The organism is Pelagimonas sp. (assembly GCF_050633425.1).
GTDB lineage: Bacteria > Pseudomonadota > Alphaproteobacteria > Rhodobacterales > Rhodobacteraceae > Pelagimonas.
Genome location: NZ_JBOEGM010000021.1, coordinates 57,672 through 115,107, shown reverse-complemented (window position 1 = coordinate 115,107; position 57,436 = coordinate 57,672). Strand labels below are relative to the sequence as shown.

The following is a 57,436-nucleotide window of genomic DNA, read 5'->3' as shown; positions in this document are numbered from 1 at the left end:
GCGCGCGACAAAGGCTTATATTGAAAGAGAAAAACCGACGTTGCCTGAGCTTGACCGCTATCTGAAGCAGTGGGAAACGCATCTGCTTCCGGTTTCCCCGATTGCCGAAAGCCCTATGGCTGAGGTGGAAGAGGAGCCCATGGAATACCCAGAAGAGCCCTATGAGACCGATTACCCCAATGATCCGGTCTCGCCGGTCGAAATCGACAGTCCCACGGACACTGGGAACGCTGTCGACACCACGATCTTAACGGTTCCGGCTGCGGGATCGGAAAGCGCCTGCGCAGTCTCCGCGTGTCTCTAAACACGTTTTGAATGGGTTACAGCGGCGTCCGGTGGGTTAACCACTGGGCGTTTGCTTTTTCTTAAGGTGCAATCTGTCCGAAACAGGGTTTGTTTGGGGGAGATTGCATCGGGTGCCCAGCGAGGGGGCTGGGGCCCCGGATTTGGCAATCTGTCCGATTCTAGCCCTGTTTCGGACAGATCGGTAATGAACATCTGGGGCTGCCACCATGGAACATGATTATCAGCGTATCGCCATCTCACAGTTTCGTGAGAAGGCGGGAAAGCGGCTGAAATGGGTCGAAGAACAGGGCGGGCATTTGTGGCTGACCCGGCATGGCAAACATGTCGCGGCGGTGATCCCGTTTTATCAGCTCAAAATGCTGGAGGCTTTGTTGGGCAAGGTCGAGACGCAAAAGGCCAATGAGCTGGAGCGCGAATATTCCCGCTGGCGGGCCGCGAAATCGGTGCAAGCGGCAGAAGAGCTGGCGCGGTTAAACGCGGGGCAGCCGGTGGGCGGTGAGGATCGGACGGAACGGGTTTTGGACCAAGCGGCGCGCGGACGCGACCCGTGGGCGGACGACCCGGTGTTGATCACCACGCAACCGTGGAAGTTTGCGAAGCGGTTTAGGGTGGAGCGGGAGTGAGGGGATTTACGAGGTTTTAACCAAGATTTGGTGATCTCTCACGATGTCCAAATATTTGCGCCCAAAGGTTACGGGAGCCTTGGTTTTCTTTACGGTCAATTTGGCGGATCGGCAGAGTGACTTGCTGGTCCGAGAAATTGCCCATTTGCGAGAAGCTGTTCGGGTGACGAGACAGCAAAGGCCCTTTGCCATCGAGGCGTGGGTGGTGTTGCCAGATCACATTCATTGCATATGGCGGATGCCCGTCGGAGATCGAGATTACGGCCGGCGTTGGGGAGCGATAAAGTCTCGGTTTTCGCGTGCGGTTTCTGGAAGCGGTAGGGTGGGGTTTTACCCCACCGATGGTCAGAGCAACAGACGTTGGCCGGTGGGGTGGAACCCCACCCTACGGTCTGCCTCTAAAATCCGAAAAGGCGAAACCGGGATTTGGCAGAGGCGGTTTTGGGAGCATCATATTCGCGATGAGGCGGATTATCGGGCGCATCTGGAGTATTGTTGGATGAACCCGGTGAAACATGGGTTTGTTGAGCGACCCGAGGATTGGCCGTATTCGTCCGTGCATTTTGATCAGAGGTTTTGGGGGATGGTGGGGTGAAACCCCAACGGCTTAGCGGTCTATTCCTTAGGTATAGATTTCATGTTATTGTCAAACCTGTCCTTTGCCAAAGCTACAGTTTTCGCTGCTAGGTATTTCGGGACGATGCTTTGTATTCCAGCGTAAAGTATTACAAAGATTGCCAAAAAGACCACACCATCGGCTCCCTGCAAGGTGCTGAAGACACTGGGGTCTTTTAGAGCAGCAAACAGTGGTACAACTATAGCCACGTTCATTAAAGCTGAAGCTTTGCCAAAGAACGCCCAAATTGACCAACTATCTTCAAATCCCAGAAAAAGAAAAATCAAATGAAGTAGAGCGCTGATGCAGCCTAAAATTGCAACGATTGCGAAATAGTTCTGTAGGACGAATTGAGTCATTGCAAACCTAGCATTCCCAAGAGGTACGCGAACACTGGTTTCAAAGAAGGAAGCGCACCACTGGTGGCGGCCAAGATCCATCCCGCTGCGATTGCAGAAAGAAATTTGGCTGTCATGTTCGTTGCTACTTGAAAGTTCCGAAAGAAAAGGATGCTCAAGTAGGTTGCTTTTGGAACAACACCACTGGGTAAGCTTAGTACTGACGAGAGACGCTTTGTCCTTTCTAACTCGTTCGAAAAAACGCCATTTCTGCTTTCTTCGAACTGAGACACTCTGGTTTCCAATTCGTGAAAAAACGCTGTGTCAACGTTCGGGTCACCATTGATCTGACGCTTGTACGACTCCGACAGATGATCTGAGAGATCAAAGTGGCTGAGATATACACCAAGTACTTGAGTGACTTCCGCAAGCTGTTTTTCAACAGCGGTTGAATCCACTAAGCGCTCCGATACGCTTTGTTGCTGTTCGCAGAGTTTCTTCCAAATAGACCAAACAACAGGTATTCGAATGTATTGCGTTTCGGTCGAAAGTGAAGTGAAAAGCTTAGATAAATCAGATTGTAGCTCTGCTAGAGCGTTAGGATCTTGATCACACAAATCCATCGCAAGCCGCGTTTGAGTCAGAACGTGTGATTGCAGATTTTTTAGGTACGGACGGACTTCCGACGGCTTGGGGCGGCTCTCAATCGGAACAGAGATCAAGCCATCGAAAGCTAATGGTACATTTGTACGTTTAATAGCCAATTGCTAGTCATCCATTTTTAATGCCGATATAAACGCTTCTTGTGGGATATCAACTTTCCCAAACTGGCGCATCTTTTTCTTACCGGCCTTCTGCTTTTCCAGCAGTTTCTTTTTCCGGGTCGCATCGCCGCCATAGCATTTCGCGGTCACGTCTTTGCGCATTGCCGACAGGGTCTCGCGCGCGATGACTTTGCCGCCAATGGCCGCTTGGATCGGGATTTTGAACATGTGGCGCGGGATCAAATCCTTGAGCTTTTCACACATGGCGCGGCCCCGCATATCGGCGCGGTCACGGTGCACCATGGTCGAGAGCGCATCCACCGGTTCGTCATTCACAAGGATCGACATTTTCACGAGGTTATCCTCGCGGTAGCCTTCCATTTGATAATCAAACGAGGCGTAACCCTTTGTTACTGATTTCAGGCGATCATAGAAGTCGAACACCACCTCGTTCAGGGGTAGGTCATAGACAACCATGGCGCGGGCACCGGCATAGGTCAGGTCAAGCTGAATGCCGCGACGGTCTTGGCAGAGCTTGAGCACGTCACCAAGGTATTCGTCGGGCACAAGGATGGTGGCCTTGATGCGCGGCTCTTCGAGGTGGTCGATGGTCGACGGGTCGGGCATGTCGGCCGGATTATGCAGCTCGTGCTTGGTGCCGTCTTTTTGGTAGATGTGATAGATCACCGAGGGCGCGGTTGTGATCAGCTCGATATTGTATTCGCGTTCAATCCGGTCGCGGATCACTTCGAGGTGCAAGAGGCCAAGGAAACCACACCGGAAGCCAAAGCCAAGCGCGGCAGAGGTTTCCATTTCGTAGGAGAAGGAGGCGTCGTTGAGCGCCAGTTTTTCAATCGCGTCACGCAGGTCTTCGAATTCGGAGCTATCGACCGGGAAGAGGCCACAGAACACCACCGGCTGAGACGGCTTAAAGCCCGGCAAGGCTTTGTCGGTGCCTTTCTTCTCGTGGGTGATGGTGTCGCCAACGCGGGTGTCGCGGACCTGTTTGATCGAGGCGGTGATAAAGCCCATCTCGCCGGGGCCAAGCGCCTCGACGTTTTCCATTTGCGGACGAAAGACGCCGATCCGGTCAACACCGTATTTGGCACCGGTCTGCAACATCTTGATCTGGTCACCCTTTTTCAGGGTGCCGTCCATGATGCGCACCAGAACAACAACGCCGAGATAGGGGTCATACCAGCTATCCACCAGCATGGCCTGAAGCGGCGCATCCGGGTCGCCGGAATGCGGGCAGGGCAGGCGGGTGACGATAGCCTCAAGCACATCGGGGATGCCGATGCCGGTTTTGGCGGAAATCAGGCAGGCGTCAGAGGCGTCGATGCCGATGACGTCTTCGATCTGTTCGGCCACACGTTCGGGTTCGGCGGCGGGCAGGTCGACCTTGTTCAAAACCGGCACGATTTCGTGGTCGGCCTCGATGGCGGTGTAAACATTGGCCAGCGTCTGCGCCTCAACCCCTTGGGAGGCGTCAACAACCAGCAAAGAGCCTTCGACCGCACGCATCGAGCGGCTGACCTCATAGGCAAAATCCACGTGGCCGGGGGTGTCGATCAGGTTCAACACGTAATCCTTGCCGTCATTCGCGGTGTAATCAATGCGAACGGTGTTGGCCTTGATGGTGATGCCGCGTTCACGCTCGATGTCCATGCTGTCAAGGAGCTGCTCTTGCATATCCCGTTCGGCCACCGTGTTGGTGGATTGGATCAGCCGGTCGGCCAGGGTGGATTTCCCGTGGTCAATATGGGCGACGATGGAGAAGTTGCGGATGCGATCTAATGGGGTCATGGATGGCATATGCGGTGGAATCTTTGGGTGGTCAAGATGAGTTGTGTGCTTAAGGTATATAGCGCTGGGTCATAGGGCGAAAATGAAGCTGTTTTGCTGTGCGGATTTGAGGGAACGGGCCTCAGGTTCGCGACATTACCTCGTTTCGCCATGCTGGGGCCGATTGAAGTGTGCTGACAGCCTTAAATTCGGAGGTCTTTTTGGGAACGATTGATGGGAGAGTGGTGAGTTGAGGCGGGTAGTAAGCCGGATTTTTTACGATTTTGACAGTGTCGCCAAGGCGTTGTTTGCTTTGGTTGTGATCGTCATATTTGGAGCGCCGGTACTCTTACTGATTTTGGCACTGATTTCTGCGCAGTTTCCCAATGATTCTGACAACGACATTTTCACTTTAGAGTTGATGCGGTCTCTGGGGGACAAGGGTGCAATCCCAATGGAAACACTGCTCTCACCATCGATGGAAATCATGTGTCTTCTTCCTCAATACGCGATCTTTCCAAGGGATATAGCCAAGGTCACAGAGTTCGATTTGACGACTGCCGAGGATGTATTCTTGGTTGGAGAACACGGAATCCTGCTGATGTATTTTGATAGCGAAGGGCAGAACGTTGGTTCTGATCCAATGAATTTAGGTACAAACTGGACCAAGCCGTATAGCGCCCGGAGTGGGTTCGACAGTTCTGTTGCGGCGGAGTTGAACGGCTGTGCGCGCGTTGAGGAGGTGACATTTGTGTTCGAACACGTTCCGCGCAAGGCATGGTGGTCGCCTGATGAGACCCACTTCTGGGTTACAGTTCCCAAGGCGGATCTGGACATCCTGTCGACCAATTAAAGTATAAGGGGTTCAATGGCTTGGCGCAGGTTTAGCGATGCGTTCTGTCATCCAGAAAACCGAGATCGGAGCGTGGGAGGGCGCGGGTGCTCTGGAACGAGTGATGCAGGTTCTCGCCGAAATCCCAACCTAGAAAACCTTTTGACAGAGCCCGCGTTGCCGATTAATTTCTAGCAATAAAATAAATGGCGATGGGAGTCGCCGCTGACTTTCCGTGGGAGGAAATCATGTATCTTGGGCTTGATCTGGGCACATCGGGGCTGCGCGCCCTTTTGGTGGATGAAAACGGTGCGCCGGTGGGGTCAGCAGAGGCGCATTATGATGTTTCGCACCCGCATTCTGGCTGGAGCGAACAGGACCCGGCGGATTGGGTAACCGCTTGTAAAACAGTGATTTCAGATCTCAAAAAAACCCAAAGCGCCGCATTTGCCAAGCTGAGTGGTATCGGGATCAGCGGCCATATGCATGGCGCGGTTTTGCTGGGTGCGGATGACGCGGTTTTGCGGCCCTGTATCTTGTGGAATGACACCCGTTGCGCCGATGAAGCAGCGATGTTGGACGCGGCCTCTGGTGTGCGCGAACTGTCTGGAAACATTGTTTTCCCCGGATTTACCGCGCCGAAATTGCTCTGGGTTGAGGCCCATGAACCCGATATTTTTGCACAGGTGAAGAAAGTCTTGCTGCCCAAGGATTACCTGCGGCTTTGGCTGACCGGTGATCATGTGGGGGATATGTCAGATGCGGCTGGGACAAGCTGGCTTGATGTTGGTGCGCGGAACTGGTCAGATTTGCTTTTGAAACAAGGGCATATGCGCGAAGATCAAATGCCGCGCCTAGTGGAAGGATCGGGCATGTCCGGGGTGGTGCGGCCTGCGCTGCGCGATGACTGGGGCACCGGTGAGGTCGCGGTGGCGGGCGGTGGCGGCGATAATGCGGTCGCGGCCTGTGGCGTTGGCTGTTTCAAAGAGGGGCAGGGGTTTGTGTCGCTGGGGACCTCGGGGGTTTTGTTGGCGGCGAAGGATAGCTTTGCCCCCGATCCCGCGACGGCGGTGCATACGTTTTGCCACGCGGTGCCGGGGCGTTGGTATCAGATGGGGGTGATTTTGGCGGCGACAGATGCGCTCAACTGGCTCTCGGCGCGGCTCAAACAAAGCCCGGCAGAGTTGTCGGCTTTGGTTGCATCGGTGGATGGGCCGGGTAAGGCGTTGTTTTTACCATATTTATCAGGTGAGCGCACACCGCATAACGATAGTGACATGCGCGGTGCTTTGGTTGGGCTTGATGTCGGTGGGGGCGATGAGGCGCTGGTCCAGGCGGTGATGGAGGGCGTGTGTTATGCCCTGCGCGATTGTCTGGAGGCCTTGCGGGCGACCGGGACGGAGTTGACCGAAGTGCTGGCGATTGGCGGCGGCACGCAAAGCCGGGTCTGGACGGAAATGTTGGCGACGGTGCTGAACCTGCCGCTGTCCTTGCCCAAGGACGGTGAATTTGGCGCGGCGCTGGGGGCGGCACGCTTGGCGATGGTGGCGCGCGGTGCGGAAGTTGAAGAGGTGATGACCCAGCCAGACATCGGCGAAGTGATTGCGCCCAAGGCGGATTTGGTGGCCGATTATGAGGCGGCCTATCAGAGGTATCGCGCGCTATATCCGGCGATTAAGGGCGCGTTGGCATGAGGTTTTTGTGGTTGGCGGCGGTTCCGTTCGCGGCGGCGGCCTCAGCCGATATGATTGAGCCGGTTTTTGAAACGCCGGACGCCGCGCGGGTCAATCTGGGCTGGCAGCTGTTTTACGATCCGATCCTGTCGGGCAATCGCAACACCAGCTGTGCCACCTGTCATCACCCCAGGTTTGGCACGTCGGACGGGGTGTCGTTGAGTTTGGGGGAAGGGGCCATGGGCCTCGGGCCGGAGCGTAAAATTGGCGCGGAGAATGTGCCCGAACAGCGCATCCCACGCAACGCCCCGGCCTTGTTCAACCTTGGCGCTGATGAGTTTTCGGTGATGTTCCATGATGGGCGCCTTGAGGCAGACGCCAGTCAACCCGATGGTATGCGCACGCCCTTGGGCAGTGAAATGCTGGCTGGATTTGACGGGGTTTTGTCGGCGCAGGCGATGTTTCCGGTCCTGTCGGGTGATGAAATGGCCGGGCATTACAGCGAGAATGAGGTGGCGCAGGCGGTGCGGCTTGGGTTTTTGTCATCACCGGGGGGCGCTTGGGATCGGATTGCGGCGCGGGTGGCCGAGGTGCCGGAATACCGCGCTCAGTTTGATGCGGTTTTGGGGCAGGGGACCGAGATTGGCTTCCCCCAGATCGCCAATGTGATTGCGGATTTCATTGCGGTGGAATGGCGCGCCGATGACAGCGATTTTGACCGCTATTTGCGTGACGGGGCGGCGCTGGATGAGGCGGCTGAGCGCGGGCGGGTGTTGTTTTACGGCGCGGCAGGTTGTGGCGGGTGCCATACGGGGTGGTTTCAGACCGATCACGGTTTTCACGCCATTGCCTGGCCGCAGGTTGGGCCGGGCAAAGCGGCGCGCTTTGAAAACCATGCGCGGGATGTTGGGCGGATGCGGGTGACCGGGTTGGAGGCGGATGCCTATGCGTTTCGCACCCCGTCATTGCGCAACGTGACCAAGACCGGTCCCTATGGGCATAATGGGGCCTTTGCCACGTTGGAGGCCGCGGTGCGCCACCATCTGGACCCGGTTGCCAGCTTGCAAAACTATGATCGCGAACAGGTGGTTTTCTTGGATCTGGACGGGGCGTCGGATTGGAAAGCCACGGATGATGCGGCAGAAACGGCTCGGATTGCGGCGGCCAATGTGTTGGAGCCTGTGGTGTTAGATGATGGGCAAGTCGCTGATATATTGTCGTTTTTGGAGGCGTTGACCGATGATCGTTGGCAGGTCGGGCGCTTGGGCGTGCCCGACACTGTGCCAAGTGGGTTCCCAGTGGACCGCTGAGATCAGCGGTTCACAATCACCACGCCATTGACGGCCACTTCTGCCCAATCGGTGGTCGTTTGGTCGGGCCAGGTCACCTGAACTTTTGCGCTTGGCCAGTTACCAAGGCCGAAATGATGGCGGGTCAAGTCACCGCCCGCATGACCGCCCCCTATGGTCACTTCGCGGGTTTGGCACGGCGCGCCAAGCGGGGCACAGACCTGAATATGGGCTCCGACGGCAGAGGTGTTGATTTCGGGCCCGTAGATGTCAAGGAGAAGCCAATTGCCGCCCTCGGTGACATTCTCATAGAGCTCCATCGGCACGCGGCGGTTGACCACAGCGAGATCCAGCAAACCGTCGCCATTGAAGTCAACCAAGGCCGCGCCGCGACTGCGGGCCATTGAAGCGATGCCCGCCGGACCAGAGTGTTCGGAAAACACGCCATCGGCGGATTGCACCAAGAGCGTGTTGGGGTCTTGCATGGCTGCGTCAGGCATTTGTTCGACATTGCCCTTGGCCACAAAAATATCGTCGAGACCGTCATTGTTCACGTCGCCAAACGCCGCGTGCCAGCCTGTGGAGGGGCGGCCATCTTCGCCGATATGAGGGCGATGGGCGGTGGTGCCGCGCGCATAGGTGGCGTCGATATAGGTCGGTCCGGGCGCGCCGGCGTCATAGGTTTGCAGCTTTTGATCGCCCATTGAGGTGAGGTAAACATCGGCAAACCCGTCGCCGGAAATATCGCGCGAAGCGATGCCCATGCCCCAGATGCTGTAGGGCTTCCAGCCGTCCTCAGCGGTGTAACGGCGCGGCGTTTCTTCCATCGCCCAGAGCTGTTCTTGCCCGCCTTTGACATAGTAATGCCGGTCATTTGAGACGCGCAGATCGGAGCGGCCGCTACGGGACCAATCGGTGAAGAGCATAGAAAGCGCGCAATATCCGGGTGTTAGGTGGAGGGGTGCCGTGTATCTGTCGCCATCGGGGCGATAGAGCAGCGTGTCATCGCAGGTTTGAAACGGCCCCTTGGGATCGGAGCGATCCACATAGGTGCCAAAGGCAAGCGTGGGTAAGGTTTGGCCCGCTTCCCATGTTGCGGAAAAGGCGGTCGTCCAGTGATCGCCGCTTTGAAATCCCAAATCCATCGGCTCGAACTGGCAATCGCCAAGGCCGCGCATCAACATGTCAGGTCCAACGCGCAGGATCACCAGATCGGTGAACAAGTCGTTGTCGATATTGATCGGATAAGCGCCAATGACGCCGGTCAGGGCAAGAGCCGCGGGGGTTTGAGCCTGAAAACTGATTGATTGCATCGAAGTATTGCGCATGAGTTGCGCCGAATTTTCGCCGCCGGCGACATAGAGGTCGGGGAGGGTATCAAAGTTGCAATCAAAGGCCGCAACGCCACCGCCGACAAAATGCTCCCAACCGCCATCGTAGATGTGTTCGGGGATGTCGCGCGGTTCAAAACGGGGATCGGTGGCCAAGGCTGTGGTGCCAATTGTGGTGCCGAGCAGGCAAAGTCGGATGGAATTACGCAACATCGGCAGGGGCCTCTCGGACGGATAGAGCGGACACTTGTTCGATGGCATAGGCGGCGGCGCCTTTGGCCCACATGTGATCGCCCCAGGCATGAACGCGCACTTCGGGGAGCGGGGCGTCGACTTGGACAACGGATTGGCGCATTGTTTCAAGCACGGTGTCGGCATGCAGATAGTCAAAAGACAGACGTTCCCCGGCCAGAATGATTAATTTTGGGTCAAAGATGTTGACCAGATTCGCCAACCCCATGGCAAACATCCGCCCGGCCCGATCAAAAATAGAGCGGGCCATGGTGTCGCCCGACTGGGCGCGTTTGAACAGCGTTGCGACATCGCCCAAAGGGGTTTCGCGGTCCATGATATTGGCCTCGCGCAGGAGCGCATAATTGCCGACATACGCCTCAAGGCAGCCACGTTGACCGCATTGGCACAGAGCCCCTTCGAGCTGGACTTTGGTGTGGCCAAATTCGGCCCCGCAGCCGCGGGTGCCCCGATAAATTTCTCCATCAATCACGATGCCCATACCGACACCATGTTCGATTGTAACGACGATAAAATCGTCCACATTGCGGCCTTCGCCAAACAGATGTTCGGCCTTGGCGACCAGGTTTGCATCGTTATCGAGAAAGACCGGGCAGGGCATGGTGGCGTCCAGATGTGCGCCGAGATTGACGTTGCGATCGGTGAGCGACGAGGACCAATAGGAAAAGCGGCGCTTGGCATCAACAAGGCCGGCAAGCGCGACGCCAATTCCAGATAAGTCATTGATCGTAAAGCCACCTTTTTCGCAGGCCTGAGACACGGCTGTGTGCATAGTGTCGCAAAAATGTGGGGTGGCCATGCGCGGTTCGGGCAGGGTCATTTCATGGGAAAGCACATCGTTGCCCTCAAAGTCGAGGATCAAAACCGAGACGATGTTATGCGCCACCTTGAGCCCGGCGACCATGTGTGCACCGCCGCGCAAACGCAAGGCCACACGGGGGCGACCGCGCTTGGTGCTTGGCTTGGCATCGGGGCTTGGTTCTGGGATGATCTCTTCGATCAATCCGGCCTCAAGCAATTGCGATGTTATGACCGTCACTGTGGCCGGGCTAAACCCGGTGCGCTTTGCGATGTCGATACGGGCAATGGTGCCTGCGGCCCGGATCAGATCCAGCACCAAGAGACGGCCCGTTTCTCGTTGATCATTTTTTTCTGGTAGCGCCAAAACGCATCTCCCCCCTCGTGACCTTGCCCGCCGATGGTTCGGAACAGGAAGGACTCACCCTGTCAAACAGAATAATTATTTTGAGACTCAAAAAAAGTATTTTTTAGTCAGTAAATAAATGTTATACCCGATTCCACAAGCTGACCCGGAGAGCCATCGGCCCAGATCATTTTGGGACACTCGCACTCCGGATACGGCTTCGAAGACGAAAATATTGATTGTTTCGATAGGGAGGAGAAACATGAAACTCGTAACAGGTATCTCTGCGCTGGCCATGACCATCGCAATGGCAGGCGGCGCAATGGCCGAGGGTCTGACAATCGGCGTGAGCTGGTCCAACTTTCAGGAAGAACGCTGGAAAACAGACGAGGCGGCCATCAAAAGCGCATTGGACGCGGCCGGTGCATCTTATATCTCTGCTGACGCGCAGTCCTCTTCGGGCAAGCAGCTGTCTGACATTGAATCGCTGATCGCCCAAGGCGCAGATGCGTTGATCATTCTGGGTCAGGACACAGCGGCGGTTATTCCGGCGGTTCAGGCCGCAGCGGACGAAGAAATCCCTGTGATTGCTTATGACCGTCTGATCGAAGACAGCCGCGCGTTCTATCTGACATTTGACAACGTTGAAGTTGGCCGGATGCAGGCGCGTGCCGTTCTGGAAGCGATGCCAAAGGGCAACTACGTTATGATCAAGGGTTCGCCCACCGATCCTAACGCAGATTTCCTGCGCGGTGGTCAGCAAGAGATCATCCAGGCCGCAGTTGACGCGGGTGACATCAAGATTGTTGCCGAAGCCTATACAGATGGTTGGGTTCCTGCGAACGCACAGCGTAACATGGAACAGATCCTGACGGCACAAGACAACAAAGTTGACGCGGTTGTGGCCTCAAACGACGGGACCGCCGGTGGTGTTGTTGCGGCTCTGACGGCGCAAGGTCTTGAAGGCATGCCGGTGTCCGGTCAGGACGGCGACCATGCCGCTCTGAACCGCGTTGCCACAGGCACTCAGACCGTTTCGGTTTGGAAAGACGCCCGTGAGCTTGGCAAAGCGGCGGGTACAATCGCTGTGGCTCTGGCCAAGGGCGAAAGCGTTGACGGCGCTGTTGAGTGGACATCCCCAGGCGGCACAACCATGAACTCCATGTTCCTGGCCCCTGTTCCAATCACGGCCGACAACCTGAACGTTGTGATCGACGCTGGCTGGATCGAAAAAGACGCGCTGTGCGCGGGTTCCAGCCTCGAAGTTTGTAAGTAAGACTTAGTAACTCACGTCCCCTCGGCCACGCGCCGGGGGGACACACCAAATATCTCCTTTGAAAATTCGGCGTTCCCCTAGAACTGATGCGGCGGCAGGCTGCACAGAGGAATTGCCGTTTTTCTCACAACTGCGATCCGGGACGTGGTTCACATGCAAAACAATGCGAAAAACTTTTTCTCAAAGCTTGGGTTAGACACCCGGCTTTTGGGCATGATCGGGGCGCTTGTCGTTCTGTGGATCGTGTTCGACGTTATCACGGGGGGGCGTTTTCTAACGCCGCGCAACCTGTTTAACCTGTCGGTGCAAACCGCCTCGGTCGCTGTGATGGCGACTGGCATGGTGTTTGTAATCGTCACACGAAATATCGACCTGTCGGTTGGCTCGATGCTGGGCTTTATCGGCATGACGGTTGCAGCGTTGCAGGTCAAAGTGCTGCCGGATGTCATGGGCCTTGGCCATCCGATGATTTGGGTGATCGGTGTCTTGGCAGCGATTGCAATGGGCGCGATGCTGGGGGCGTTTCAGGGCTGGATCATCGGCTATCTGACCGTGCCGGCCTTTATCGTGACGCTGGGCGGATTTCTGGTCTATCGCGGCGCGATGTGGTGGGTCACCGAAGGGCAAACCCAAGCGCCTTTGGACGCGACATTCCGCCTGTTGGGCGGGGGCGCAGAGGGCACATTGGGTGTGACGCTCAGCTGGGCCTTTGGCGTGCTGGCCGCAGTGGCCGCCGTGGGCATCATGTTGATGAGCCGACGCCGCAAGGAAAGCCACGGCTTTACCGTGAAACCGGTCTGGGCTGAAGGTATTTTGATGGGGCTCGCCGGTGGTTTGATCATCTGTTTTGTCTGGGTCATGAACTCTTACCCGATTGCCAAAGGCGCGATGAAGCGGATCGCCAAGGCCGATGGGATTGAGCTTACCGAGGGGTTGGTTTGGTATCACGGAGTTGCCATTCCGGTGGTGATCTTGCTGGCCGTCACGGTGGGAATGACCATCGTGGCACAGCGCACCCGCTTTGGGCGCTATGTCTATGCGACCGGTGGCAACCCGGAGGCGGCTGAGCTGTCTGGTATCAATACCCGCCTGCTGACGGTCAAGATTTTCGCGCTGATGGGCGCGTTGACCGGGATCGCGTCGATCATCGCCTCAGCACGGTTGAACGCGGTGGATGTGGGGCTTGGCACCTTGGACGAACTGCGCGTGATCGCGGCGGCCGTTATCGGTGGCACCGCTTTGTCGGGTGGCTTTGGCACGATTTATGGCGCCGTGATCGGCGCGTTGATCATGCAGTCGCTGCAATCGGGCATGGCCTCGGTCGGGGTTGACGCACCGCTGCAAAGCATCGTTGTCGGCATCGTTCTGGTCTTTGCCGTGTGGATCGACATCGTCTATCGCCGTCGCACCGGCCAATAAGGAGAAATATTATGGATAAGCAAACTCCTTTGGTGGAAATGAAAAATATGGGCATCTCCTTTGGTGGTGTTCATGCGGTGGACGACGTGTCGGTCGATTTGTATCCGGGGGAAGTTGTCGGTCTGCTTGGCCACAACGGCGCGGGGAAATCGACGCTGATCAAGATGCTGTCAGGTGCCTATCAGGGCACGGGCGACATCTATGTGAACGGTGAACATGTGGAAATTCACAACCCACGTGATGCGCGCAAGCACAATATTGAGACGATCTATCAGACACTTGCGCTGGCAGATAACCTCGATGCGGCGGCGAACCTGTTCCTTGGTCGTGAGCTGATGACACCAGCGGGCACGCTGGATGATGACGCGATGGAGGCCGAAACCCGCAAGATCATGGGCCGGTTGAACCCGAACTTTCAAAAGTTCAGTTCGCCCGTGTCGGCCTTGTCGGGTGGTCAGCGCCAGTCGGTGGCGATTGCCCGCGCGGTCTATTTCAACGCGCGCATTCTGATTATGGACGAACCAACAGCGGCTTTGGGGCCGCAGGAAACCCAGATGGTGGCCGAGCTGATCCAACAGCTCAAGGCCGAGGGTATCGGGATCTTCCTGATCGACCACGATGTGCATGCGGTTCTGGAGCTTTGTGACCGCGCAAGCGTGATGAAGAACGGCAAGCTGGTTGGCACGGTGAACATCCCAGATGTGACCGATGATGACCTGCTGAGCATGATTATCCTGGGCAAGAAACCGGGTGAGAAAGCCGCAGGATAACACGCAATTGGCCCCGGGAACGGCCGGGGTCTCAACCTTATTTGTTTCAAGGACCTCCGAGATGAGCACTGGTTTCTTCGACGGTATCGAAAAGATTAAATACGAGGGTGCACAGAGCACCAACCCAATGGCGTTCCATCACTATAACCCTGACGAAATTGTCATGGGCAAACGGATGGAAGAGCATCTGCGCTTTGCCGTGGCGTGGTGGCACAGTTTTGCCTGGGAAGGCGGCGATCCTTTTGGTGGACAGACATTTGTGCGCCCGTGGTATCCCCAAGATGATATGGAGCGCGCGAAGCTCAAGGCCGATGTGGCCTTTGAGATGTTCGACATTCTCGGCGCGCCGTATTTCTGCTGGCATGACGCGGATATTCGCCCTGAGCAGGGGTCGTTTGCGGGCAATCTGGCAACGCTGAACGAGATCACCGATTATATCGGTGAGAAGATGGAAGCGGGCGGGCCCGACCTGTTGTGGGGCACGGCGAATATGTTTTCGCATCGTCGCTATATGAGCGGGGCGTCAACCAATCCCGACCCGGATGTGTTTGCCTTTGCCGCGGCGACGGTGAAGTCCTGCATGGATGCGACCCATAAACTTGGCGGACAGAACTATGTGTTGTGGGGCGGTCGAGAAGGGTACGAGACGCTGTTGAACACTGATCTGGGCGCTGAGCTGGACCATATGGGCCGGTTTTTGAACATGGTTGTGGATTACAAACACAAGATTGGTTTCAAAGGCGCGATCTTGGTCGAACCCAAGCCGCAGGAACCCAGCAAACATCAATATGATTACGATGCCGCGACGTGTATCGGATTTTTGCGCAAGTATGGCCTTGAGAATGAAGTGAAGCTGAACCTTGAGCAGGGGCATGCGATCTTGGCCGGACATTCGTTTGAGCATGAAATCGCAACGGCCGTCGCCGAAGGGATGCTTGGCTCGATTGATATGAACCGCAATGATTACCAATCGGGGTGGGACACGGACCAATTCCCCAATAACACACCCGAAGTGGCGCTGGCCTATTACCACATCCTGAAATCGGGTGGGTTCACCACCGGTGGCACCAATTTCGATGCCAAAGTGCGGCGTCAATCGATTGATGCGGCCGATCTGGTGGCGGCACATGTGGGCGGCATGGATATCTGCGCGCGCGGCCTAAAAGCGGCAGCGGAGATGATCGAAGATGGCGGCCTGGAGAGTGCTTTATCTGAGCGATATGACGGTTGGAATTCCGACAGCGCTAAAACGATGCTGGGCAGCGATTTGGGCGCGATCACCCAGCGTGTGTTGGATGAAAGCATCAACCCTGAACCGCGCTCGGGGCGTCAGGAGATCCTGGAAAACTACGTCAATCGCTTTGTCTAAACGACTGTTTGACTGACTGAGACGCCCTCCGAGAGATCGGGGGGCGTTTTTATTGCGGCGAAATTTGGCCGGATTTTTTTGCGCACTGACAGTTCTGCCGGGTTTTCGACAATTGATTCTGGTGCTTGAATGGCGCATGATGGACCGGAGACAGTATGCCGGACCAGACGGGAAAACCCGCACCGGCCTTCGGATAGGCCCCGTGTTGGGCTGCAGGCAAAGACAGGATTGGTATGAGGAACGCAGCACTTTTGTTGGTGATGGTTGGCGCGCTGGCGGCTTGTGGCGGCGGCAAAAAGGAACGCGTATCGCGTTACTATGGCGGTGCAAGCTCGACTTTTGCGACGGGGCCGGTGTCTAAGGCCTGTTTGCAGGCCAATCGCAAAGCCGCAAATCGACGGTTATGCGGGTGTATTCAAGGTGTTGCCAATGCATCCTTGTCGTCGAGCGACCAGAAAATGGCGGTGAGCTTCTTTAAGGATCCACATCGCGCGCAGGAAATCCGCCAGTCTGATAACAGCCGGAATGAGGCCTTTTGGAAGCGCTATAAGGCGTTTTTGGCCCGCTCTGAAAAGAGCTGTAGCGGGTATTGATCGGCGCCGCCTGAGGCAGCTGGGCGCACGTAACCCCGCATTCCCCTAGATATTTAGGGCACCAACGACGATGAGACCCGTGCTGTTAGGCGCGGGCTTTTTGCGGTGGCGGGGTCAGATCCGTGAGGCGGGTTTCGGCGGTGAGGGCGTGACCAACCATGCCTTCGGCCCGCGAGATGACCGAGGTCGCATCAGCCAATTGTGGGAGCGCAGCGTCGGTGACTTCTTGCCATGTGGTGGTTTTTAGGAACTTGTGGACTGACAAGCCGCCCGTATAGCGCGCGGCACCTGATGTTGGCAGCACGTGGTTGGGGCCAGCGGCCTTGTCCCCGAAGGCCACGGTGGTGCTTTCCCCAAGAAAAAGAGAGCCATAGGCGTTGAGAGACTGGCACCACCAGTCGAGATCATCGCATTGCACATGCAGATGTTCAGGCGCGAAACGATCGGCTTCGATGCGCATTTCATCGCGGTTGTCGCATAGGATGACCTCTCCCATGGCGTCCCAAGCCGCGCGGGCGGCCTCGGCGTTTTCGGGGGGCAAGGACGCGATTGTTTGCGGGATCAAACGCAACACAGTTTCGGCCAGAGCGGAACAGTCGGTCACCAGCCAGCAAGGCGAGGTCGGGCCGTGTTCTGCCTGTCCGATCAGATCAAGGGCAACGCGGGTCGGATCGGCGGTGTGATCTGCGAGGATCAAGACATCTGTGGGACCGGCAAACATGTCGATGCCGACGGGACCAAAGAGCTGGCGCTTGGCTTCGGCCACATAGGCGTTGCCGGGACCCGCAAGCACATCGGCGGCGGGGGTGTCAAAGAGGCCAAACGCCATGGCTGCGATGCCCTGCACGCCGCCCAATGTCAGAATGGTGTCAGCCCCGGCGAGGTCCATGGCAAAGAGCGTGGGGGCGTCAATGCTGTCGCCGCGTGGGGGGGCACAGGCGGTGATATGAGGCACGCCAGCGGCGCGGGCGGTGGCGATGGTCATCAGGGCCGAGGCGATGTGGGCATAGCGCCCACCGGGAACGTAACAGCCAGCGGAGGAGACCGGGAGAAGCCTTTGCCCGGCGACAAGACCGGGGCGGATTTCGGTGCGAAATTCGGAGATCGACGCGCGCTGGGCCTCGGCGAAAACGCGAATGTTGTCATGGGCATAGCGCAGGGCATCTTGAAGCTGGAGCGGGGTTTGCCTCCGGGCATTTTCGATCTGTTCGGCGGTTACGATGATGTCACCGGTCCAGCCATCAAGACGGCGGGCGTACTCGCGCGCGGCCTCTTCGCCTTGGCTGCCCAACCGGGCCAGCATGATTTGGACGGTATCAGAAACATCGGCCTGCGCGGCGTCGGGCAGGCCGGGGGCGGTTTTCAGATGTTTGGGCGGCATGGGCGGGAAATCCTTGACGAAACGGGGAGAGTTTTGGAAAAGCTGAAACTGGAGCGGCGCGAAGAGGACGGATTATGTTGATCAAGGGCGTTACCCTGCGGGGCCTTGAAGTGTTTGAAGCCCTGGCGTCGAGCGGATCGGTGGCACGGGCCGCCGAGATCACCGGGCTGAGCCAACCTGCGGTGAGCCAGCAGATGCGCAACCTTGAGGCGGCGCTGGGAACCGATTTGGTCGATCATGGTCGCAGGCCGATGCAATTGACCCCGGCCGGTCGCGGGTATCTGAACCGCACGCAAACGGTTCTGGCGCAACTGCGGGTGGCGCAAAGCGAGCTGACGGTGATGGATTTGACCCATCTCAGTACCCTGAGCCTTGGGGTCATTGACGATTTCGACAATGATCTGACTCCGCGTTTGGTCACCATGTTGGCCGAGAGCCTGAGCCGGTGTCGGTTCAAACTGACCACCGCGCCGAGCCATGAGATTTCGCATGAGATGGAGGCGCGCAGATTGCATATTGCCATCGCAGCCTCGAGCGGGGCAGCGGCCAAGGGGATTATTGAATATCCGCTGGTGAGAGACCCATTTATCCTTGTTTGTCAAAGGGGTGCGGTGGCTCGTGCCGGTGGGGTGGATGCGCTGATCCAGGCCGAACCCTTGCTGCGATATGACCGGGAACAACGGATCGGCGCACAGATTGAAGCGCATCTGGCACGGCAAAAACTGGAATTTGCGGAGCGTTTTGAAATTGGAGCGCATCTGTCGTTGATGACATTGGTGGCGCGCGGCATGGGCTGGGGTCTGACGACACCGCTGGGATATATGCGAGCAGGTCGTCTGCACGATCAGATGGAGGCGCATCCGGTGCCGTTCAAACCTTTTTCGCGCACCATTTCGTTGTTTGCTGGATCGGATTGGGCCGACAAGGTGCCGCGTGACGTCGCGCGCACGACACGGATGTTGGTCAATGAGATGGTAATCAACCCTGCATTGCAGAACCTGCCCTGGCTCGAAGGGGAGCTGAGGGTGCTGGACGCGTGAAGAAAAGCTGGCGTTGATCATGACGGTGCAGTTTGCCCGATAGGGCACGCCGATCAAGGGGGCAGCCCGCTGATTTCAGATCAGCGGAGCAGAGATTTGAAGAGTTGGAATATAGCGCGACTGGGGCAGGTCTGGCCCGAGCTTTTCTCCGAGCTTTGGCCTGAGCTTTTGTCCGTGCGCTCACCCCTTTGTTAAACCCGCAGTTAAACCGGCAAGAAGGCCCGCAGAGATGCCTCAAACTCACGCGGTTTTTCGGCATGAAGCCAGTGACCAGCCCCGGGAATCTTGGCAAAGCGGGCTTGGGGGAAATGCCCGCGGATTTTGGGGCGGTAATCGCGCGTCACATAATCGGATTCGGCCCCAGATAAAAACAAGGTCGGACCGTCGTAAGTACCTGTGACGTCTGGGAAACCCAAGATGTTTGGCATCTGATCGGCCAAGGCATCAAGGTTGAGTTTCCAGGATTGGTTTTTGATGTCCAGCGATTGGGTGAAAAAGGCCTGAAGGGTGGTGTCATCGACATGTTCGGCCAGTTGCGCCACCGCATCCGAGCGTTTGGTAACGCGGGTCAGATCAACCTTGCGCATGGCTTCGATGAACTGAATCTGGCTATGGGTGTAAGACACCGGGGCGATGTCGGCGATGATCAGACGGTTCACCAATTCGGGCCGGCTCAGCGCCAAGACCATAGAGGCTTTGCCCCCCATGGAATGACCAACCACATCGGCAGTGCCGCCATGGGCTTCGATCACCTTGGCCAAATCGGCGGCCATCGCGGGATAGTCATGCACGTCCGCGCGAAAACTATCGCCGTGATTGCGCATATCGGGGGTCAGAACGAGACGTTCATCCGACATGCGTTTGGCGATCACACCCCAATTGCGCCCCGATCCATAAAGCCCGTGCACAATCAACAAAGGCGGCGTCGGGCCGGGTTGGCCGACAGTTAACGTATTGAGCATGATCAGTCTTTCATCGCAGTGCCGCGCAGGCGCAAGAACAGGCTTTCTTCGTCGTCATTGCGAAAGAAAGGCACAGAGGCCGGCGGTGTATCATCTTGGAGGCGTGCGGCAACCTCGGCCAGAACCACTTCGGTAATGAAGGGGAGATCGAAATGCCGGACCTGTTCGAGGGGAATCCATTGCAGATGCGCAAGTTCATCGGTGGCATGGGTGAAATCATCAAGGTCCGACGCCAAAGCCTCGGCATCCAACAGGAAAAACCGAGCATCAAAGCGCCGGGGGCGACCGGGGGGCGTTATGGCGCGAAACACAAATTGCAACCCATCGGCGGCGGGGCGATGGCCAGTGCCTGCAAAACTGAGCCAGTCATCTGGGACAGCGCCGGGCCAGGGGGCTGGCACGCCGAGGATTTGCCCGGTTTCTTCCCATAATTCGCGCACCGCGGCGGCGGCGAGCGCGCGGGCAATACCGGGCGCGGCGCTTTCGCTGAGGCGGGCCGAACAGAGTTGCGGCAGCGGGCGGGCGAGGGGGACTTTGGCATCGTCGGCGTCAACGGCCCCACCGGGAAAGACAAACTTGTTGGGCATAAAGGCCGCGCGTGCGCCCCGTTGCCCCATCAAGACCGACGGGTCGGTCCGACGATTGCGCACAACGATAATCGTGGCCGCATTTCGGATCGCAGTTTTGTCTATAATCGCAGTCATAATGTCCCCAAGCGGTGGTCACGGCCCCAGATGGTCCGGCCAAAATCAGTCAGGACGCGCAAAGCCATGCATGCGACGCGCCCATTGGAAGGCGACAATCGCGCCTTTCATCTTGGGCAGAAGGTAAAGCGAGAGGCCGACACATCCAACCGTAAATATAGTGAAAAGGATCAAAGGATCGGGGTGGAAGCTTTGAAAGAGATAGGTCAGCAGCGGCCCCATGATCAGCGCGACAAGCGCAATTGTCAGATAGATTGGGCCGTTTCTTGTGTGGTGGTGGCGCAGGTGTTCGCGACAGACCGGGCAATGATCGCGCACGCGCAAATAGCCCGCCAAAAGCGGCCCCGCCCCACATTGAGGACAGCGCGTGCGTATCCCACGTAACACCGCTTTTTGGGTGTCTCGGGGCTTGGCACCTGTTGGAGCTGTATCGGGGTTGACCATCGTTCCTGTATTTCTGCCGCGGGCAAAGGATGGGACAGGCAGGGGGCTTGGGGAAGGCCGCATTATGTCCTTGCGTCCGGATGTCGCAAAACCAGTGACCATTTGGCGGGGGAGGTCTTGATCACGCTCCTGTGATCAAAACCGAGGTCGATTTTTGCATTTTTCGCGACGGGAGTTCTGAGCTGGCCCGTGGAAGTCTACAGAAACGCCCCGAGAGAGCGGGGGGTTTTAAGAGTAGAGCGAACAGGAATGGAGACCTGATAATGAAAAATACAACAATCCTCGGCGGTGTTTTGATTTTGGCCCTTGGCGCGGGTAGCTTGGCCTCGGCTGCTGGCATGAACCCCGGCAAAGGAATGCGCGGCGGAATGGATGCCGAGCAGATGTTCGAACTTCTGGACACCGACAAAGATGGTCAGATCACCAAAGAAGAAGCGCAAAACGCTGGCAAAGCCCGGTTTGCGACTGTTGACACCGATGGTGATGGGTTCTTGTCCGCCGAAGAGTTGACGGCTGCTGCAGAGAAACGGGATGCGGAGCGTCAGAAGAAACGCGGTGAACGCATTGCGACCATGATGGAAAAGCTGGACACCGACAAAGACGGTAAGCTGAGCGCCGAAGAAATGGATGCGCGCCGTGGCATGGGTAAAAAGGGCAAAGGTCGCGGTGGTGATCGTGCCATGAAGATGTTTGATCGTGCTGATGCCAATGATGACGGTGTGCTGACCATGGAAGAGATCGAGCAGGCGCAGGCCAAAATGGGCAAGCGTATGGGACGTCATGGTAAAGGCCGCGGTCATTACTAAGACGCGCTAAACAAACCGGGCCGCTGCAGGTAAGCGGCGGTCCGGGCATTGCACCGCGTCGCCCAAAGCGGTAGCGCAATGGAATGGACCAAATGCCTTATGACGCCATGAACGAATGTGAGGACGAAGAGCTGCTGCTGGCGTTTGCCGGTGGTGATGCTGCGGCGGCGCGGGCGCTTACGGGGCGGCTTGGGCCTCGGGTGTTTGCGCATGCGATGCGAATGCTTGGGGATCGGGCCGAGGCAGAGGATGTGGCGCAGGACGCGTTGTTGAAACTGTGGCGGATCGCGCCGGGTTGGCGGGTCGGCGAGGCCAAGGTGACGACTTGGCTGTACCGAGTGACGGCGAATATGTGTATCGACCGGATTCGCAAGCGGCGCAGTGGCCCGGATTTGGATGCGGTGCCTGAATTGGCCGATGAGGCACCATCTGCTGCGCAACAAATGCAGCAAAACGCGCGGGCAGAAGCCTTGCAAAATGCGTTGAACGCGCTGCCGGACCGTCAAAGGCAGGCGGTCATTCTGCGCCATATTGAGGGGCTTTCAAACCCTGAGATCGGCGAGATTATGGACATTGGACCACGTGCTGTGGAAAGCTTGACCGCGCGCGGCAAACGCGCGCTGGAGGCGATCCTGAGCGGGCGACGGTCAGAACTGGGGTATGAAGACGATGACTGATGGCGATAAAACAAACGCCCCTGACGGGTTTGAACTGGATAGCTTTTTTGCGGCGGCCCGAGAGACGGAGCCGATGCCATCGGGTGAGTTTATGGCGCGCATTGAGGCTGATGCGCTTGCGGCGCTGCCAGGGGGGGCGACACAGGTGGTGGAAAGCTATCCAAGCCTGTGGCAGCAGCTTTTGCAGGCGGTTGGCGGAATTCCGGGGGCAACCGGATTGGCGGCGGCCTGCATGACCGGGGTTTGGATCGGCGTAGCCTCGCCGGAAAGTTTCACGGATGCTTGGTCGCAAACCGCCGACACGGGGCTGTTTGAGTTGGACCCAAGCAGCGGGTTTGACCTGACGATGATGGAAGGCTGACATGACTGAGAGCACACAAAAACAACCTGTTGGGCGTCGCCTGCGCGTGGTGCTGTTTGTGTCGCTGGCGCTCAACCTTGTGGTGGTTGGCCTGGTGGCTGGGTTGGCTTTTAAGGGCGGGCCACCGACGCGCGGCGTGTCGCGATCGGCGGATCCTGTGATGCCCTATTCGCGGGCCTTTACCGAAGATCAGCGCAAAGAGCTACGCGGTGCGCTGCGGCGTTCCTTTGCTCCAAGTGACAGGGAACGGTCAGGCGAGGGCATGGCCGAGAGCTATCGGGAAGCGGTACAGGTGTTGCGAGAAGACCCGTTTGATCGCGCGCGTTTGGAAATTGTGATCAACAGGCAGCGTGCCCTGGCGGAAAAACGCCATGGGAATGGGAATGGTATTTTGGGTCAATACCTTGATGCCATGACCCCGGCAGATCGTGCGGCCTATGCGGATCGTTTGGAAGAGGAGGTCGAACGGCTGTCCAAACGGCGCAAACGTTGGCGCAAGGACTGAGGAAAGACCTCGTTAAGATTTGGATCTGACCGTTAGGCCGATCCCCCATTTACATTCCAAAGACAAAGAGACCGGGCGCTGGATTGGCGGCCGGTTTGGTGTATTGGCGGGCAATGTCGGGCATACGCCCAGTCGGTTTTCTGGAAGTCGTTAGTCTGAAAAGGGGTCTTTAGCTTGGGCTGCGTCCAATGTGGCGAGGGTCGCCGGGCGTTGAAAAAGGGGCCTGTCCATTGGGCGCAGAGGGGCCATTGCGGCGCGGCATAGGCGTGACCCGGTCTGCCATGACCACGGTGTTGCGACCGCGATCCTTGGCGACGTATAGGGCTTTGTCCGCGCGCTCAATAAGCTCGGACGGAGTGGCATCCCCCTGACGACCCGAAGTCGAGACGCCGATGCTGAGGGTGACAGTGATGCGATCACCACCGGGCAACATGACGGGGTGTTCTGACATAATTTGACAGAGCCGTTCAGCGGTGCGCTGGGCTGCGACACGGCCGGTGTCGGGCATGGCGATCAGGAACTCTTCGCCACCCCAACGGGCGACCAGATCAGCGGCCCGCAGGTTGTCTTTGAGGCGCTGGGCAAGGGCGACCAGAACAGCATCGCCAGCAGGGTGCCCAAATTCATCATTGACCTGCTTGAAGTGGTCAAGATCGGCCACCAGAAGCGCATAGGGGCGGCCCTGACGGGCGGACCGCTCGGCCAGGCGGGCAAGGTGGGGGATGGTGTAGCGGCGGTTATAGAGGCCCGTCAAAGGGTCCGTGACGGCGGCGCGCAAACCGTCTTGCATATTGGCCCGCAGCCGATCCGCGGTTCGCTTGCGTTCAATTTGCTTTTTCAGCCGCAAGCTAAGCTCTTGAAGATCAAGGCCACCGGCCAAAAGATCATTGGCTCCCATATCAAGGGCGCTGGCGGCTTCGCGGCGCTGATGGGGCTGGGCAACATAGATGAGTGATGCATGCCGGGTGAGGGTGCTGGCGCGCATTTGTGCGAGCAATGTCAGCCCCTCGCTCTGGCCACCGGGGCCTTCGGCGATGACGATGACGTCAGGCGTGGGTTTGCGTTCGCGCAAGGCGTCGTCCGGCTTGACCAATTCAATCCGATCACGCAGTTCCGCCCCGAGATCGGCGACGATTTTTTCCGCCTCTGGCTGACGTCCGGTTGCGATCAGAGCCACATTGGCAGGGGTGGTGAATTCGGCGCTTTGCTCCGCAAGACCAAGAGCGCGGCGGGTATCATCACGCAGCTGCAATTCGGCTTCGGCGTCTCGGGCACGCAGCAGGGAACGCAAGCGTGCGAGCATGACCAGATCATCAATCGGGCGGGCCAAGACATCGTCCGCCCCAGCCGCAAGAGAGGCCAAACGCTCGCCCGGATCATCATCGTTGTGAAGCATCACAACGGGAAGGCGCACACCCTTGTCAAAGCGGCGCAACGCCGTGACCAGCGCCCGGCCCGTCATGTCGGGCAGATCAGAGGCGGTAATCACCAGATCTGGCTTGGCTTTTTTCATCATCGCGAGCGCCGCCTTGCCAGACGCCGCTTGCATCACTTCATAAAAAGCCGCCGACAGTTTGACCCGAAGAATGATTCGGTTCGTCGGCACCGCGTCGACCACTAGAATTCGGCCTGTCATATAAGATCATCCTCGCGCTTGGGCACACTTAAGCGCCTGCTTGCACTTCTTCGTTGAGTCAGATTTGATGAAGATTGGTTAAGAAACCCTTTCGGGATTTGATCATGAAGACACTTTCTCTTGAAGCGGCTGAAACAATTGGCCTGCAAGCGGTGGCCTGGTTGGCCGCAAATGATGAGCTTTTTCCGGTGTTTACCGGATCTACAGGCGCATCAGAAGCGGACTTTCGCTCAAGTTTGCAGGACCCGGTTTTTCAGGCCTCGGTATTGGATTTTTTGATGATGGACGATGCGTGGGTGATCGCTTTTTGTGACATGCAAAATATACCTTACGACAGGATCATGCAGGCCCGCGCCGTTTTGCCCGGCGGTGGACAGGTGCATTGGACATGAAATTGCGCGCGGATGCGGTGCTGTTCGACAAAGATGGCACGTTGTTTGATTTTGGGGCCACATGGGATGTCTGGGGCGGCGAGGCGATTGCGGAATTGTCTGGCGGCGACCCCGGTTTGCAAGAGGCGATGGCGATCTCGGCAGGCTATGATTTGACCGACAAAAAGTTTCGCCCTGATAGCCCTATCATTGCGGGGACAAACCGCGAGGCGGCGGAGTGTTTGGCGCGGGCTTTGCCGGGTCAGTCGGTTGAAGAGGTGGAGCTGTATTTGATGCGGGCTGCGGCGCAGGCTCCGCTCTCTGAGGCGGTGCCTTTGGTGCCGTTTCTGGCACAGCTGGCCGCTCTGGAAATGGCGTTGGGCGTCATGACGAATGACACAGAGTTTGCAGCGCGGTCGCATCTGCGGACCGCCGGAGTTGAGGGCATGTTTGACTTTGTCGCAGGCTTTGACAGCGGGTATGGGGCCAAGCCTGACCCGGACCCGTTGCTGGCGTTTTCGGTGGCGACAAATATCGCGCCGGATCGGGTCATAATGGTGGGCGACAGCCGCCACGATTTGATCGCGGGGCGCGCCGCTGGCATGCAGACGGTGGGCGTGTTGACCGGCCCTGCAACTGAGGCAGATTTGGCCCCCTTGGCGGATATTGTCATGCCCGATATTGGCGGTTTGCTGGGCTGGGTTACCTTGGACTGAGGTGATGTGAACGGCAAACGCGACCAAAAGTGTCGCAAACGGGCAGGCGATAGGCGGTTTCGCCCTGTGTCATGGAGGGCAAAGCAAGGGAGCCTGCCATGTCTGATGCTGAACCTGCCCAAAATGAGCCGACATCGTCGGGGCGTCGCCGCGGCGGTGGGCGCGCCGGGAACGCTGCGCGTCGCGGAATGAAAGCCATTGAGCAAAAGCCCTGGCGGCCGATGGTCAATCGCGACCGCCCGACGGAGCCGTTGACGCCCGAAGGCGTGGAACGGGTTCACAACGCCACGATGCAGATTCTTGAGGACATCGGGATTGAGTTCCTCAATCCTGAGGCGGTGAAAATCCTTAAACGGGCAGGTTGTGACGTGCGCGGTGAGAACGTTCGGATGAGCCGCGAGCTGGTGATGGAGTTGATCGGCAAAGCTCCGAGCCGCTTTACCGTGACCCCGCGCAATCCAGAGCGGCAAGTGTCGCTTGGGACCGGGCATATCCTGTTTGGGAATGTGTCCTCACCGCCCAATTACTGGGACCTTGAGATCGGACGCAAGGTGCCCGGCACCCGCGCACATTTCCGCAATCTGCTGAAGCTGACACAGTATTTTAACGTTATGCATTTTTGCGGCGGCTATCCGGTTGAGCCGATCGACCTGCATCCGCGGGTGCGCCATTTGGATGCGATGTATGACAAGCTGACCCTGAGCGACAAAGTTATGCATGTATATTCGTTGGGTCAGGAGCGGGTTGAAGATGGGATGGAGATGGTGCGGATCGCTGCGGGTCTGAGCCATGAGGAATTTGACGCGACACCGCGGATGTATACCAACATCAATTCGACATCGCCGCTGAAACACGACCATCCGATGCTGGATGGTTGGATGCGGATGGCGCGCCGAGGGCAGGCCTTGGTGGTGACACCGTTCACATTGGCCGGGGCGATGGCACCGGTGACCATGTCGGGCGCGGTGGTTCAATCGCTGGCAGAAGCCTTGGCGGCGGTGGTCTTGGCGCAGGCCATCAACCCCGGTGTGCCCTGTATGATCGGCACTTTCACGTCAAATGTGGATATGAAAACCGGGGCCCCGGCCTTTGGGACGCCGGAATATATGCGCGCCACGCAGATCACCGGGCAGATGGCCCGTTTTTACGGAATGCCCATGCGATCCAGCGGTGTATGTGCCGCCAATGTTCCCGATGGGCAGGCGATGTGGGAGACCGAGCACAGCCTGTGGGCAGCGGTGCAAAGCGGTACGGATATGGTGTATCATGCCGCCGGATGGCTTGAGGGCGGGCTGATTGCCTCGCCCGAGAAATTCGTCATGGATTGTGAGGTTTTGAGCCAAATTCAGCGCTACATGGAGCCAGAGGTCTGGGATGTTTCAGACGATGCTTTGGCAGTTGAGACGATCCGAGAGGTCGGGCCAAACGGGCATTTCTTTGGGGTGCAGCATACGCAAGATCGCTATGAAACCGCCTTTCACCAGCCGTTTTTGTCGGATTGGAAGAACTTTGAGGCCTGGGAGGCGGCCGGTGCGGTTTGGACCCCGGAACGTGCACATGGCATTTACAAAAGGATTTTGGCGGAATTTGAGGCACCGGCGTTAGACCCGGCCATTCACGAAGAGCTATCGGCCTTTGTGGCGCGACGCAAAGAAGAGGGCGGCGCGCCGACGGATTTCTAGGGGCGACAGTGCCGCAGGAGCTTGGCTTGCCTTTGACATAGGGCTGCGCGATGCTGCTGTGGAAAGAAGGTGTTCGCCATGTTTTCTTCCTCAATGTTGCGGCTATTTCTGCCTCTTTTGGCCTTTGGAGGCTGGACCGGCTTTGGAGCCTGGTTTTTGAGCGAGGCCGTTTCAAGCGAGGTTTTGGATCAGCGCGGCCTGCTTTTTGTGGGCAGCGGCGGGGCGGCGCTTAGTGCCATGGTCTTGTCTCTTTATGGGGGGCGAGGCGGGGGCAAAGCCTGTTTGATGGCGGTGCCTATAGCATTGGGTCTTGGCGCTGCGATTTGGTGGGCCGCGGGGCGACATGAAACGGTCGATGGGTTTTTGAGCCTGCTCTATCCTCAGTTTTGCTTTGGTCTGACCCTTCTGATCGCGACCCCGTTTTTAGCGGCAACAGGCGAGGCGGGGCTGACCCGCTATGCCGTGTTGTTCCAGAACAGTTGGCAGATTGTCGTCCGCCATGTTGTGGCGCTGTTCTTTACTGTGATGTTCTGGGCGGTGATGGCCCTATCGGATGCGGTTTTGCGCCTTGTTGGGATTGAGTTGATCATCGCGATTGGCGAATACTCTGTGCTGGCTTGGGTGATGACTGGTGCGGTTTACGGCATCGCTATGGGCGTCGCGCGCAGCTTGTCGGATGATTTGTCACCGACATTGGCGGTGCAGCTGTTGCGGTTTTTTCTGCCCTTTGTGTTGGGAGTGTCGCTTGTCTTTGTGGTGGCGGTGCCTCTTCGCGGATGGGGCGAGGTTTTGCACGGTCTGTCTGGGGCGATGACCCTAATCAGCTTTTGTTTGGCGGGGCTTTTGATGATCAGCGCCGGGATTGATGCCGGTCCAGACAGCGAAACCCAATCCCCCTTTTTGCGGATCTGCGTGGCCTTGATGGCGCTGGCGTTGCCTGTTTTGGCGGGCTTGGCAACCTGGGCCATTTGGTTGCGGGTTGCGCAATATGGCTGGACCCCGGCGCGCCTGATGGCGGTGACAGCGGCGGCGGTTTTGTTGATTTATGGGATCGCCTATGCGCTGTCGGTGCTGTTGCGGGGCGATTGGATGGCCCGTATCCGCGAGGTGAATTCCGGGCTGGCAGTCGCATGTCTGGCTGTGGCGTTAATCTGGTTGACGCCCCTTGTGGTCCCGGAACGCATTTCCGCCCTGTCACAAACGATGCGGGCGGTCCAAGGGGCGAGCGCCGTGAAACTGCCACTACGGGAGATGGGGCAGGATTGGGGGAACCCCGGAGAAGAGGCGCTTGAGCGACTGTCGCTGTTGCGCCCAGATTTGGCCTATGCCGTCGATGAGATCATGGAGAGGCCGGTTTCGCTTCAGATGCAGGAAGCAGAGATTCGCAAGGAATTGGCCGCTATTTTACCAGTCTACCCAGAGCAGGTCTTGGCCGACACCGCGTTTGCGGCATTGTCTTTGGCAGATGTCCGGGATTGGCTGCGGGCCTGTCGTCGCCCGGTCACTGGTGGACCGGGATGCGCGTTGATCTTGGGTGACTTACTGCCAGATCAATCTTCGCCGTCGGGCTTGGTTTTGCTAAATGACACCCCGTATTTATCGGTTCGCGCCATTTCGCTGCGAGGCGGCCAGGTGCGGCTGGAAAACAAGAATGTCGGGGCTTTGAGTGCGCGCGGTGCCGGGACGCTACAGCAAGAGGATCTGATTGCGGTTCACAACGGCGAGGGGGCTTTTACGTCAACGCAAGTGCCAAGCCTAACCATAAACGGCCGCATCTTATTTGTGCACAATTGAAGATGTTACCTTCAAATTAAGGGTCATTCCCCCATCTTTCCCCAAAGGCAAGAAGGCGGAGATATCATGCACGGACTGATTTTGAAGACCCTTCAGGTTTTCGTGCAGGACACCTATGGTCCAGAACCCTGGCGGAATATTGCGGCGCATGCCTCCCTTGAGGGGACGGATTTTGAAGCGATGCTGAATTATGACGAGGACATCTTTACCGATGTGGTGAACTCGGCCAGCGCTGTTTTAGGCAAACCCAGCGACGCGTTTTTGGAAGATATTGGGACTTACTTGGTGTCGCACCCAAATTGCGAAGGCTTGCGCCGACTGTTGCGATTTGGCGGGGTCGATTTCATCGAATTCTTGCATTCCCTTGATGATTTACCCGATCGGGCCCGGCTGGCTGTTGCCGATCTGGATTTGCCCGATCTTGAGCTCCGTGATCACACCATAAATCAGTTTCAGTTGAAAATTGACGGCCATTTGCCCGGATTTGTGCATGTGATGGCGGGGCTGTTGCGGGCTATGGCGGATGATTACGGGGCTTTGGCATTGATGGACCATAATGGAGACGGTGGAGCCGGGTTGCAGATGATTGAGATTACCGTTGTCGAAACCGCCTATGCCGAAGGACGCGATTTTGAACTGGCCATAGCGCCCCAAGCGGAAGAGGCATCATGACCCAATTTCCGATTGAAATGCTGCATCGTTTTAGCCCCATGCATGCGGTTTTGGATTCTACCGGCCATATTATTCAGGCTGGCCCAACCTTGCATAAGGTCGGGGGGACAAGTCTTGACGGTAAACGGTTTCTGGAAATTTTTGAGATTTACCGGCCACGTTCGGTTTTGAGCATGAGTGATTTGCTTAAAACTGAGGGGCGCAAATTGCATTTGCGATTGCGTAGCGGTGTACGGACCCCATTGAAAGGCGTGCTAAGCTCGGATGGGCGGGGAGGCGCTGTGATCAATATGTCTTTTGGCATCGCGGTGATCGACGCCGTGCGTGATTATGCGCTCACGAGCACGGATTTTGCCCCGACGGATTTGGCGGTTGAAATGCTCTATCTCGTTGAAGCGAAATCGGCGGCAATGGATGCGTCGCGAAACCTGAACACACGGCTACAAGGGGCGATGGTGGCCGCTGAAAAACGCGCCTTTACGGATACATTGACGGGCCTGCATAACCGGCGGGCGGTCGATCAGGTGTTGGACCGGATTTGTCGAAGCGGCCAACCTTTTTCGCTCATGCATATTGATCTCGATTTCTTTAAGCAGGTGAATGACACAATGGGCCATGCGGCAGGCGATCAAGTTTTGCGGTGCTGCGCACGCGCGATGGCAGACACGTCCCGTAAGGATGATACTGCTGCCCGAGTCGGTGGCGATGAATTTGTCATTATTTATAGTACCTTGACCAACCGAGCCAGGTTGTCAGACCTCGCGGGGCATTTGATTTCCCGGATTGAACAGCCGATTCCCTTCGAAGATCAGGTCTGCAACGTTTCGGCCAGTATTGGGATTTATTGCAGTGATGGCAGCGAGCAAGACCCCGCACGGATAATGGAACAAGCCGACATCGCGTTGTATGCTGCCAAGCGTGGCGGGCGGGCGCAGTTCCGATTTTTTGAGGATCAGGAAGCGGTGAATACCTCTGCTGACCCCAGTGCCATCGCCGGTGAATAATTTTTGCATTTTTTTTCGAAAGAGGGGCTTGCACCCACGGATTTCACACCGTAAATACGCCTGACAGTTGGGGTGTAGCCAAGTGGTAAGGCAACGCTTTTTGGTAGCGTGCACCGTAGGTTCGAATCCTACCACCCCAGCCATTTTCTCATAACTCACTGATATTGTTCGGCCAAAGATGTGCCCGCTGGGCGTTTGCCCCTGCTGAATCGCATGTGTGCATCACGCCCGGTTACGGACTGAATTTGCGACGCCTTCGAATCTGATGGACCGTCGCCGTGGCCGGGCTGAAACAGGTAAATCGCTGCGTGGCCAATTACCTTCGGTGCCATCCGCGCTGACTATCTGCAGGTAAGACTGTGTACGTCAGCGGTTTACACAGCCAAGATTCTCGCCAAGCTTGTCAGTTCCGGTGGCGAAGCATCCATAGTCGATATGGAACGCAAGCGGATCGCTATTTTGGGCCAGATGCCCCGTCGGGGGAGGAGTGGCGCAAAGCTGTACCGATGGTTGCGTTGCGAAGGCAGGCTGCGGCGGTTCTGAAGAGTGCACGCGACGCTCGGCTCGCGTTTTCAGAAGACAATGTTACCGCGATTTCAGCACACCCAACACGGGCCGGATGTGGTCAAGACAGGCTGCGTTACAAAACAGGTTGCGTGATTATCATGGGGTCACTTTTCTGGCGGCCAATTGGGGCGAGCTTGGCTAGGGTGCGCCGGAAAGAAATTCTTGGAATTGAGGTGCAGGACGTGATGTTTGGTCACGATGTCCCGTTTATTCACTTTGGTAAAAACAAGAACCGGCGGCTCAGAAATGCGGCTTCTGAACGGCGTGTTCCCATTCATAACAAACTATTGGAATTGGGGTTCAAAACGATGTCTCTGACCTTTTGAGCCGCGGAACGATAGGCCTGTTTTATGACGCAAAACCCGGAAATGAACCCAAAAGCCTAGACGATGTGGTCTACAAAAACGGCATTCCTTGCTGGATCAGCAGCTGGGTGATCACGTAGAACAGTGGACGGTCCATCGTTTTAGCATCGGTTCATCCCGTTACCTTTGCGGCGAAATTCATCAATTTCTTCCAGCGTAACCTCGGGACAGCGAAAAAGGATCGCTTTTGTATCCGCTTAGGAAACGCATTGCTTGCCTCAAATGGGCGTTTGGCACCGTGTTGCTAAACATTGGAAAATGCTCACAATGCGTTAGCAGTCCTTTTGGCTCGACCAGGAAAACGTTATGTTCGGCTTTCTCAAGATGTTTGGCACCGATCCTGCCCAAGCGCGAAGGGACGAGGCTGTAACACGGCTTGATACTGCGGCCGAAAACTTTCGCAGAGCGGCCGAAGCTTGTGCTGCCCCGCAATCCCAAGTGTTTTGGCATCTGGCGGGAGCCACGTCGGAATTGCGCAATCGGATCGCCGCTGCACCGGGTCAAATTGCTCCGCTGCGCAAGTTGATTTTCCACTTTATTCCGCAAATGTCCGAGATCTGCCTGCGGTGGGCACGGCTTGCGACGGCCAATCCTCTTGCTGACCCCGATCCCAAAGCGCTTGAGGAGTTTGGGGCTTATCTTGCCTTGATACGAGATGCCGAGCAGAGTTGTCTGACCAAACGGTACGATGCCTTGCATATGTCGATGCAGGTCATGGAAGGTCAGATGAAGCGCCATATCTCGTGACACACACAGCTGATTTTGCCCAAATGCGGTTTGCGCACCCATGGCGCATCTACCAAGCGCAACTTTTGGGGGAAATGCAGAGCCATCTGTCCGACAAAAAACTGCACTTTGTAGCGGCTCCCGGTGCAGGGAAGACCGTTTTGGGGCTCGAAATAATCCGGCGGCTGGAACTTAGAACGCTGATCCTCGCACCTAGCGTCCTTGTAAGGGACCAGTGGATTTCGCGCCTTGTGGCGGATTTTTTGAATGGAGAGAGGCCTGATTGGGTGAGCACCGATATTCACTGTGACGCCCCTATAAGAGTCAGCACTTATCAAAACGTCCATACCAATCGCACGAAGGATATTCCGGGCTTTGATCTGCTCTGCCTTGATGAAGCGCATCATCTTCGCCGTTCCTGGTGGAAAACGTTGATGCGGTTGGCTGACGACAACAGCGCCACGACATTGTCACTCACCGCAACACCGCCTTACGATGTCGATCCATCCGAGTGGCGCAATTACACCGCGCTTTGTGGGCCGGTGGATGCGGAGATTTCGGTGCCGGAATTGGTCCGCAGCGGTGATTTGTGTCCGCATCAAGATTTGGTTTTTCTCGCTCCTTCTGCCGATGCAAATGCCTATCGAAACAACCTTGAAAGCGAGCAGGCGCTGTTTGAAGCGCTGGCCAGGGATGAGGACTTGCTGGCGCTTGTTCGAGACGACCCTTGGATTGCCGAAACCGAATTGCATGCGAATATCATCTTGGAGAACCCTGAGCGGTTCAGTGCCATGATTGTCTTTCTGCGCCACAATGACATGCCTGTGCCGACCTACGCGCGACGGGTTTTGCAGGTTAATGATACCGATTGGCCGGAGCTTGATTGGCCATGGTTGGAAAGCCTGTTTCGTGAATTTCCGCAGATCGGGTTGCCGGAGACGCTTGTGTCTCGGCTGAAATCTGTCGGGGCGTTGCGCCATGACAAACTGACACTGCCGCCCCCGGCCCATGCGGATCGTCTAAAACTTCTTCGCAATGATCAGGCAAAGCTGGACGCGGTACAAAAGATTTTTGCCACAGAATATTCAGTGCGGGGCGACGGGCTTCGCATGGCGATCTTGCTCGATAGAATTGGAAAGTCTGGCCTGCGCCCGTCCGATACTGGGCCTGAATTCAATGCGTTGGGTGTGTTTCGGCATTTGCTTGATGTGGTTGGCCCGTCGACAATGGCCATCTTAACGGGGCAATTGGCGGTGCTCCCCGATGCCATGGCCCAAGGGCTTGCGGGGCGGTCTTTGCCAGGAGCGCCGGGCTATACCCATATAGACGGCGCGGATTTAGGCGAGGCGGTCAACCGCGTAAATCGGGGTTTTGCATCTGGCGAAGTGGTGTTGGTTGTCGGCACACACGCGTATTTGGGGCAAGGTTGGGATGCGCCCGCGCTGAATGCTCTGGTGTTGGGGACACGGCTCAAAAGCTTTGTGGCGGTCAATCAATTGCGCGGTCGTGCGCTCAGAAGTTTTGCTCAGCGTCCCGACAAAGTCGCACATATATGGCATATGGCCGTGGTTCCGCAGGAGGTCGTCGAGGGGGAAGATATTGCTCTGTTGAAACGGCGGTTTGACTGTTTTGTGCGTCTTGATCGGGCGCGAGAGACCATTCATTCAGAGTTTTCAATTGCTGAGACGGTATCTTCTCAGAATCGGCTCGCCATTGAACGGGCGGGGAGCGGAGCCCATCTGATCGACGAATGGCAAAACGCGCTTTTGGGGCGTGGGGATTTTGAGGCAAAGCTAACCACCCGCACGATGTTGCCAGGAAGTCAGAAACGGCTGCTACTGCCTGAACCTGCGTTGTCATTTTGGGGCCGTCTGGGTTTGGAATTTGGGCGTGCGCCGTCTTTGGGGCAGAGTTATAAGGTGCTGGATCGCGTTGCTGGTATGATGATCGCCAGCTTGTCCGAACTCGGTGACCTTCCGCCGTTACATGCGCAATTGAAACCGATCATCACTTGGGACGGAAACAATTGGCAGGTCGGCATTACAAGCGCATGTAAGCTGGAGGAAGAAATTTTTCACGAGGCTATTCAACAGGTCTTCAATCCGGTTCACCGGCCGCGGTATGTGATTTCCCTTGAAGCGGGGCTTTGGCAGACACGATATCAATATTTTGCAGTGCCAGACAGGTTCGGCTCACATAAAGATCGGGCACATCTATTTTGGCGTAACTGGCAGGGCTATGTCGGGCGGGGCAGATTGGTCTTTACCCGCAGCGTCGAGGGCCGCGCAATCTTGCAAGCTGCTCGGATGAGCAGTGCAATGCGAAGCGCAACAAGCCGGACCATGTGGCAGTAATCGGGTGTGTGACGGCTACCTCTGGGGCATCTTAATCAGCGCGGTTTGAAAGTTGCCAAACAACGCCTCCTCACTAGGTTAGTGATGCAAATTTTGTCCGGTAAGAGCCAAATTGTTCAATTTTCGTAAATCGTTGGGCACTAGAATGATCAGGAACGCCGCTTGGTTCTTTTCTTGTGCAAGTGGCGAACATGCCCATCTGCCGCGCAAATTGGTTGATATCAAAAATGTGACCTATGTTATTTCGTTGGGGGTGCCGCCCACGAGTTGCCGATTTGATCCCAATGAATTTGCCCAATAAGTGTTTGTCAAATCTGAGAACGGAACAGGTTTTCCGATAAAAAAGCCTTGCAGGCGATCACATCCTAGGGCGGCCAAGTCTTTGGATTGTTGTTCGGTTTCCACGCCTTCAGCAGTCACGCCGATTTCCAGGGTGTGGCCTATCTCAACGATTGACCGAAGTAGGCGTAATCCGCTGTCACCCGCCTGCGTCGCAGCGACGATGCGACGGTCAATCTTTAAGCGGTCTGGATTGACTTTCTGAAGAGCAATGACGGATGCGCGACCACTGCCAAAGTCATCCACCTCAATTTCAATTCCAATATTACGAAGCTCATTGAGTTCCCTCATGAAGACGTCGTCTTGCTCTTCAAGAAACGTCGTTTCCAAGAGCTCAAAAGCAATTTGGCCTGGATACAGGTCCACATGTCTGCGCAGTTGCAAAATGTCACCGTCGCCGATGCGGTTTGTGCTTGCGTTGAACGACAGTGATGGGCACGAAGCCCGGCCTCTAAACAATCTTGAGCATTCCAAAATCGCCTTCTCGAAAATTATTTTGTCAATTTTTGCAGTGACTTGTAGGTCGGACGCGACGGGCAGGAATGAACTTGGAGACAAAATCTCACCTGACGGATGGCGCCATCGTGCAAGGGTCTCCAACCCCACCAAAGCACCTGATCTTGCGTCAATTTGCGGTTGATAGAAGGGAACGAATTCTGCCTGTTCGATCCCTCTCAGGATGTCATCAGCCAGCCGTTTGTTGTGACGGACAGCCTCCAAATCCGCGTTGCTGAATACCCCGAGCTGCCCACGGCCCCGTCGCTTTGCTTTGTACAGGGCCACATCCGAGTTGGTGAGCAGTTGGGACACCTCCACAAGAGGCGTTTGCGCCATTCCGACTGACGCTCCAAACCTACACACCTTGCCGCCAATTTGAGCCGGGTGAGATAAGTCTTCTATCAATGTCTCAGCTAGCTTCTCGGCGCGATCATTCACAAAGGGAGTGTAAATCAAAACCACAAACTCGTCGCCGCCGATGCGCGCAACAACGTCATTCGGTTCAACAGTGCCGCATATGCGATTTGCGACGTCTACAAGAACAGCATCCCCCGTCGCGTGGCCCATCGTATCGTTAATTTGCTTAAACCGATCGAGGTCGATGTGAAGCACGGTAATTTCGCCGCCTTCAATATTTCGTTTCAAGTTGAATTCCGTCAACCGTTTTTTAAGGTAGCGTCGGTTCCCTAAACAGGTCAGGTCGTCGTGAAAGGCCATGTGTGTGATGGCCTGATTTGCGTCCTCTAACCGTTGGGCATATTGCTCAACAGAACGCTTTTGGCGTACCAATTCGGTGATGTCCAATCTGACAATGACGAGATCTCCGTTGCTGGAGCGAGACCGCAAAAGCCGATGATGAATGTCGCCTTCGGTCTCAATGTCCTGCACGGGTTTCGCAACATCCTCACTCTGATGTTCATCAGAATTCCATTCATCTTCCTGACCAACAGCATTCACGATTTTGCCTGCATTTATGGCGGATCGGGCCACCTCTGTTCGGTGCATACCAACTTCTAACATCATGTCTGCATTGGCCATGGAACGTTGATAGGCTTGGTTCCACACCACCAGACAATCGTCTGAATCATAGATGACGAAGGGGGAGGGGTAGGCGTTTAAGGCTGATTCAAGACGGGCTTTGGCGGCTTCTGCGGTTCGTTTTTGACGAACAAGCTCGGTGGAATTCAGCCGCACAACAACGTAATCGCCATTGGCGGATCGACTTCTTAACAGCCGATGGTGAATATCCCCGTCAAGTTCAACATCTTGGTGGGGCTGGTCTAATGTTTCCTTGGATAAGATTCCATTGACCCAGTCATCCTCCCTCCCGATGGCCTCAGGATAGCGACCGTTTCCTACCGCGAGATACAGCACGTCACGAAGATGCATCCCAAAAACAAGCTCATCAGGATCATCCGTAACTGATGACGCATAGCCTTGATTCCAGCTCACCAACCGGAGATCGGCTCCATAGATGACAATCGGGTCCGGGTAGGAGTTCAACGCAGACAGCAATCGCTCATAGGAACAGTGCTCGGGCGTATCGCGGCCATCTTTGACGGCTTCAAAACCTGAAGAAAACGTCACAAACCATTGCGGGTTCTGCGAGGGCGCGTCCGCAATTCTATCAAGTGTTGCAGAGGCTTGGAGTTTGGTTCCATCAAGACATTGAAGTTCGACGCGCTTGTGTCTGGACTGCCAATCCTCTGTCCCGAAAAACAGATTTTCGGCTAAAGTCTCCTTTGAGAGATGCTCATCAAACAGTCCTTCAAACATCCCATGGGGCACTTCGCAAGCTTGCCAACCAAGCGCGTCTGTAAACGCCGCATTGGCATAAGTCACCAGCAGGTGCTTTGCTTTTAGATCGTAGGTCAGAACCACAATCGGAACGGATGTGAACTTCAAGTAACTGTGCTCAAGGTTTTGGATGCTCACGCCCTCACATTGAAACGTTCAACGAGCAGTAGAACGCCAAAGTTTGACAAAATAAACTTGTTTTTAAGGGCGCAGGTCAATCAAGAGGCGCTCTTGGGCATTCGGACACCTCTCATGCTTGGGTCACTCATGGCCCAAGGCTTTTGAGTGTTAGAGCAGCTCATCCGCTTTGGGCAACGACGCCTATTGCACCTGAACACCACAGGGCTGCCGGAGGCGGGAAAAGAGGCGCGTCTGGAAGGATTGGGGCGGCTGGGGCCCAGGCTATCACCGTCCAAATACTGGTTTAAATGGCAAATCCGACTGTTCCAATCGCTGCCAATTCGCGTAACATCGCTTTTGTGACATCTCTAAGGGTATGTGGGAATGTGCAGATTGTTTATCGGGGCTGATCCCGATTTGTGGAAAAGCCAAACGCGCTCCATTCGTATGGATGGGATGGTGACCAGTGTTCGCCTGGAAAAGATGTTCTGGATGATCCTGGAAGAGATTGCATCAAACGATGACATGAACGTGCCCCAGCTTTTGCATCAGCTGTTTAATGAATCCATCGACGAAGGGCATGATCTGGGCAACTTCACCTCGTTTTTGCGTGTTTGCTGCCTGCGCTATTCCGATCTTCAGTTGCAGGGCTTGTTGCCAACCCAACAAACCGAAAGCTTCGATATGCTTCCGGCAGAAGATATTTTGAAGGTCGAGGCGGAAAGCCATCGCAAACGCGCCCTTGTCCGCGCTGTTCCCAAAAGCCAACACTAAGAATTCTCAAACAAAAATGGCCCCAAGACTATGCTCGGGGCCATTTGTTGTGCCATTTGTGTCAGCGTCAAAGATTGCCGCGCGACATTTCAGCGGCGATGTGATCGGCTTGCCGGATCGCAAGTGCCACAATGGTCAGCGTCGGGTTTTCCGCCGCGCCAGTGGTGAATTGCGAACCATCCGAAATATACAGGTTTTCAATGTCATGGGTCCGGCCCCATTTGTTGACGACCCCATCCTTGGCCTCGGCTGACATTCGGTTGGTTCCAAGGTTGTGCGTCGACGGATACGGGGGTGTTGGGAACGTGCGTGTCGCCCCCACAGCCTCATAAACCGCTTGCCCCTGACGATAGGCATGCGCGCGCATGGCAACATCATTGGGGTGATCCGAGAAATGCACATTGGCTACAGATAGCCCCCACTGATCTTTGACATCGGTGTTGAGTGTCACGCGGTTGCTTTCCTGTGGCATGTCTTCACCGACAAGCCACATACCGGCCATGTTTTCATAGGCATCAAGCGCCGTGGTAAAGCCACGTCCCCAAGCTCCCGGATTGAGGAAGGCCGCCATGAACGGCAGGCCAAGCGAGAGCGTTTCCATCTCGTAGCCGCCGACAAAGCCGCGGCTTGGGTCATGCCGTGCTTCGTCCTGAATGATACCGGCCATGGTGGTGCCGCGCCACATTTTAACCGGTTTGTCGAACACCGCGTAAACGGATCCGGTCATATGCCGCATATAGTTTTTACCAACCATACCCGAGGAGTTGGCCAAACCATCGGGGAACATGGACGAGGCCGAATTCAGCAAGAGACGCGGGCTTTCAAACGAGTTACCGGCAACACAGACGACCCGCGCTTTTTGCAGCTGGAGATTGCCGGATTTGTCAAAATATTCGACCCCGGTGATTTTGCCACTGGCGTCATGCACGATCCGCGCCACATGGGCATGGTCACGCACCTCAAGATTGCCGGTCGCTTCGCCGTTGGGGATATCAGTATAGGCGGCAGACCATTTTGCCCCCCATTTGCAGCCCTGAAAACAGAACCCGGTTTGCTGGCAAGACAAGCGGTCGTCATAGTCGTCACTGTTAATCGCCATGCGCCCGGTATGGACGTTTTCATAACCTAGGGCCTTGGCACCTTTTTCAAACACCAGATAATTGTTGTTACCCGGCAATCCGGCTCGTCCACCGGTGCGGGTCACGCCCAGTTTGGTTTCCGCCTTGGTGTAATACGGGTCCATTTCAGCCGGGTCGATTGGCCAATCGAGCAGGTTCGCGCCTTCGACGTCACCATAGGTGGTCTTGGCTTTCCACTCATGGTCCTGAAACCGCAATGATGCGCCGGCCCAGTGGGTGGTGGTGCCGCCAACCGCCTTGACGATCCAGGCTGGTAGCCCCGAAAAATCCTTGGCCACGCGCCAATCGCCTGAAGTTGTGCGCGGGTCGACCCAGGCCAACTGACCAAAACTTTCCCATTCATCGTTGACGTAATCTTCGGGAAGATAACGGCCCCCAGCCTCAAGTGCGACAACCTTGACGCCCTTTTGCGCGAGTTCGTTGGACAAAACCCCACCACCGGCACCGGTGCCGATCACGACGACAACGCTGTCATCGTTCATATCAAATGTAGCAGACATGATCGTGCTCCTTACAGCCAGTTGATGTCGTTAAAACCGCGGTCGATATAGCCGCCTTTGCTAAAGGACTCGCCTTCGTAGCCGAAGATCGGCCAAACTGCTTTTTGGTTGTAAAGCCCAGTCACAAGACCGCCGCGAACTGTTTGGAAGAACGCGCTGTCTTCGATCTGTTTGAGCAGGGCGACGCGGTTATCCTCCCATTGGGTGCTGAGGTAATCTTCTGCGCCTGCGGCCTTGGCCAGCGCATCAAGTTCTGCCACACCCTTGGCCACGTTTTCTTTGTGATCGGCGGTGTCATAGCCTTTCATGGCAACGACGTAAAAGGCGTCTCCCACCCGGTCATGTGGATAGATGTCGCGCGCCATTTGCACCAGCGTCGCCATATCGTGTTCGCTGATTTCAGTGACTTCAAGCGCCCAAGCGGCGTCTGGGGCGGCGATAAAACCGGCTCCTATCACGGCCATGCCGCCTGTTGCGGCGATGTTTTGCAGCAATTGGCGCCGGGTTAGTCCTTGTTTGACAATGCTCGCTCTCACGGTGTCCTCCCTTCGATTGCGTTTGTCGGTATCTTTGGGCCGATCCATAGGTCGTCGGCCCATCGTTTTGGGCCTATTGGTAGCGGCCCAGCCGTTGCATCACTTCGATCTCGTACCCATCTGGGTCTTGTACAAAGAAGAAACGCGCCAGTGTCTTGCCCTCGTGATCAAAGTCGACAAGCTTGCGCGGAGAAAACCCTTCGGTTTCAAACCGCTTATGTTCGCCTGCAACGTCGTCGACCACAAAGGCGACATGGCCATAACCATCCCCAAGGTCGTAGGGCTCGCTCCGCTCCTTGTTGACGGTCAATTCCAATTCGACCGTGTTTTCTGAGTTGGACAAATAGATCAGCGTGAAACCGTCAAAGTCCAAGCGTTCGGCAACCTCCATACCGAATGCCCGCTTGTAGAAATCAACCGATCGCGTTTCGTCCAAAACACGGATCATTGAGTGTACACATTTTGCCAAGTGGTCCTCCTGTTGGCGTGGTGGTGACGCACAGCTTAATCCGAGTGACAGACAAGCGGGTATTATGCGGTTACTACCTCGTCAATTTCGCAAGGATCGGCTGACGCATTGGGGGGAGGCGGCGGGCAAAGCCCGTAGGCGGCGACAGGTTTTCGGCCATTCAAACCGATCATGACATGTCCCAAAGAAGGGCTGTTTGCTGTGTGGTTTTATTCGTGGCTTGAATAATTGGAACGTTCCAGTTATGCCGAAACAAACTGAAACCCGCCGTTGCAGGAGATTGGCCCATTGATTCCCCAAACCATTCTGGATGAGCTGACAGATGTGGATATGCCCAAGCTGCCACCGACACCTGACATCACGGCCAGTGTCACGGGGGGAGGATGTGACATTGGTCTCGTCCGGGCCGGAACCGTGGTTGTCGGCAGCGGAGCCGCAGGACTTCGCGCCGCCGTAGAGCTCAAGCGCAGAGGGCAGGATGTGGTGATCATCAGCCAAAGCGCGTGGGGTGGTACGTCTGCCTGTTCGGGCTCCGACAAACAGACCTTGCACACGGCCAACACCGCCGATCAGGGCGACAATTTCCAGGACATGGCCCGAGCGTTGCAAGCCGGTGGGGCGATGGACGGTGATACCGCTTATATCGAAGCGGTTGGGTCGCCACGCGCGATGGCAAGCCTGCAATTTCTTGGCTTGCCTTTGCCCCAAGATCCGTTTGGCGGTGTGTTGCGGTACCAGACGGATCACGATGAAACCGGGCGCGCCACAAGCTGTGGGCCACGCACCTCGCGGCTTATGGTCAAGGTTTTGGCGCAGGAAGCTTTGCGACTGGAGATCGCGTTTTTCAACCTGACCACCGCGGTAAGGGTGGTGAAAGAGGGCGGCAAGGTCGTGGGGGTCCTTGCGATGCAAAACAGGTTGCGGTGTCCCAGCAACCCGTTGGGGTTGTTATATTTTCACTGTCATTCTCTTGTCTTGGCGGCGGGCGGTCCAGGTGAGCTATACCGTGATAGCGTTTTTCCGAACGGATGCTTTGGGTCGCTCGGATTGGCGCTTGAGGCTGGGGTGAATCTTGTCAATTTGACCGAAAGCCAGTTTGGCATTGGTACCCGGCGTGAAGGGTTCCCCTGGAACCTGTCTGGCACCTATATGCAGGCCATGCCGCATGTCTATTCCGTTGATCGTGACGGGCAGGAGCATCACTTCTTAGCGGGATATTACCGCACGACCCAAGAGCTGGCTTCGAACCTGTTTCGCAAAGGCTATCAATGGCCGTTTCACGCAACCCGCATGTCGGATTTTGGCTCAAGCCTTGTTGATCTCGCGATCCATCAGGAATGTGCCCTGGGGCGGCGGGTGTATATGGATTTTAACCGCAACCCACTGGCGGCGGATGGAGATGGCGAGTTTTCCCTTGATCAGCTGGACCCCGACGTGACCCTTTACCTGCGCAATGCCGGGGCCGATCATGCGCAACCAATTGACCGGCTGCGCCACATGAACCCGCTCTCGATTGAGCTTTATCGGCGATACAAAATCGACATTGCCCAAGCGCCGCTGGAGTTTGCAGTCAACAATCAGCACATGAATGGTGGCATCGCGGTTGACAGCTGGGGCCGTAGCAGCGTGCCCGGCCTTTATGCGGTGGGCGAAGCGGCAGGCACCCATGGGGTGACGCGGCCCGGCGGCTCAGCGCTCAATGCTGGTCAGGTTTTTGGCACGCGGGTGGCGGAACATATCGGGGCCGCTGGGAGGGGCAGTGCGATCGGCAATCCGGGCCCCGAGCTTGGTCAGGCCATCGGGGCTTTACAGGCGGTTTTGAAACCAGACAGCCCCATATCCGCCAAGACCATTCGCCAAGACGTACAGGCGAGAATGAGTGACAAAGCCGGCATTTTGTGCCGCGCCGATGTGGTTCGAACAGCCCATCAGGACGCCCGTGCTTTGAACCGGCAGATCGCCAAAAACGGCATCGGGTTTGCACGCGCGAGTGAAATGGCACGGGCGCTGCAATGGCAACAAATGGCTTTGGCTTCGGAAGCCGTTCTGGCGGCGCTTGATTTCTATATCGGCCAAGGTGGCGGGAGCCGTGGCGCGCGCGCCGTTCTTGACCCTGAGGGCCAAGGTCAGGTGAACACGCGCCAAGGGCCGCTTGAGGCGCTGCGCTATCGCAAAGAACGCCAAAAAGACCAGAGAGAACAAATTCACGTCAGGCTTGAGGGCGGCGAAATCCGGGTCGCTACCCGCCCGAACCGAGAGTTCGACGACAGTTCCAAAGCGGTGTTTGAGCGCGATTGGCCCGATTGGTTGCTAGGCACGATCTATGACTTGGGAACCAGAGAAGAGCCGGTTGAATTTACCGATCAGGAAACTGCTGACGAAACTGGGGAGGAGAGCTTGTCATGACGACTGTTAATGTTGCTGTTTTGGGGGCGTCGGGCTGGATGGGCCGCGTCCATACCATGGCCTATCAAACCTTTCCGCATTTCTTTGGTACAGGGCAGGGGAGCGCACAGGTTGTCGCCCTTGTTGAAGCCAATCTCGCAGCCAATGGTGAGGCCGCCAAGGATTTGGAGTTTCGCGCGCCGGGCGCACGGATCGAACAGGATTGGCGCAGGGTAATAAGGGACCCCGAGATTGACCTGATCGACATTTGTTTGCCCGACAACCTGCATTACGAGGTTGCCAAGGCCGCGCTTTTGGCGGGCAAACATGTGTATTGCGAAAAGCCATTGGCCGATACGGCCGAGCAGGCGCGTGAACTTGCCGATATTGCACGCGAAAAAGGGGTCATCACCCGTGTTGGCCATGCATTCCCCCGCAACCCGGCCCATGATCGCGCCAAGGAGCTGATCACATCGGGAGCGCTGGGCGATATCACTATGTTCAAGGGGTGTCAGCATATCGACATCTATGCCGATCCGATGGCCCCGTATATGTGGCGTGCCGATGGTGACTTGGCCCCGACCGGGATTGTTGGCGATACTGGCAGCCATGTGTTCTGTTTCATGGAGTTTCTGGTTGGCCGGGTCAGCGAGCTGATCGCAGAAAACTTCATCGTGACCCAGCAACGGCCCAAGGTTGATGGGCTTGGCTATGGTGATGCCGCCAGCGGTTCAGAGGTCAAAGAGTGGGGCCAAGTGAGCAACCCGGACGCCACGCATCTGATGTGCCGATTTGAAAATGGAGCGCGCGGGATTGTCGATTTTAGCCGCACGGCGACAGGGCGCAAATTCCAGCAGTGTTATGAAATTTATGGCACCAAGGGTGCGCTGGTTTACGACTATGATCAAGTGAACCGGTTGCGGTTTTATTCCAGCGCTGATGCGACGGGCCAACAGGGATTTCGCGATATGGATGTCGGGCCGGAGCATCCGACATTTGCGGCTTTTCTACCGCTGCCGAACTTTGCGCTTGGCTATAATGAAATGAAGCTGATCGAGGTGGCCGAAGTGATCAAATCCATCGCCACGGGCCAAGAGATGTGGCCCACTTTTGAGAGCGGTCACCACATTGCGCAGATGGTCGATGCTTGCATGCTTTCTTCGGACAAACGCGCTTGGGTCACGCTTTAGGTTCTAGGCTCTGGCTTTAGGCGCTAGACGCCCGCACTTCCAAGTGAACTGGGGTGCGGGTTTCGGGCGCGGGGGCTTGCCCCTCTTCGACCCAAGCCAAAACCGTTTGAGCCGCCTGTTGGCCAATACCGGCAATGTCACAATGCACCGAGCTGAGCGCCGGATAGGTCTGGGCGGCGTCTTCGATGTCATCAAACCCGACAATTCGCGGCACGGTTTCGCCTGGATCGTGTCTGGTTTCGCGAAAGCCAGATACCATGCCGAGCGCAACAAGGTCGTTAAAGCACAGCGCGGCGTCAATTTCGGGGGCCAAGTCTTGCGCTGTTTTTCGGCCAAATTGCCGGGTGGCCTGGCCGGTAAAAACCAGCGGATCAAGCCCGTTTTCAGCCAGCACCTGACGATAACCTAACATCCGCTCTTCGGTGACAGCGCGCCCTTCAAGGCCGCCGACAAAGGCAATGCGACGTGCCCCCTGATCTATCAGATGTTGGGTCGCGGCGCGGGTTCCGGCCACGTAATCGGGTGCTGTAAAGGGAAACAAATCAAGGCGATCATCCACCCGTCGCAGCATCTGCATGGCGGGAATTCCGGCACGGGCAATCGCATCAAATGTGGCGCGTGTCTCGCCGTAGGCGGGGCACAGGATGAGCGCCGATACCCCATGTTCAATCATGGAATTGACCACCTGATCCTGCAATTCGGGGCTTTCATCGGTATTGGCCACCACAGCCGCATAGCCGCGCGCCGATAAGGCCATCTGCAAAGACGTGGCAAATTCAGTAAAGAACGGGTTGCGCAGATCGTTGATGACCAGCCCAATCAGCCCGGCGTTAGATTTGCGCATGTTGGCGGCCGAGCGATTGTAGACATAGCCCAGATCTGCCATGGCCACGCGGACCTGTTTGCGGGTTTCATCGCGCACGGTCGGGCTGTTTTGCAAGACCAGAGACACAGTGGATTTCGACACGCCCGCCTGTCGCGCCACGTCGATAATGGTTGGTCTGCCTTTGGCCATCGTTTTGTCCCGTCTGCCCCTGCGCGTCTGTGGCGGCGATTTGGGTGTTTATGCCTGAAATCGCCGCCAACTTGAATGGGGATTAATCGGTGACTTCATAGTCAAAGCACAAGATTCCATCCTTGCCCCCAACCGTTGCCGCAATCAGCTTGGCGCCAAGCGCCTGGTGTGCGGGATGATCCTGATAGGCTTGCAGCGCGTCCCAATCGGTAAAATCGGCGACAAACCCGTGCATAAAGCCGCGCTCCATCTTTTCGGGGCTTTCGCTTTTGCCCGAGGAAATCGCAACCATACCAGGCAATTGTGCCTTGATGCTCTCAAGCTCTTGGAACACATCGTCGATGTGGGCTTGGGGGGTGTTTGGTTTAAAAGTCAAAAGCACGATGTGGCGTATCATTTATAGCAATCCGTTGTCTTGTTTGATCATATCGGCCGCCTTTTCACCGATCATGATGGCGGCGGCATTTGTGTTTGATGAAATCACTGTCGGCATGATGGCGTTGTCGACCACCCGCAGACCTTCGATTCCGTTGAAGCGGAGGCGCGGATCAACCACCGCGCCATCATCCGCGCCCATCCGGCAAGTGCCGGCACAGTGGTGCGATGTTTTGGAATGTTGGCAGATGAAGTCGAAGTATTCCTCATCGGTTTTGACATCCGGTCCGGGGAGCCGTTCGGCCAGAATGAAATCGGACAGTTCTTTTTGCGATAGGATTTCTTGGGTGAGTTTTAGCCCGCGAATTGTCATCTCGCGGTCCATTGGGTCTGATAGATAATTGGGATCGATCAACGGGGCCTTGGCGGGATCCGAGCTTGCCAGCCGGACAGACCCGCGCGAGCGTGGGCGCAAATAACAGCTGTTCAGGGTTATCCCGCCCTGGGGCATCGAGGCCACGCCATGTTCGATCCCGGTGCCCAGCCCAAGATGGAATTGCAGATCGGGTGATCGGGCATGCGTGTCCGCATACCAAAACCCACCGGTTTCAAATAGGGAGGAGGCCACCGGCCCTTTGCGCGCGAAAATGTAGTGTAGCCCTGCCAAAGCCGCCCAATGTGGCTTGGCATAGCGGTCATAGCTGAACGGGCCTTTGAGTTCTGAAATGCAATAAAGATCAAGGTGATCTTGCAGGTTTTCGCCCACTTGCGGCTGATCAAAAACCACGTCAATCCCAAGATCGGCCAAGTCATCCGCCAGACCAATGCCCGACAGTTGCAACAGCCGAGGCGATCCAATGGCACCACCTGAAAGCAAGACTTCGTTGGAAGCGGTGTAGCGGGTGCCGTCCAACATCTCGACCCCGAGCGCACGGCCCTGGTCAATGAGTATCCGTCGCACCTGTGCCCCCAATTTAACCGTGAGGTTTTTGCGGTGCGTGTTGGGGGCCACATAGGCCATCGCCGCCGAAGAGCGCCGGGTGTTGCGTTGGGTCAGTTGATAGTAACAGGTGCCGTCTTGTTTTTCACCGTTGACGTCCATGTTGCGCGGAATGCCAAGCGCCTGTGCGGCCTCAAAATACGCATCGCACACTGGCAGCGGGGCCGCGGGTTGGGACACGCCCAGAGGCCCCCCTTTGCCATGATATTTATTGTCAAACGTGTCATTGTCTTCGGCTTTGCGGAAATAGGGCAACACGTCGTCATAGCCCCAGCCACCACAGCCCATCTGCGCCCAATCATCATAATCCTGTGCAGTTCCACGGGTATAAATTTGCGCATTAATCGCCGACCCACCGCCGATCACCTTGCCTTGCGTATAGCGAAACACCTTGTTTTGCATGTGGCGTTGCGGGGTCGTATCCCACCCCCAACTGCCGATGCCCTTGGTCATTTTCGCGAAACCGGCTGGCAGATGGTAAAACGGATGCCGATCCGAGCCACCGGCTTCAAGCAAGAGAACGCTGGCAGATGGGTTTTCAGACAAGCGCCCGGCCAGAACGCAACCGGCAGACCCGCCGCCGATGATGATAAAGTCATAGCCCTCGGGCATGGGTCGTCTCCTGCACGCCTGCGGGCGCGATTTGGTCGAAAGTTTGCATGATGTAGTCTGCGCAGCGCAAGGCCAAGGCGGCAATGGTTAGCGCCGGGTTGACGGCGGCCGATGTCGGCAAAACCGAGGCATCGGTGATGAAAAGGTTCGGGTGGCCATGGGCCTGACAGAACGGCGTCACCACGCTGGTGCGTTGATCGTGGCCCATGCGGGCGGTGCCGCATTGATGTGACGGGGTGCGCCGATCAAAGGCGCGCGACAGAGTGATCGGATAACCGGCCTTGCGCAGCACCTGTTTGAGCTTGGTGACAAGCGCCAGATGAGCCCGCCAGTTTGATCGTTTCCAATCAAGTTTGATATGTCCCAGCTCAAGCGTGACACGGCTATCGGGGTTGGGCAGGTCTTCGGACATGGCATAAAGATCAAGGCTCCGCGCTGTGAGCCAATTGGCGAGGGGGCGAGGCAATCCGGTTTGCGCCGCTAGAATGGGGCCTGACACTTTACCAAGCATTTGCACATTGCCCAAAGGAGTGTCTTCAGGTCCGCCAGAATGATAAAAATCGTTGAGCATCATGGTTTTTTGATAGGTGAGATGGGTTTTGCGAAAGGGGTGCAAGGCCATCACAGCGCTGCAATTGTGGTTCATGAAATTGCGCCCGACCTGGTCAGATTGATTGGCCAGGCCGTTTGGGCAAGCCTCGTTGGCTGAGCGCAACAACAGCGCCGCAGTTTGCACCGCGCCAGCCGCCAAAACGACACGCGGGGCCGTGAGCCGCGATCCATCCCTAAGCTCAACCGAAGTGATGCGCCCAATGTGATCAGAGTGATCGCTGTGATCGGACCTCAGACGTGTGACCTCGGCCCCGGTTTGCAACCGCACATTGGGGGATTGCAACGCCATTTGAAGAGCGGCGGTTTCGGCATCCATCTTGCCCTGTCCGGTGTTGGGATAGGCATCCCAAGGGGTCTCTCCCCCGGCCAGCCAACGATCAAGATCAACCCCAAGGGGGAGCCGTGTCGGGTTCAATCCGATTGCTGTCAAACGCCGCTGCAAATCCGCAATTGCCGGTTCGTGGGGCACTGGCGGGAAAGGGTAGGGTGGCCTTGGGGGTTCAAACGCCTCAGGCTGTTTTGGCCCGCGCACCGCAAACAGCTTTTCTGCCTTTGCATACCAAGGGGCAAGATCGTCATAGCTGATTGGCCAGCCCGGTGTGGTGCCTTCCAAATGCCGGATTGGATCAAAATCTGCCTCACGATAGCGCAGCAGAACCGCCCCAAAGAATTTGGAATTTCCCCCGACGCAATAGTAATTTCCCGGGGTAAAGGGCCTGTTTTCACCATCCAGCCAATGCTCATCCGGGCGATAATGCCCTTCGGCAAAAATCGCCTCGGCATCGCGGTCATGAGCGCTGGGGGACAGATGCTCCCCGCGCTCTAACACCAACACGCGCAAGCCGGATGGCGCCAGGCCAGCGGCCATGCTGGCCCCGCCCATGCCCGATCCGATGATGATGACGTCTGCATCGGTCATGGCGTGATGCGGTCCTCGGTTTTGGGGTCAAAGGCAACAGCTTTTTCCATATTAACCGCAAAATCGAACATGTCGCCCGGCCCGATATTCACATCGGCGCGCATACGGGCCACGGTGTCTTTGCCGCCCAGTTCCATCGTGACAAAAGTGTCGGCCCCGGCGGGTTCGGTGACGCCGATCTGGTTGCGCAATGGCACAATGTTTTGCGAATTGCGATCCGCGCCATCGGGATCGGTGATCACTTCGGGACGGATGCCAAGCAAGATGTCCTTGCCTGCCCAATCGGCCATATTCGCTTGTGAAAAGCGCAGGGCTTGTTCGCTGCCGTCATGCACTTTGACAACCGCATGTGGGGCACCATCCTGCATCACCACATGCGCAGGAACCACATTCATTGCGGGGCTGCCCATGAAGGTCGCCACATAGACATTGGCAGGTGTGTCATAGATTTCCTTGGGCGTGCCAAGCTGCTGGACATAGCCTTGATACATCACCGCAATCCGAGTTGAGAGCGTCATGGCCTCAACCTGATCATGGGTCACATAAACGATGGTGGTCTTTAGCTTTTCGTGGAGTTTCTTGATCTCGGTGCGCATGTCGACGCGCAGTTTGGCATCAAGGTTTGACAGGGGTTCGTCGAACAAAAACACATCCGGGTCGCGCACCAAGGCACGGCCCATGGCAACCCTCTGACGCTGCCCACCAGAGAGCTGTCCAGGCTTGCGATCAAGCAGGTTTTCGATCTGCAACAGCTTGGCCACATCCTTGAGCGCGGCGTCGCGTTGGGCCTTGGGAATCCCATGCATTTCAAGGCCGAAAGTCATGTTTTGACCCACGGTCATGTTGGGGTAAAGCGCATAGCTCTGAAAAACCATGGCGATGTTACGTTTTGACGGGTGCACGCCGTTCATCACCCGGTTTTTGATCGAAATATCGCCCGAGCTGATACCTTCCAGCCCAGCTATCATGTTGAGCAAGGTAGATTTGCCGCAGCCCGACGGGCCGACAAGCACGAGGAATTCACCTTCCTGAACTTCGATGTCGACACGGTGCAGCACCTCGACATTGCCATAGCTTTTGGTGACGTTGGAGATGTCCAGAAAACCCATGTTTTGTTTCCTTTTGTCGGTCAATTCGGACCGTTGATTACGTGTTCGGGGAGGGGCCCGGATTAGCCTTTGACGCTGCCCGCCATCAGACCGCGGACAAAGTAGCGACCGGCAACGATGTAAACGAGCAAGGTCGGTAACGCGGCGAGGATCGCCCCGGCGAAATGCACGTTGTATTCTTTCACTCCGGTCGAGCTTTGAACGAGATTGTTGAGAGCCACAGTCATTGGTTGGCTGGTACCGCCGAATGACGCACCAAACAGGAAGTCATTCCAGATATTGGTGAATTGCCAAATCACGCAAACCACGGTGATCGGCCCGGACACTGGCAACATGATGCGCCAGAATATGCGAAAGAACCCAGCTCCGTCGATCATAGCAGCGCGTACCAATTCGGTCGGAAACACGGCATAGTAATTGCGGTAATAGAGCGTCGAAAAACCGATGCCATAGACGACGTGCACCAAAATCAGCCCGGGGATTGATCCTGCCAAACCCAGCTTGCCCAGAACTGTTGCCATCGGGATCAGCACGATTTGGAAGGGGATAAAGCAGGAGAACAGCAACAGGCCAAACAACAGTTTGTCGCCGCGAAAGCTCCATTTGGTCAGCACATAGCCGTTGAGCGCACCAAGTACCGTCGAGATCGCAACAGCCGGAACAACCATCAGGATTGAGTTGATGAAATAGGGTTTCAACCCAGTCGGTTCGACCCCGATCTGCGCGCTTGACCAAGCCTGTTTCCAGGGCTCGACGGTCCAGTTCTGAGGCAGGGCCATCATATTGCCACCGGTGATTTCGGCGAGCGGTTTCAAAGAGTTGGCGACCATCACAAAGAGCGGCATCATATAGAACAGCGCAAAAATAATCAGGATGCCGTAGATGAACATCTTGGTGAAAAGAGTGGTTCTAACAGCGGTGTCTTGTTCGGCAACGCTCATCACTTTTTCTCCTTTAGTTCGGCGTAGATATAGGGGGTCATGATGGCGGCAATGGTCATCAGCATGATCACAGCCGAAGCGGCCCCGATGCCCATGGAATTGCGGGTGAAGGTGTAGGAATACATGAAGGTCGCGGGCAATTCGGTGGCGCGGCCGGGCCCCCCACCGGTGAGCGCGATGATCAGGTCGTAGGACTTTACCGCCAAATGCGCGAGGATCACAAAGGCCGAGAGGAAAGCCGGGCGCAGCAAGGGAATGACAATGCGGCTATAGAGGCTCCAGTTGCTGGCACCGTCAATCTGGGCCGCCTTGAGGATTTCATTGTCGATCCCGCGCAAACCGGCCAGAAACATCGACATGACAAAGCCCGACGTTTGCCAGACTGCAGCGATCACAACGGTGTAGATCGCCATGTTGCGGTCTTTGATCCAATTGAATTCAAAGCTCTCCCACCCCCATAAATGCATGGTGTTTTCGAGGCCAATGCCCGGATCCATGATCCACTTCCACGCGGTTCCGGTAACGATAAAAGACAGGGCCATCGGATAGAGGTAAATCGGGCGCAACATGCCTTCGCCGCGAATTTTCTGGTCGAGCAGAATGGCCAGCGTCAGGCCGATAATCGTGCAAATGACGATATAAAGTGTCGCGAAAACGGCCAGATTTCCGATGGCAGTCCACCAGGCAGACAAGCCCCAAAGCTTGGTATAGTTTTCCAGCCCGATCAGATCGTATTTTGGCAGCATCTTCGATTTGGTGAAACTCAGATACACCGTGAAGGCGATAAAGCCATAGACAAAGACCAGGACCGCCGCCACCGAGGGAGACAAAACCAACTTTGGCAGCCACTCCTGTAGTCTCGTGCGGAAATCTGTCTGGGATGTGGGCTGCGCCATGGCTCCTCCTTGGCCGCAAGGCTGCGCGACCAGTGTCTTGTTCAAAAAGTCGTTCTAATCCCGGCGCGCAAAAAGGAGCACGCGCCGGGAGTGACGGGGCAGGGAGAGCCCCTTTCGAGACGGCGGTTTACTGGGCCGCTTCGACCGCGTTCACCAGCTCTTCGACCGCAGCCGCGGCATCATATTCGCCGTTGAAATGCGCGGTCACAACATCGTAGATAGCGTTTTTGACCGCTGCGCGGTTGGCGTGGCCATGCGCGACCGAGCCGACCAATTTACCGCTTGCGGCAGCCGCTGCCAAATCGGCCATGCCCTGTTTGCCACAGGCGTCAAAGTCATCGTTGGGCACATCTGTGCGCGCCGGAACCGAGCCTTTGACCGTGTTAAAGGCCGCTTGGAAGGCTGGCGACATGATCGCGCGGGCCATTTCGCCCTGTGCGCCTTGCGCCCCTTCATCCTTGACCGAGAACATGGCGAATTGATCAGAGTTGAAGCTGACAGCACCATCTGACCCCGGCACGCGGAAGCACAGGAAATCATCGCCCGGTACTTTGCCGGCGTTGATGAATTCACCTTTGGCCCAATCGCCCATGATCTGGAAACCGGCTTCGCCGTTGATGACCATGGCCGATGCGAGGTTCCAGTCGCGGCCCGAGAAATTGTCATCAACAAAGCTGCGCAGGGTGGCCATTCGGTTGAACGCTTCGAGCATTTGATCAGACCCAAGCGCGTCGGCATCCAAGTCGATAAAGGCTTTGGTGTAGAACTCCACACCGCCGACCGACAAGATTACCCCGTCAAACATCGTGGCGTCTTGCCAAGCTTGTCCGCCATGGGCCAACGGGGTTTTGCCCGCGTCTTTGAGGGTCTGTAATGCCGCGACGAAATCATCCCACGTGGCGGGCTGGGCGATGTCCAACTCGTCCAATAGTGCCTTGTTGGCCCATACCCAGTTCGTCGAATGCACGTTGACCGGGGCAGATATCCAATGGCCGTCATGTTTTGCAAAGGCTTGCAACGCTGCCGGAACAACTGCATCCCATCCTTCTTCGGCGGCCACCGCATCAAGATTGGCAAGCGCGCCTTCTTCGGCCCAATCCAGAATATCAAAACCGAGCATTTGCACAGCTGTTGGTGCATCCCCCGAAGTCACACGGGCGCGCAGGGTTGTCATGGCGCTTTCGCCACCACCACCAGCAACGGGCATGTCGACCCAGCCGATTTTTTGACCTGCCAGATCTTCTTTCAACACGTTGAGCGCCGCCGCTTCACCGCCCGATGTCCACCAATGCAGCACCTCAACCTCTGCGGCCTGTGCCAGGCTTGTTGTTGCCATCAAAGCCGCAGTCAAAGCAGCCTTTCTTCCGAAATTCCGAACCATGATAATCTCCTCCTCAGATTGGTCGATTCTTGTCTTTCCCCCTGACTGTGACGTCAGGATGTCGTGACCCAAGGTTCGCGGCTTTGCCCAATGCGCATCACCAGCGATTTCACCTCAAGAAATTCTTCAAACCCATAGCTACCGATTTCACGGCCCTGACCCGATTGTTTCATTCCGCCAAAGGCAATTTCGGGAAAGCCGTCCATCCAGGTATTGGTCCAGATTGTGCCAGCTTCGGCCCGGCGACTGAACTCAAGGCAGGTATGAACATTGTTGCTCCAAATACCCGCGGACAGGCCGTAGGTGCTGTTATTTGACAGGGCTATGGCCTCGTCCAGAGTTTGGAAGGTCAAGACCGAGAGAACCGGGCCGAACACCTCATCATGGGCGATGGCCATATCGGGGCTGACATTGGTCAGAACTGTGGGTTGATAAAACTGCGTGCCAACGCCGTCGACATGAAGTGGTGCCCCCCCAAGCACACAGATTGCGCCCTGGGCAATGGCGTTTTGCACGTAGCCGTCTATTTTCTCCGCATGATCCGGTGTCACGATGGCACCGACCTGCGTGTCCGGGTGCAGCGGGTCACCAAAGCGGACGTTTTTTGACAGCGTCACAACCTTGGCCACAAACGCTTCGGCAATGTCTTCATGCACGATCAATCGCGAGGTGCCGTTACAGCACTGGCCCGCATTGAAATAGATGCCAAAGGTCACCGCATCCGCGGCCTCATCCAGATCGGCATCGGGCATGACAACCTGCGGGTTCTTGCCCCCCAGTTCCAGCGCCACTTTCTTGAGCGTGTCACTCGCGGCTTTGCTGATGTGCTTGCCTACATTGGTGGAACCGGTAAAGCTCACCATATCGACGCTAGGATGGGAGCTCATCAGGGCGCCCACGGGATCACCATGGCCAAGGATGATGTTGCAAACCCCGGCAGGCAGCCCGGCCTCGTTCAACAAATCGCCCAGCATTGCCGTGGTTGACGGGGTCATTTCCGAAGGTTTGACAACACAGGTACAGCCCGCCGCCAGCGCAAAGGGGAGCTTTTGCGACAAGATCCAAAACGGGAAATTCCAAGGTGTGATGATGGACACCACGCCAATCGGCTCCTTGAGGACAGTGGCCAGAATATCTGGGCCCAAAGTGTTGTGACTGTCACCTTGAACCGTGCGCGCCAAGGACGCCGCAAAGCGCCATAAATCGGCTGCACCGCCACATTCGCCACGGGCTTGGGAGATCGGTTTGCCACTTTCGAGGGTTTCGATGTGCGCTAGCTGGTCTTGTTTCGCCTCGATCAGGTCGGCCACTTTGGTCAGGACAGCCGCGCGGGATTTGCCACTCAATCGGCTCCAGCGACCATCATCAAAGGCGGTGCGGGCTGCAGCAATCGCCTTTTCCGTCTCGGAGACACCGCCAAGCGCGGCTTGGCTCACCAAGACCCCATGCGAGGGCGAGATACGGTCTGATACTTGGCCATCAGCGCTGTCGACATAAGTCCCGTCAATGAAGTGGCGGGCCATAAATGGCGCTTGCGGCAAATCCTGCCCGGTGGAGGTTAAGATGGTCAGGTCTTTCATGCTCAACTCTTTCGTCATTTGCCTGAAAAATCCGGCTTACGTTTGTCTTGAAAAGCGCCAACACCTTCGGCGCGGTCATCTGTTGCAGCGATGGCTGCACTGCCGAGTGCTTCGACCATGGCACCGCGGTCTTCGCCAACGGCGGCATGGATCATGGATTTGGTGATTTCGACGGCACGAGGGCTGAGCGTGATCGCGCGCTCAATCAACGCCTGTGCTGCGGTGCGCGGATCGGCGTCGACCGCCGCGACGAATCCAACGGCACAGGCGCGCTCTGCGGAAATCCGGTGCCCGAACAGAGCCATTTCTTTAACAATTGGTTCCGACAACAGGCGGGTCAAACGCTGTGTCCCACCCCAACCCGGAACGATGCCAACACCGGCTTCGGGCAGCGCAAGGCGCGCGTTTGGGGCCATCACCCGGATGTCACAGGCTGCGGCCAACTCCAAGCCTCCGCCAAAGGTATGGCCCTGCAAGACCGCAATCGTTGGCTTGGATAACCGGGCGAGCCGGTCAAAAATCCGGTGACCATCGCGCACCCAGAACCGCGCGAATTCTGCGGGCTGCAATCCGCCCCAAGCGTTGATATCAGCCCCGGTGCAAAAAGCCCGATCGCCTTCGGATGTCACCATCACTGCGCGGCTGCTGTCGCGCTCGACCACCTCAAGATGCGTGGCCAACTGGTGCAGCATTTCAACGGTGAAAGCGTTCATTTTGGTCGGGTTATCAAGCCGGAGTTCGGCTACATCCCCGCGTCGGATTAGGTGAACGGCGCTCATGCTCCCCATCCCATCGGGTCTGTTGACAAGAGCGACAGCGGCAAAGTGATGGCATCTTCGGCCACACGAACACGGCCTTGCGAGGCCTCGACAATGTCGCGTTGCCCGTCAATTCCGGGCATGATTTCAGTCGCGATCAACCCGTCCTTATCCAGCCGCATCACACAGCGTTCGGTGATGTAAAGAACCTCTTGTCCTAGCTGGCGGGCACGCTTGCCCGAGAAGGTGACATGCTCGACCTCTTTGACCATCTTGGTGAACTTGCCGCGACTGCGGACATGGATGCCGCTCTCGTCCATTTCGATCTGGGCTCCAGCTTCGAACCAGCCGGAAAAGACGATCTTTTTGGCCCCGGACGTGATGTCGACGAACCCGCCGCAGCCAGCCGTCAGATAGGGTTTCTTGCCGAGCTTTGAAACATTAACGTTGCCGTCTAGATCAACCTCAAGAAAAGATAAGAAAGACACGTCAAACCCGCCACCTTGAAAGTAGATGAATTGTTGGGGCGAGGGGACAAACGCATCGGCGTTTGACGCACAACCAAAGGCAAATCCAGTCAAGGGCATGCCGCCCACCGCCCCTTGTTCGATGGCCCAAGTCACCGCTTCGGGCTGACCTTCTTCCAACAATATTCGCGGCACCATTGCCGAAATCCCAAAGCCAAGATTGGCCGTCATGCCCGGGGCAAGCTCCATTGCGGCACGGCGTGCAATCACCTTTTCCACCCCCTGCTCAGCAAGGGCGAAACTCTCCCATGGGCGCGTAACCTGTCCAGAAATCGCCGGATCATATGGGGTTTCACAGGTTTGCTTTTGATCTGGGTCGATCACAAGCATGTCGACCAGATGGCCAGGGACACGCACATCATGCGGGCGCAGAGATCCGCGCCGCGTCACCCGGCTCACCTGTGCAATCACCAGACCACCATGGTTGCGCACGCAAATCGCTTGCTCAAGCGCGCCCAGATAGGCACCTTCATGTTCATAGGTGAGGTTGCCAAACTCATCCGCTGTGGTCGCCCGAATAATCGCGACATTCGGAACAATATTAGGGAAATGCAGCCAGTCTTCGCCTGCAAATTCGACCCGTGACACAATCGGATCGGCCGCGCCGGTTTCATTCATTGCACAGCCCTGACGCTTGGGGTCAACAAAGGTTTCAAGACCAACTTTTGTCAGCACGCCGGGGCGTTTGGCTGCGGCGTCGCGGGTCATGTCAAACAGGATGCCAGAGGGCACGTTATAGGCCGCGACACGCTCCTCCACGATCATTTTCCAGATTTCTGGCATCGGCTTGGAGGAGGGGCCAGACGGGTAAGACCCG

General features: G+C 56.6%; 52 protein-coding genes, 1 tRNA gene and 1 pseudogene (2 of these 54 only partly in view). 29 read left to right on the top strand and 25 right to left on the bottom strand.

Translation table 11 applies throughout. The features are described 5' to 3' along the window. The 3 genes from ACRBB0_RS18390 to ACRBB0_RS18380 all read left to right on the top strand — a co-directional run. A protein-coding gene (locus tag ACRBB0_RS18390) for a DUF1353 domain-containing protein (protein ID WP_431375915.1) crosses the window boundary here: on the top strand, positions 1-304 show its final stretch. Its footprint begins 575 nt before the window's first position; 304 of the gene's 879 nt are visible here — the last part of the coding sequence; its start codon lies off the left edge, out of view; it ends in the stop codon at positions 302-304. Between the two features lie 208 nt (positions 305-512). Then, positions 513-929, top strand: a complete 417-nt coding sequence (locus ACRBB0_RS18385; protein WP_431375914.1) for a hypothetical protein — start codon at positions 513-515, stop codon at positions 927-929. A 43-nt stretch (positions 930-972) separates the two neighbouring features. Next, a complete protein-coding gene (locus ACRBB0_RS18380; RefSeq protein WP_431375913.1) occupies positions 973-1,524 on the top strand; it encodes an REP-associated tyrosine transposase in 552 nt (183 codons plus the stop codon). A gap of 20 nt (positions 1,525-1,544) precedes the next feature. Here the strand turns inward: ACRBB0_RS18380 and ACRBB0_RS18375 are convergent, their stop codons facing one another. From ACRBB0_RS18375 to lepA, 3 genes are read right to left on the bottom strand one after another with little or no spacing between them, the layout of a single operon-like run. Continuing rightward, on the bottom strand, positions 1,545-1,904 hold the full coding sequence (locus ACRBB0_RS18375) for a hypothetical protein (RefSeq protein WP_431375912.1): 360 nt from the start codon (positions 1,902-1,904) through the stop codon (positions 1,545-1,547). Further along, entirely contained in the window at positions 1,901-2,647 is a 747-nt protein-coding gene (locus tag ACRBB0_RS18370; protein ID WP_431375911.1) for a hypothetical protein, read from the bottom strand. The genes ACRBB0_RS18375 and ACRBB0_RS18370 overlap by 4 nt, the downstream gene beginning before the upstream one ends. Positions 2,648-2,650: 3 nt before the next feature. Beyond that, positions 2,651-4,453: a translation elongation factor 4 gene (lepA, locus tag ACRBB0_RS18365; RefSeq protein WP_431375910.1), complete on the bottom strand. Its 1,803-nt coding sequence runs from the start codon at positions 4,451-4,453 to the stop codon at positions 2,651-2,653. Positions 4,454-4,682: 229 nt separating this feature from the next. On the opposite strand from lepA, the gene ACRBB0_RS18360 reads away from it, so the two are divergent. From ACRBB0_RS18360 to ACRBB0_RS18350, 3 genes are all read left to right on the top strand, one after another. After that, the gene (locus ACRBB0_RS18360) at positions 4,683-5,285 is read left to right on the top strand and encodes a hypothetical protein (RefSeq protein WP_431375909.1); all 603 of its coding nucleotides are present in this window, start codon (positions 4,683-4,685) and stop codon (positions 5,283-5,285) included. Between the two features lie 227 nt (positions 5,286-5,512). Next, positions 5,513-6,958 (top strand): xylulokinase, encoded by a 1,446-nt coding sequence (gene xylB / locus ACRBB0_RS18355; protein WP_431375951.1) that lies wholly within the window; start codon positions 5,513-5,515, stop codon positions 6,956-6,958. Then, a complete protein-coding gene (locus ACRBB0_RS18350) occupies positions 6,955-8,247 on the top strand; it encodes a cytochrome-c peroxidase (RefSeq protein WP_431375908.1) in 1,293 nt (430 codons plus the stop codon). Before xylB ends, ACRBB0_RS18350 begins: the two co-directional genes overlap by 4 nt. 2 nt (positions 8,248-8,249) lie before the next feature. On the opposite strand, the gene ACRBB0_RS18345 is transcribed toward ACRBB0_RS18350, so the two are convergent. After that, positions 8,250-9,770, bottom strand: a complete 1,521-nt coding sequence (locus tag ACRBB0_RS18345; protein ID WP_431375907.1) for a CRTAC1 family protein — start codon at positions 9,768-9,770, stop codon at positions 8,250-8,252. Further along, positions 9,760-10,974, bottom strand: coding sequence for an ROK family transcriptional regulator (locus tag ACRBB0_RS18340; protein WP_431375906.1), 1,215 nt, complete (start codon positions 10,972-10,974; stop codon positions 9,760-9,762). The genes ACRBB0_RS18345 and ACRBB0_RS18340 overlap by 11 nt, the downstream gene beginning before the upstream one ends. Positions 10,975-11,248: 274 nt before the next feature. Between ACRBB0_RS18340 and xylF the strand changes: the two genes are divergently transcribed. The 5 genes from xylF to ACRBB0_RS18315 all read left to right on the top strand — a co-directional run bounded on the left by xylF (position 11,249) and on the right by ACRBB0_RS18315 (position 16,380). Further along, positions 11,249-12,229 (top strand): D-xylose ABC transporter substrate-binding protein, encoded by a 981-nt coding sequence (gene xylF / locus ACRBB0_RS18335; protein WP_431375950.1) that lies wholly within the window; start codon positions 11,249-11,251, stop codon positions 12,227-12,229. A gap of 153 nt (positions 12,230-12,382) precedes the next feature. After that, positions 12,383-13,648, top strand: a complete 1,266-nt coding sequence (locus ACRBB0_RS18330; protein WP_431375905.1) for a sugar ABC transporter permease — start codon at positions 12,383-12,385, stop codon at positions 13,646-13,648. 11 nt (positions 13,649-13,659) lie between these two features. Next, positions 13,660-14,418 carry an ATP-binding cassette domain-containing protein gene (locus ACRBB0_RS18325; protein WP_431375904.1) on the top strand — a complete coding sequence of 253 codons (759 nt, stop codon included), beginning with the start codon at positions 13,660-13,662 and terminating at the stop codon, positions 14,416-14,418. Between the two features lie 61 nt (positions 14,419-14,479). After that, the gene (gene xylA / locus ACRBB0_RS18320) at positions 14,480-15,787 is read left to right on the top strand and encodes a xylose isomerase (RefSeq protein ID WP_431375903.1); all 1,308 of its coding nucleotides are present in this window, start codon (positions 14,480-14,482) and stop codon (positions 15,785-15,787) included. A 233-nt stretch (positions 15,788-16,020) separates the two neighbouring features. Beyond that, positions 16,021-16,380: an arginine transporter gene (locus ACRBB0_RS18315; RefSeq protein WP_431375902.1), complete on the top strand. Its 360-nt coding sequence runs from the start codon at positions 16,021-16,023 to the stop codon at positions 16,378-16,380. A gap of 85 nt (positions 16,381-16,465) precedes the next feature. Here the strand turns inward: ACRBB0_RS18315 and hisD are convergent, their stop codons facing one another. After that, positions 16,466-17,761, bottom strand: a complete 1,296-nt coding sequence (gene hisD, locus ACRBB0_RS18310) for a histidinol dehydrogenase (RefSeq protein WP_431375901.1) — start codon at positions 17,759-17,761, stop codon at positions 16,466-16,468. 74 nt (positions 17,762-17,835) lie between these two features. Here hisD and ACRBB0_RS18305 point away from each other — a divergent pair, with 74 nt between their 5' ends. Continuing rightward, the gene (locus tag ACRBB0_RS18305; protein ID WP_431375900.1) at positions 17,836-18,801 is read left to right on the top strand and encodes a LysR family transcriptional regulator; all 966 of its coding nucleotides are present in this window, start codon (positions 17,836-17,838) and stop codon (positions 18,799-18,801) included. Between the two features lie 203 nt (positions 18,802-19,004). On the opposite strand, the gene ACRBB0_RS18300 is transcribed toward ACRBB0_RS18305, so the two are convergent. From ACRBB0_RS18300 to ACRBB0_RS18290, 3 genes are read right to left on the bottom strand one after another with little or no spacing between them, the layout of a single operon-like run. Beyond that, positions 19,005-19,763 (bottom strand): alpha/beta fold hydrolase, encoded by a 759-nt coding sequence (locus tag ACRBB0_RS18300; RefSeq protein WP_431375899.1) that lies wholly within the window; start codon positions 19,761-19,763, stop codon positions 19,005-19,007. A gap of 2 nt (positions 19,764-19,765) precedes the next feature. Continuing rightward, positions 19,766-20,467, bottom strand: coding sequence for an NUDIX hydrolase (locus ACRBB0_RS18295; RefSeq protein ID WP_431375898.1), 702 nt, complete (start codon positions 20,465-20,467; stop codon positions 19,766-19,768). 45 nt (positions 20,468-20,512) lie between these two features. Continuing rightward, positions 20,513-20,803, bottom strand: coding sequence for a DUF983 domain-containing protein (locus tag ACRBB0_RS18290; RefSeq protein ID WP_431375897.1), 291 nt, complete (start codon positions 20,801-20,803; stop codon positions 20,513-20,515). 371 nt (positions 20,804-21,174) lie between these two features. Between ACRBB0_RS18290 and ACRBB0_RS18285 the strand changes: the two genes are divergently transcribed. The 4 genes from ACRBB0_RS18285 (at position 21,175) to ACRBB0_RS18270 (ending at position 23,260) form a co-directional block, all read left to right on the top strand. Further along, entirely contained in the window at positions 21,175-21,717 is a 543-nt protein-coding gene (locus ACRBB0_RS18285) for an EF-hand domain-containing protein (RefSeq protein WP_431375896.1), read from the top strand. A 92-nt stretch (positions 21,718-21,809) separates the two neighbouring features. Further along, entirely contained in the window at positions 21,810-22,394 is a 585-nt protein-coding gene (locus ACRBB0_RS18280) for an RNA polymerase sigma factor (protein WP_431375895.1), read from the top strand. Then, positions 22,378-22,755, top strand: a complete 378-nt coding sequence (locus ACRBB0_RS18275) for a hypothetical protein (RefSeq protein WP_431375894.1) — start codon at positions 22,378-22,380, stop codon at positions 22,753-22,755. The genes ACRBB0_RS18280 and ACRBB0_RS18275 overlap by 17 nt, the downstream gene beginning before the upstream one ends. A gap of 1 nt (position 22,756) precedes the next feature. Next, positions 22,757-23,260, top strand: coding sequence for a periplasmic heavy metal sensor (locus ACRBB0_RS18270; protein WP_431375893.1), 504 nt, complete (start codon positions 22,757-22,759; stop codon positions 23,258-23,260). Between the two features lie 169 nt (positions 23,261-23,429). On the opposite strand, the gene ACRBB0_RS18265 is transcribed toward ACRBB0_RS18270, so the two are convergent. After that, the gene (locus ACRBB0_RS18265; protein WP_431375892.1) at positions 23,430-24,896 is read right to left on the bottom strand and encodes a diguanylate cyclase; all 1,467 of its coding nucleotides are present in this window, start codon (positions 24,894-24,896) and stop codon (positions 23,430-23,432) included. A gap of 104 nt (positions 24,897-25,000) precedes the next feature. On the opposite strand from ACRBB0_RS18265, the gene ACRBB0_RS18260 reads away from it, so the two are divergent. From ACRBB0_RS18260 to ACRBB0_RS18215, 10 genes and pseudogenes are all read left to right on the top strand, one after another. Continuing rightward, positions 25,001-25,288: a DUF3572 domain-containing protein gene (locus ACRBB0_RS18260; protein ID WP_431375891.1), complete on the top strand. Its 288-nt coding sequence runs from the start codon at positions 25,001-25,003 to the stop codon at positions 25,286-25,288. Next, positions 25,285-25,983, top strand: coding sequence for an HAD family hydrolase (locus ACRBB0_RS18255; protein ID WP_431375890.1), 699 nt, complete (start codon positions 25,285-25,287; stop codon positions 25,981-25,983). The genes ACRBB0_RS18260 and ACRBB0_RS18255 overlap by 4 nt, the downstream gene beginning before the upstream one ends. 98 nt (positions 25,984-26,081) lie before the next feature. Continuing rightward, complete coding sequence (locus ACRBB0_RS18250) at positions 26,082-27,665, top strand: trimethylamine methyltransferase family protein (protein ID WP_431375889.1); 1,584 nt, start codon at positions 26,082-26,084, stop codon at positions 27,663-27,665. A 78-nt stretch (positions 27,666-27,743) separates the two neighbouring features. After that, the gene (locus ACRBB0_RS18245) at positions 27,744-29,459 is read left to right on the top strand and encodes a hypothetical protein (RefSeq protein WP_431375888.1); all 1,716 of its coding nucleotides are present in this window, start codon (positions 27,744-27,746) and stop codon (positions 29,457-29,459) included. Positions 29,460-29,525: 66 nt separating this feature from the next. Further along, positions 29,526-30,131, top strand: coding sequence for a heme NO-binding domain-containing protein (locus tag ACRBB0_RS18240; RefSeq protein ID WP_431375887.1), 606 nt, complete (start codon positions 29,526-29,528; stop codon positions 30,129-30,131). Beyond that, positions 30,128-31,135: a diguanylate cyclase domain-containing protein gene (locus ACRBB0_RS18235; protein ID WP_431375886.1), complete on the top strand. Its 1,008-nt coding sequence runs from the start codon at positions 30,128-30,130 to the stop codon at positions 31,133-31,135. The genes ACRBB0_RS18240 and ACRBB0_RS18235 overlap by 4 nt, the downstream gene beginning before the upstream one ends. Before the next feature lie 68 nt (positions 31,136-31,203). After that, positions 31,204-31,278: transfer RNA gene (locus tag ACRBB0_RS18230), tRNA-Gln, on the top strand. A gap of 1,095 nt (positions 31,279-32,373) precedes the next feature. Then, positions 32,374-32,814, top strand: a complete 441-nt coding sequence (locus ACRBB0_RS18225) for a hypothetical protein (RefSeq protein ID WP_431375885.1) — start codon at positions 32,374-32,376, stop codon at positions 32,812-32,814. 23 nt (positions 32,815-32,837) lie between these two features. Further along, positions 32,838-33,224, top strand: a pseudogene (locus ACRBB0_RS18220) (DEAD/DEAH box helicase family protein); the annotation flags it as partial. Positions 33,225-33,227: 3 nt separating this feature from the next. Next, on the top strand, positions 33,228-35,147 hold the full coding sequence (locus tag ACRBB0_RS18215) for a hypothetical protein (RefSeq protein ID WP_431375953.1): 1,920 nt from the start codon (positions 33,228-33,230) through the stop codon (positions 35,145-35,147). Between the two features lie 234 nt (positions 35,148-35,381). Here the strand turns inward: ACRBB0_RS18215 and ACRBB0_RS18210 are convergent, their stop codons facing one another. Then, positions 35,382-37,919, bottom strand: a complete 2,538-nt coding sequence (locus ACRBB0_RS18210) for a putative bifunctional diguanylate cyclase/phosphodiesterase (RefSeq protein ID WP_431375884.1) — start codon at positions 37,917-37,919, stop codon at positions 35,382-35,384. A 366-nt stretch (positions 37,920-38,285) separates the two neighbouring features. Between ACRBB0_RS18210 and ACRBB0_RS18205 the strand changes: the two genes are divergently transcribed. Further along, the gene (locus tag ACRBB0_RS18205) at positions 38,286-38,675 is read left to right on the top strand and encodes a ribbon-helix-helix domain-containing protein (protein ID WP_431375883.1); all 390 of its coding nucleotides are present in this window, start codon (positions 38,286-38,288) and stop codon (positions 38,673-38,675) included. A 67-nt stretch (positions 38,676-38,742) separates the two neighbouring features. On the opposite strand, the gene ACRBB0_RS18200 is transcribed toward ACRBB0_RS18205, so the two are convergent. The 3 genes from ACRBB0_RS18200 to ACRBB0_RS18190 form a co-directional block, all read right to left on the bottom strand. After that, positions 38,743-40,314 carry a GMC family oxidoreductase gene (locus ACRBB0_RS18200; RefSeq protein ID WP_431375882.1) on the bottom strand — a complete coding sequence of 524 codons (1,572 nt, stop codon included), beginning with the start codon at positions 40,312-40,314 and terminating at the stop codon, positions 38,743-38,745. A gap of 11 nt (positions 40,315-40,325) precedes the next feature. After that, positions 40,326-40,850: a twin-arginine translocation signal domain-containing protein gene (locus tag ACRBB0_RS18195; protein ID WP_431375881.1), complete on the bottom strand. Its 525-nt coding sequence runs from the start codon at positions 40,848-40,850 to the stop codon at positions 40,326-40,328. Positions 40,851-40,923: 73 nt separating this feature from the next. Further along, complete coding sequence (locus ACRBB0_RS18190) at positions 40,924-41,319, bottom strand: VOC family protein (protein WP_431375880.1); 396 nt, start codon at positions 41,317-41,319, stop codon at positions 40,924-40,926. 288 nt (positions 41,320-41,607) lie between these two features. Between ACRBB0_RS18190 and ACRBB0_RS18185 the strand changes: the two genes are divergently transcribed. Further along, positions 41,608-43,725 carry an FAD-binding protein gene (locus ACRBB0_RS18185; RefSeq protein ID WP_431375879.1) on the top strand — a complete coding sequence of 706 codons (2,118 nt, stop codon included), beginning with the start codon at positions 41,608-41,610 and terminating at the stop codon, positions 43,723-43,725. Further along, positions 43,722-44,894: a Gfo/Idh/MocA family protein gene (locus ACRBB0_RS18180; RefSeq protein WP_431375878.1), complete on the top strand. Its 1,173-nt coding sequence runs from the start codon at positions 43,722-43,724 to the stop codon at positions 44,892-44,894. The genes ACRBB0_RS18185 and ACRBB0_RS18180 overlap by 4 nt, the downstream gene beginning before the upstream one ends. A 16-nt stretch (positions 44,895-44,910) precedes the next feature. On the opposite strand, the gene ACRBB0_RS18175 is transcribed toward ACRBB0_RS18180, so the two are convergent. The 11 genes from ACRBB0_RS18175 to ACRBB0_RS18125 all read right to left on the bottom strand — a co-directional run. Continuing rightward, on the bottom strand, positions 44,911-45,909 hold the full coding sequence (locus tag ACRBB0_RS18175; protein WP_431375877.1) for a LacI family DNA-binding transcriptional regulator: 999 nt from the start codon (positions 45,907-45,909) through the stop codon (positions 44,911-44,913). Positions 45,910-45,991: 82 nt separating this feature from the next. After that, positions 45,992-46,306 carry a Dabb family protein gene (locus ACRBB0_RS18170; protein WP_431375876.1) on the bottom strand — a complete coding sequence of 105 codons (315 nt, stop codon included), beginning with the start codon at positions 46,304-46,306 and terminating at the stop codon, positions 45,992-45,994. After that, positions 46,307-47,896, bottom strand: a complete 1,590-nt coding sequence (locus ACRBB0_RS18165; RefSeq protein ID WP_431375875.1) for a GMC family oxidoreductase — start codon at positions 47,894-47,896, stop codon at positions 46,307-46,309. Next, positions 47,880-49,427 (bottom strand): FAD-dependent oxidoreductase, encoded by a 1,548-nt coding sequence (locus ACRBB0_RS18160; protein ID WP_431375874.1) that lies wholly within the window; start codon positions 49,425-49,427, stop codon positions 47,880-47,882. The genes ACRBB0_RS18165 and ACRBB0_RS18160 overlap by 17 nt, the downstream gene beginning before the upstream one ends. Continuing rightward, positions 49,424-50,536 (bottom strand): ABC transporter ATP-binding protein, encoded by a 1,113-nt coding sequence (locus ACRBB0_RS18155; RefSeq protein WP_431375873.1) that lies wholly within the window; start codon positions 50,534-50,536, stop codon positions 49,424-49,426. The genes ACRBB0_RS18160 and ACRBB0_RS18155 overlap by 4 nt, the downstream gene beginning before the upstream one ends. Before the next feature lie 62 nt (positions 50,537-50,598). After that, positions 50,599-51,477, bottom strand: coding sequence for a carbohydrate ABC transporter permease (locus ACRBB0_RS18150; RefSeq protein ID WP_431375872.1), 879 nt, complete (start codon positions 51,475-51,477; stop codon positions 50,599-50,601). Then, complete coding sequence (locus ACRBB0_RS18145) at positions 51,477-52,373, bottom strand: carbohydrate ABC transporter permease (RefSeq protein ID WP_431375871.1); 897 nt, start codon at positions 52,371-52,373, stop codon at positions 51,477-51,479. The genes ACRBB0_RS18150 and ACRBB0_RS18145 overlap by 1 nt, the downstream gene beginning before the upstream one ends. Positions 52,374-52,500: 127 nt before the next feature. Then, a complete protein-coding gene (locus ACRBB0_RS18140; protein WP_431375870.1) occupies positions 52,501-53,754 on the bottom strand; it encodes an ABC transporter substrate-binding protein in 1,254 nt (417 codons plus the stop codon). A 53-nt stretch (positions 53,755-53,807) separates the two neighbouring features. Then, positions 53,808-55,334 carry an aldehyde dehydrogenase family protein gene (locus ACRBB0_RS18135; protein WP_431375869.1) on the bottom strand — a complete coding sequence of 509 codons (1,527 nt, stop codon included), beginning with the start codon at positions 55,332-55,334 and terminating at the stop codon, positions 53,808-53,810. A 14-nt stretch (positions 55,335-55,348) separates the two neighbouring features. Continuing rightward, on the bottom strand, positions 55,349-56,113 hold the full coding sequence (locus ACRBB0_RS18130; RefSeq protein ID WP_431375868.1) for an enoyl-CoA hydratase/isomerase family protein: 765 nt from the start codon (positions 56,111-56,113) through the stop codon (positions 55,349-55,351). Next, positions 56,110-57,436 carry the 3' portion of an acyl CoA:acetate/3-ketoacid CoA transferase gene (locus tag ACRBB0_RS18125; protein ID WP_431375867.1) on the bottom strand. The gene runs 245 nt beyond the window's last position, so 1,327 of the gene's 1,572 nt are visible here — the last part of the coding sequence; its start codon lies off the right edge, out of view; it ends in the stop codon at positions 56,110-56,112. Before ACRBB0_RS18125 ends, ACRBB0_RS18130 begins: the two co-directional genes overlap by 4 nt.

Excerpts from the sequence above, each read along its gene's own strand:
- ACRBB0_RS18385 (WP_431375914.1), top strand. The coding sequence starts at position 513 with ATGGAACATGATTATCAGCGTATCGCCATCTCACAGTTTCGTGAGAAG.
- ACRBB0_RS18380 (WP_431375913.1), top strand. The coding sequence starts at position 973 with ATGTCCAAATATTTGCGCCCAAAGGTTACGGGAGCCTTGGTTTTCTTT.
- ACRBB0_RS18375 (WP_431375912.1), bottom strand. The coding sequence starts at position 1,904 with ATGACTCAATTCGTCCTACAGAACTATTTCGCAATCGTTGCAATTTTA.
- lepA (WP_431375910.1), bottom strand. The coding sequence starts at position 4,453 with ATGACCCCATTAGATCGCATCCGCAACTTCTCCATCGTCGCCCATATT.
- xylB (WP_431375951.1), top strand. The coding sequence starts at position 5,513 with ATGTATCTTGGGCTTGATCTGGGCACATCGGGGCTGCGCGCCCTTTTG.
- ACRBB0_RS18350 (WP_431375908.1), top strand. The coding sequence starts at position 6,955 with ATGAGGTTTTTGTGGTTGGCGGCGGTTCCGTTCGCGGCGGCGGCCTCA.
- ACRBB0_RS18345 (WP_431375907.1), bottom strand. The coding sequence starts at position 9,770 with ATGTTGCGTAATTCCATCCGACTTTGCCTGCTCGGCACCACAATTGGC.
- xylF (WP_431375950.1), top strand. The coding sequence starts at position 11,249 with ATGACCATCGCAATGGCAGGCGGCGCAATGGCCGAGGGTCTGACAATC.
- ACRBB0_RS18330 (WP_431375905.1), top strand. The coding sequence starts at position 12,383 with ATGCAAAACAATGCGAAAAACTTTTTCTCAAAGCTTGGGTTAGACACC.
- ACRBB0_RS18325 (WP_431375904.1), top strand. The coding sequence starts at position 13,660 with ATGGATAAGCAAACTCCTTTGGTGGAAATGAAAAATATGGGCATCTCC.
- xylA (WP_431375903.1), top strand. The coding sequence starts at position 14,480 with ATGAGCACTGGTTTCTTCGACGGTATCGAAAAGATTAAATACGAGGGT.
- ACRBB0_RS18315 (WP_431375902.1), top strand. The coding sequence starts at position 16,021 with ATGAGGAACGCAGCACTTTTGTTGGTGATGGTTGGCGCGCTGGCGGCT.
- hisD (WP_431375901.1), bottom strand. The coding sequence starts at position 17,761 with ATGCCGCCCAAACATCTGAAAACCGCCCCCGGCCTGCCCGACGCCGCG.
- ACRBB0_RS18305 (WP_431375900.1), top strand. The coding sequence starts at position 17,836 with ATGTTGATCAAGGGCGTTACCCTGCGGGGCCTTGAAGTGTTTGAAGCC.
- ACRBB0_RS18300 (WP_431375899.1), bottom strand. The coding sequence starts at position 19,763 with ATGCTCAATACGTTAACTGTCGGCCAACCCGGCCCGACGCCGCCTTTG.
- ACRBB0_RS18295 (WP_431375898.1), bottom strand. The coding sequence starts at position 20,467 with ATGACTGCGATTATAGACAAAACTGCGATCCGAAATGCGGCCACGATT.
- ACRBB0_RS18285 (WP_431375896.1), top strand. The coding sequence starts at position 21,175 with ATGAAAAATACAACAATCCTCGGCGGTGTTTTGATTTTGGCCCTTGGC.
- ACRBB0_RS18280 (WP_431375895.1), top strand. The coding sequence starts at position 21,810 with ATGCCTTATGACGCCATGAACGAATGTGAGGACGAAGAGCTGCTGCTG.
- ACRBB0_RS18275 (WP_431375894.1), top strand. The coding sequence starts at position 22,378 with ATGAAGACGATGACTGATGGCGATAAAACAAACGCCCCTGACGGGTTT.
- ACRBB0_RS18270 (WP_431375893.1), top strand. The coding sequence starts at position 22,757 with ATGACTGAGAGCACACAAAAACAACCTGTTGGGCGTCGCCTGCGCGTG.
- ACRBB0_RS18265 (WP_431375892.1), bottom strand. The coding sequence starts at position 24,896 with ATGACAGGCCGAATTCTAGTGGTCGACGCGGTGCCGACGAACCGAATC.
- ACRBB0_RS18260 (WP_431375891.1), top strand. The coding sequence starts at position 25,001 with ATGAAGACACTTTCTCTTGAAGCGGCTGAAACAATTGGCCTGCAAGCG.
- ACRBB0_RS18255 (WP_431375890.1), top strand. The coding sequence starts at position 25,285 with ATGAAATTGCGCGCGGATGCGGTGCTGTTCGACAAAGATGGCACGTTG.
- ACRBB0_RS18250 (WP_431375889.1), top strand. The coding sequence starts at position 26,082 with ATGTCTGATGCTGAACCTGCCCAAAATGAGCCGACATCGTCGGGGCGT.
- ACRBB0_RS18245 (WP_431375888.1), top strand. The coding sequence starts at position 27,744 with ATGTTTTCTTCCTCAATGTTGCGGCTATTTCTGCCTCTTTTGGCCTTT.
- ACRBB0_RS18240 (WP_431375887.1), top strand. The coding sequence starts at position 29,526 with ATGCACGGACTGATTTTGAAGACCCTTCAGGTTTTCGTGCAGGACACC.
- ACRBB0_RS18235 (WP_431375886.1), top strand. The coding sequence starts at position 30,128 with ATGACCCAATTTCCGATTGAAATGCTGCATCGTTTTAGCCCCATGCAT.
- ACRBB0_RS18225 (WP_431375885.1), top strand. The coding sequence starts at position 32,374 with ATGTTCGGCTTTCTCAAGATGTTTGGCACCGATCCTGCCCAAGCGCGA.
- ACRBB0_RS18215 (WP_431375953.1), top strand. The coding sequence starts at position 33,228 with ATGCGGTTGGCTGACGACAACAGCGCCACGACATTGTCACTCACCGCA.
- ACRBB0_RS18205 (WP_431375883.1), top strand. The coding sequence starts at position 38,286 with ATGTGCAGATTGTTTATCGGGGCTGATCCCGATTTGTGGAAAAGCCAA.
- ACRBB0_RS18200 (WP_431375882.1), bottom strand. The coding sequence starts at position 40,314 with ATGTCTGCTACATTTGATATGAACGATGACAGCGTTGTCGTCGTGATC.
- ACRBB0_RS18180 (WP_431375878.1), top strand. The coding sequence starts at position 43,722 with ATGACGACTGTTAATGTTGCTGTTTTGGGGGCGTCGGGCTGGATGGGC.
- ACRBB0_RS18175 (WP_431375877.1), bottom strand. The coding sequence starts at position 45,909 with ATGGCCAAAGGCAGACCAACCATTATCGACGTGGCGCGACAGGCGGGC.
- ACRBB0_RS18170 (WP_431375876.1), bottom strand. The coding sequence starts at position 46,306 with ATGATACGCCACATCGTGCTTTTGACTTTTAAACCAAACACCCCCCAA.
- ACRBB0_RS18165 (WP_431375875.1), bottom strand. The coding sequence starts at position 47,896 with ATGCCCGAGGGCTATGACTTTATCATCATCGGCGGCGGGTCTGCCGGT.
- ACRBB0_RS18160 (WP_431375874.1), bottom strand. The coding sequence starts at position 49,427 with ATGACCGATGCAGACGTCATCATCATCGGATCGGGCATGGGCGGGGCC.
- ACRBB0_RS18155 (WP_431375873.1), bottom strand. The coding sequence starts at position 50,536 with ATGGGTTTTCTGGACATCTCCAACGTCACCAAAAGCTATGGCAATGTC.
- ACRBB0_RS18150 (WP_431375872.1), bottom strand. The coding sequence starts at position 51,477 with ATGAGCGTTGCCGAACAAGACACCGCTGTTAGAACCACTCTTTTCACC.
- ACRBB0_RS18145 (WP_431375871.1), bottom strand. The coding sequence starts at position 52,373 with ATGGCGCAGCCCACATCCCAGACAGATTTCCGCACGAGACTACAGGAG.
- ACRBB0_RS18140 (WP_431375870.1), bottom strand. The coding sequence starts at position 53,754 with ATGGTTCGGAATTTCGGAAGAAAGGCTGCTTTGACTGCGGCTTTGATG.
- ACRBB0_RS18135 (WP_431375869.1), bottom strand. The coding sequence starts at position 55,334 with ATGAAAGACCTGACCATCTTAACCTCCACCGGGCAGGATTTGCCGCAA.
- ACRBB0_RS18130 (WP_431375868.1), bottom strand. The coding sequence starts at position 56,113 with ATGAGCGCCGTTCACCTAATCCGACGCGGGGATGTAGCCGAACTCCGG.